Origin of the sequence: Nocardioides aestuarii (assembly GCF_039527245.1) — a bacterium.
GTDB classification, from domain to species: Bacteria; Actinomycetota; Actinomycetes; order Propionibacteriales; family Nocardioidaceae; genus Nocardioides; species Nocardioides aestuarii.
The window spans coordinates 353,778-409,866 of record NZ_BAAAJT010000003.1 but is presented as its reverse complement, the minus strand read 5'-3'; the positions used below and the strand labels follow the sequence as shown (position 1 = coordinate 409,866).

General features: G+C 71.7%; 54 protein-coding genes (1 of these 54 running past the window's edge). 23 read left to right on the top strand and 31 right to left on the bottom strand.

Annotation, left to right across the window (positions count from 1 at the left end; genetic code table 11):
• Window positions 1-60: 60 nt before the first annotated feature.
• The 4 genes from ABD091_RS19530 to ABD091_RS19515 are packed head-to-tail and all read right to left on the bottom strand — an operon-like array spanning window position 61 to window position 5,351.
• Window positions 61-1,860, bottom strand: coding sequence for an ABC transporter ATP-binding protein (locus ABD091_RS19530; protein ID WP_343921710.1), 1,800 nt, complete (start codon window positions 1,858-1,860; stop codon window positions 61-63).
• Window positions 1,860-2,705: an ABC transporter permease gene (locus ABD091_RS19525; RefSeq protein WP_343921709.1), complete on the bottom strand. Its 846-nt coding sequence runs from the start codon at window positions 2,703-2,705 to the stop codon at window positions 1,860-1,862. The genes ABD091_RS19530 and ABD091_RS19525 overlap by 1 nt, the downstream gene beginning before the upstream one ends.
• On the bottom strand, window positions 2,702-3,739 hold the full coding sequence (locus ABD091_RS19520; RefSeq protein ID WP_343921708.1) for an ABC transporter permease: 1,038 nt from the start codon (window positions 3,737-3,739) through the stop codon (window positions 2,702-2,704). Before ABD091_RS19520 ends, ABD091_RS19525 begins: the two co-directional genes overlap by 4 nt.
• 19 nt (window positions 3,740-3,758) lie before the next feature.
• The gene (locus ABD091_RS19515) at window positions 3,759-5,351 is read right to left on the bottom strand and encodes an ABC transporter substrate-binding protein (protein WP_343921707.1); all 1,593 of its coding nucleotides are present in this window, start codon (window positions 5,349-5,351) and stop codon (window positions 3,759-3,761) included.
• Between the two features lie 12 nt (window positions 5,352-5,363).
• Between ABD091_RS19515 and ABD091_RS19510 the strand changes: the two genes are divergently transcribed.
• Together ABD091_RS19510 and ABD091_RS19505 are read left to right on the top strand one after the other, a co-directional pair.
• Window positions 5,364-6,236: an IclR family transcriptional regulator gene (locus ABD091_RS19510; protein ID WP_343921706.1), complete on the top strand. Its 873-nt coding sequence runs from the start codon at window positions 5,364-5,366 to the stop codon at window positions 6,234-6,236.
• Window positions 6,233-8,530 carry an arylsulfatase gene (locus ABD091_RS19505; protein ID WP_343921705.1) on the top strand — a complete coding sequence of 766 codons (2,298 nt, stop codon included), beginning with the start codon at window positions 6,233-6,235 and terminating at the stop codon, window positions 8,528-8,530. The genes ABD091_RS19510 and ABD091_RS19505 overlap by 4 nt, the downstream gene beginning before the upstream one ends.
• A 13-nt stretch (window positions 8,531-8,543) precedes the next feature.
• Here ABD091_RS19505 and ABD091_RS19500 read toward each other — a convergent pair whose 3' ends face one another.
• Both ABD091_RS19500 and ABD091_RS19495 read right to left on the bottom strand, forming a co-directional pair.
• Window positions 8,544-9,980 carry a GuaB1 family IMP dehydrogenase-related protein gene (locus ABD091_RS19500; RefSeq protein ID WP_343921704.1) on the bottom strand — a complete coding sequence of 479 codons (1,437 nt, stop codon included), beginning with the start codon at window positions 9,978-9,980 and terminating at the stop codon, window positions 8,544-8,546.
• 11 nt (window positions 9,981-9,991) lie between these two features.
• Window positions 9,992-11,545 (bottom strand): amino acid permease, encoded by a 1,554-nt coding sequence (locus ABD091_RS19495; protein WP_343921703.1) that lies wholly within the window; start codon window positions 11,543-11,545, stop codon window positions 9,992-9,994.
• 157 nt (window positions 11,546-11,702) lie between these two features.
• Here ABD091_RS19495 and ABD091_RS19490 point away from each other — a divergent pair, with 157 nt between their 5' ends.
• Genes ABD091_RS19490 through ABD091_RS19465 form a run of 6 tightly spaced genes read left to right on the top strand, consistent with a single transcriptional unit; the run spans window position 11,703 to window position 17,595 of the window.
• Complete coding sequence (locus ABD091_RS19490; protein ID WP_343921702.1) at window positions 11,703-12,446, top strand: FadR/GntR family transcriptional regulator; 744 nt, start codon at window positions 11,703-11,705, stop codon at window positions 12,444-12,446.
• Between the two features lie 20 nt (window positions 12,447-12,466).
• Window positions 12,467-13,834 carry a glutamine synthetase family protein gene (locus ABD091_RS19485; protein ID WP_343921701.1) on the top strand — a complete coding sequence of 456 codons (1,368 nt, stop codon included), beginning with the start codon at window positions 12,467-12,469 and terminating at the stop codon, window positions 13,832-13,834.
• 53 nt (window positions 13,835-13,887) lie between these two features.
• Entirely contained in the window at window positions 13,888-15,249 is a 1,362-nt protein-coding gene (locus ABD091_RS19480; protein WP_343921700.1) for an aldehyde dehydrogenase family protein, read from the top strand.
• 30 nt (window positions 15,250-15,279) lie between these two features.
• Window positions 15,280-16,059 carry a 3-oxoacyl-ACP reductase gene (locus ABD091_RS19475; RefSeq protein WP_343921699.1) on the top strand — a complete coding sequence of 260 codons (780 nt, stop codon included), beginning with the start codon at window positions 15,280-15,282 and terminating at the stop codon, window positions 16,057-16,059.
• A gap of 8 nt (window positions 16,060-16,067) precedes the next feature.
• The gene (locus ABD091_RS19470) at window positions 16,068-16,781 is read left to right on the top strand and encodes a gamma-glutamyl-gamma-aminobutyrate hydrolase family protein (RefSeq protein WP_343921698.1); all 714 of its coding nucleotides are present in this window, start codon (window positions 16,068-16,070) and stop codon (window positions 16,779-16,781) included.
• Window positions 16,782-16,788: 7 nt separating this feature from the next.
• The gene (locus tag ABD091_RS19465) at window positions 16,789-17,595 is read left to right on the top strand and encodes a hypothetical protein (protein WP_343921697.1); all 807 of its coding nucleotides are present in this window, start codon (window positions 16,789-16,791) and stop codon (window positions 17,593-17,595) included.
• On the opposite strand, the gene ABD091_RS19460 is transcribed toward ABD091_RS19465, so the two are convergent.
• Entirely contained in the window at window positions 17,583-19,247 is a 1,665-nt protein-coding gene (locus tag ABD091_RS19460; RefSeq protein WP_343921696.1) for a sulfatase-like hydrolase/transferase, read from the bottom strand. The genes ABD091_RS19465 and ABD091_RS19460 overlap by 13 nt on opposite strands.
• Window positions 19,248-19,299: 52 nt before the next feature.
• The gene (locus ABD091_RS19455; RefSeq protein ID WP_343921695.1) at window positions 19,300-19,701 is read right to left on the bottom strand and encodes a YkvA family protein; all 402 of its coding nucleotides are present in this window, start codon (window positions 19,699-19,701) and stop codon (window positions 19,300-19,302) included.
• A gap of 29 nt (window positions 19,702-19,730) precedes the next feature.
• On the opposite strand from ABD091_RS19455, the gene ABD091_RS19450 reads away from it, so the two are divergent.
• Window positions 19,731-20,309, top strand: a complete 579-nt coding sequence (locus tag ABD091_RS19450; RefSeq protein WP_343921694.1) for a LysR substrate-binding domain-containing protein — start codon at window positions 19,731-19,733, stop codon at window positions 20,307-20,309.
• A 9-nt stretch (window positions 20,310-20,318) separates the two neighbouring features.
• Here ABD091_RS19450 and ABD091_RS19445 read toward each other — a convergent pair whose 3' ends face one another.
• A complete protein-coding gene (locus tag ABD091_RS19445) occupies window positions 20,319-21,632 on the bottom strand; it encodes a DUF2252 domain-containing protein (RefSeq protein ID WP_343921693.1) in 1,314 nt (437 codons plus the stop codon).
• 100 nt (window positions 21,633-21,732) lie between these two features.
• Between ABD091_RS19445 and ABD091_RS19440 the strand changes: the two genes are divergently transcribed.
• Window positions 21,733-22,020, top strand: a complete 288-nt coding sequence (locus ABD091_RS19440) for a YiaA/YiaB family inner membrane protein (RefSeq protein WP_343921692.1) — start codon at window positions 21,733-21,735, stop codon at window positions 22,018-22,020.
• Between the two features lie 60 nt (window positions 22,021-22,080).
• Here ABD091_RS19440 and ABD091_RS19435 read toward each other — a convergent pair whose 3' ends face one another.
• Entirely contained in the window at window positions 22,081-23,298 is a 1,218-nt protein-coding gene (locus ABD091_RS19435) for an acyl-CoA dehydrogenase family protein (RefSeq protein WP_343921691.1), read from the bottom strand.
• Window positions 23,298-24,662, bottom strand: a complete 1,365-nt coding sequence (locus ABD091_RS19430) for an acyl-CoA dehydrogenase family protein (RefSeq protein WP_343921690.1) — start codon at window positions 24,660-24,662, stop codon at window positions 23,298-23,300. Before ABD091_RS19430 ends, ABD091_RS19435 begins: the two co-directional genes overlap by 1 nt.
• A gap of 108 nt (window positions 24,663-24,770) precedes the next feature.
• On the opposite strand from ABD091_RS19430, the gene def reads away from it, so the two are divergent.
• Window positions 24,771-25,364, top strand: a complete 594-nt coding sequence (gene def, locus ABD091_RS19425; protein ID WP_343921689.1) for a peptide deformylase — start codon at window positions 24,771-24,773, stop codon at window positions 25,362-25,364.
• A gap of 172 nt (window positions 25,365-25,536) precedes the next feature.
• Here def and ABD091_RS19420 read toward each other — a convergent pair whose 3' ends face one another.
• The 4 genes from ABD091_RS19420 to cobA all read right to left on the bottom strand — a co-directional run bounded on the left by ABD091_RS19420 (window position 25,537) and on the right by cobA (window position 28,598).
• Window positions 25,537-26,139 (bottom strand): hypothetical protein, encoded by a 603-nt coding sequence (locus ABD091_RS19420; RefSeq protein WP_343921688.1) that lies wholly within the window; start codon window positions 26,137-26,139, stop codon window positions 25,537-25,539.
• A gap of 20 nt (window positions 26,140-26,159) precedes the next feature.
• On the bottom strand, window positions 26,160-26,510 hold the full coding sequence (locus ABD091_RS19415; protein ID WP_343921687.1) for a hypothetical protein: 351 nt from the start codon (window positions 26,508-26,510) through the stop codon (window positions 26,160-26,162).
• Window positions 26,511-26,574: 64 nt separating this feature from the next.
• Window positions 26,575-27,378: a TrmH family RNA methyltransferase gene (locus ABD091_RS19410; RefSeq protein ID WP_343921686.1), complete on the bottom strand. Its 804-nt coding sequence runs from the start codon at window positions 27,376-27,378 to the stop codon at window positions 26,575-26,577.
• Window positions 27,378-28,598 carry a uroporphyrinogen-III C-methyltransferase gene (gene cobA, locus ABD091_RS19405; RefSeq protein WP_343921685.1) on the bottom strand — a complete coding sequence of 407 codons (1,221 nt, stop codon included), beginning with the start codon at window positions 28,596-28,598 and terminating at the stop codon, window positions 27,378-27,380. The genes ABD091_RS19410 and cobA overlap by 1 nt, the downstream gene beginning before the upstream one ends.
• A gap of 44 nt (window positions 28,599-28,642) precedes the next feature.
• On the opposite strand from cobA, the gene ABD091_RS19400 reads away from it, so the two are divergent.
• On the top strand, window positions 28,643-29,182 hold the full coding sequence (locus ABD091_RS19400; RefSeq protein WP_343921684.1) for a YbhB/YbcL family Raf kinase inhibitor-like protein: 540 nt from the start codon (window positions 28,643-28,645) through the stop codon (window positions 29,180-29,182).
• Window positions 29,183-29,255: 73 nt separating this feature from the next.
• On the opposite strand, the gene ABD091_RS19395 is transcribed toward ABD091_RS19400, so the two are convergent.
• Window positions 29,256-29,921, bottom strand: a complete 666-nt coding sequence (locus ABD091_RS19395; protein ID WP_343921683.1) for a class F sortase — start codon at window positions 29,919-29,921, stop codon at window positions 29,256-29,258.
• Window positions 29,922-30,197: 276 nt separating this feature from the next.
• On the opposite strand from ABD091_RS19395, the gene ABD091_RS19390 reads away from it, so the two are divergent.
• The gene (locus tag ABD091_RS19390) at window positions 30,198-30,716 is read left to right on the top strand and encodes a CAP domain-containing protein (RefSeq protein ID WP_343921682.1); all 519 of its coding nucleotides are present in this window, start codon (window positions 30,198-30,200) and stop codon (window positions 30,714-30,716) included.
• A gap of 285 nt (window positions 30,717-31,001) precedes the next feature.
• Here the strand turns inward: ABD091_RS19390 and ABD091_RS19385 are convergent, their stop codons facing one another.
• The 3 genes from ABD091_RS19385 to ABD091_RS19375 all read right to left on the bottom strand — a co-directional run bounded on the left by ABD091_RS19385 (window position 31,002) and on the right by ABD091_RS19375 (window position 36,948).
• A complete protein-coding gene (locus ABD091_RS19385; protein WP_343921681.1) occupies window positions 31,002-32,297 on the bottom strand; it encodes a hypothetical protein in 1,296 nt (431 codons plus the stop codon).
• A gap of 272 nt (window positions 32,298-32,569) precedes the next feature.
• Window positions 32,570-35,512, bottom strand: coding sequence for a hypothetical protein (locus ABD091_RS19380; protein ID WP_343921680.1), 2,943 nt, complete (start codon window positions 35,510-35,512; stop codon window positions 32,570-32,572).
• Window positions 35,513-35,790: 278 nt separating this feature from the next.
• The gene (locus ABD091_RS19375; protein ID WP_343921679.1) at window positions 35,791-36,948 is read right to left on the bottom strand and encodes a hypothetical protein; all 1,158 of its coding nucleotides are present in this window, start codon (window positions 36,946-36,948) and stop codon (window positions 35,791-35,793) included.
• A 193-nt stretch (window positions 36,949-37,141) separates the two neighbouring features.
• On the opposite strand from ABD091_RS19375, the gene ABD091_RS19370 reads away from it, so the two are divergent.
• Window positions 37,142-38,089 carry an alpha/beta hydrolase gene (locus ABD091_RS19370; protein WP_343921678.1) on the top strand — a complete coding sequence of 316 codons (948 nt, stop codon included), beginning with the start codon at window positions 37,142-37,144 and terminating at the stop codon, window positions 38,087-38,089.
• Window positions 38,090-38,093: 4 nt separating this feature from the next.
• Here the strand turns inward: ABD091_RS19370 and ABD091_RS19365 are convergent, their stop codons facing one another.
• From ABD091_RS19365 to ABD091_RS19350, 4 genes are read right to left on the bottom strand one after another with little or no spacing between them, the layout of a single operon-like run.
• Entirely contained in the window at window positions 38,094-38,852 is a 759-nt protein-coding gene (locus tag ABD091_RS19365) for a sulfite exporter TauE/SafE family protein (protein WP_343921677.1), read from the bottom strand.
• Entirely contained in the window at window positions 38,849-40,027 is a 1,179-nt protein-coding gene (locus ABD091_RS19360) for an SPFH domain-containing protein (RefSeq protein ID WP_343921676.1), read from the bottom strand. Before ABD091_RS19360 ends, ABD091_RS19365 begins: the two co-directional genes overlap by 4 nt.
• A gap of 27 nt (window positions 40,028-40,054) precedes the next feature.
• Window positions 40,055-40,528, bottom strand: a complete 474-nt coding sequence (locus tag ABD091_RS19355; RefSeq protein ID WP_343921675.1) for an NfeD family protein — start codon at window positions 40,526-40,528, stop codon at window positions 40,055-40,057.
• Window positions 40,529-40,552: 24 nt separating this feature from the next.
• Window positions 40,553-41,353 carry an ABC transporter ATP-binding protein gene (locus tag ABD091_RS19350; RefSeq protein ID WP_343921674.1) on the bottom strand — a complete coding sequence of 267 codons (801 nt, stop codon included), beginning with the start codon at window positions 41,351-41,353 and terminating at the stop codon, window positions 40,553-40,555.
• Window positions 41,354-41,407: 54 nt separating this feature from the next.
• Here ABD091_RS19350 and ABD091_RS19345 point away from each other — a divergent pair, with 54 nt between their 5' ends.
• The gene (locus tag ABD091_RS19345) at window positions 41,408-42,145 is read left to right on the top strand and encodes a hypothetical protein (RefSeq protein WP_343921673.1); all 738 of its coding nucleotides are present in this window, start codon (window positions 41,408-41,410) and stop codon (window positions 42,143-42,145) included.
• A 6-nt stretch (window positions 42,146-42,151) separates the two neighbouring features.
• On the opposite strand, the gene ABD091_RS19340 is transcribed toward ABD091_RS19345, so the two are convergent.
• Complete coding sequence (locus ABD091_RS19340) at window positions 42,152-42,505, bottom strand: VOC family protein (protein ID WP_343921672.1); 354 nt, start codon at window positions 42,503-42,505, stop codon at window positions 42,152-42,154.
• Between the two features lie 61 nt (window positions 42,506-42,566).
• Between ABD091_RS19340 and serB the strand changes: the two genes are divergently transcribed.
• Window positions 42,567-43,781, top strand: coding sequence for a phosphoserine phosphatase SerB (gene serB / locus ABD091_RS19335; RefSeq protein WP_343921671.1), 1,215 nt, complete (start codon window positions 42,567-42,569; stop codon window positions 43,779-43,781).
• A gap of 146 nt (window positions 43,782-43,927) precedes the next feature.
• The gene (locus ABD091_RS19330) at window positions 43,928-44,404 is read left to right on the top strand and encodes a hypothetical protein (protein ID WP_343921670.1); all 477 of its coding nucleotides are present in this window, start codon (window positions 43,928-43,930) and stop codon (window positions 44,402-44,404) included.
• 75 nt (window positions 44,405-44,479) lie between these two features.
• Here ABD091_RS19330 and ABD091_RS19325 read toward each other — a convergent pair whose 3' ends face one another.
• The gene (locus ABD091_RS19325) at window positions 44,480-44,995 is read right to left on the bottom strand and encodes a SixA phosphatase family protein (protein WP_343921669.1); all 516 of its coding nucleotides are present in this window, start codon (window positions 44,993-44,995) and stop codon (window positions 44,480-44,482) included.
• Between the two features lie 34 nt (window positions 44,996-45,029).
• Here ABD091_RS19325 and ABD091_RS19320 point away from each other — a divergent pair, with 34 nt between their 5' ends.
• Complete coding sequence (locus ABD091_RS19320) at window positions 45,030-46,016, top strand: cyanophycinase (protein WP_343921668.1); 987 nt, start codon at window positions 45,030-45,032, stop codon at window positions 46,014-46,016.
• Window positions 46,013-48,781, top strand: a complete 2,769-nt coding sequence (gene cphA, locus ABD091_RS19315; protein WP_343921667.1) for a cyanophycin synthetase — start codon at window positions 46,013-46,015, stop codon at window positions 48,779-48,781. Before ABD091_RS19320 ends, cphA begins: the two co-directional genes overlap by 4 nt.
• Here cphA and ABD091_RS19310 read toward each other — a convergent pair.
• Window positions 48,760-50,163, bottom strand: a complete 1,404-nt coding sequence (locus tag ABD091_RS19310; protein ID WP_343921666.1) for an MFS transporter — start codon at window positions 50,161-50,163, stop codon at window positions 48,760-48,762. The genes cphA and ABD091_RS19310 overlap by 22 nt on opposite strands.
• A 52-nt stretch (window positions 50,164-50,215) precedes the next feature.
• On the opposite strand from ABD091_RS19310, the gene ABD091_RS19305 reads away from it, so the two are divergent.
• Entirely contained in the window at window positions 50,216-50,728 is a 513-nt protein-coding gene (locus ABD091_RS19305) for a winged helix-turn-helix transcriptional regulator (RefSeq protein ID WP_343921665.1), read from the top strand.
• On the opposite strand, the gene ABD091_RS19300 is transcribed toward ABD091_RS19305, so the two are convergent.
• The 4 genes from ABD091_RS19300 to ABD091_RS19285 form a co-directional block, all read right to left on the bottom strand.
• Window positions 50,725-52,410 carry a Mur ligase family protein gene (locus tag ABD091_RS19300; protein WP_343921664.1) on the bottom strand — a complete coding sequence of 562 codons (1,686 nt, stop codon included), beginning with the start codon at window positions 52,408-52,410 and terminating at the stop codon, window positions 50,725-50,727. The genes ABD091_RS19305 and ABD091_RS19300 overlap by 4 nt on opposite strands.
• 87 nt (window positions 52,411-52,497) lie before the next feature.
• Window positions 52,498-53,271, bottom strand: a complete 774-nt coding sequence (fabI, locus tag ABD091_RS19295) for an enoyl-ACP reductase FabI (RefSeq protein WP_343921663.1) — start codon at window positions 53,269-53,271, stop codon at window positions 52,498-52,500.
• 1 nt (window position 53,272) lies between these two features.
• Window positions 53,273-53,986, bottom strand: a complete 714-nt coding sequence (locus tag ABD091_RS19290) for a beta-ketoacyl-ACP reductase (protein WP_343921662.1) — start codon at window positions 53,984-53,986, stop codon at window positions 53,273-53,275.
• 43 nt (window positions 53,987-54,029) lie between these two features.
• A complete protein-coding gene (locus ABD091_RS19285) occupies window positions 54,030-54,242 on the bottom strand; it encodes a dodecin (RefSeq protein ID WP_343921661.1) in 213 nt (70 codons plus the stop codon).
• 77 nt (window positions 54,243-54,319) lie between these two features.
• On the opposite strand from ABD091_RS19285, the gene ABD091_RS19280 reads away from it, so the two are divergent.
• Together ABD091_RS19280 and ABD091_RS19275 are read left to right on the top strand one after the other, a co-directional pair.
• The gene (locus ABD091_RS19280; RefSeq protein WP_343921660.1) at window positions 54,320-54,637 is read left to right on the top strand and encodes a DUF3099 domain-containing protein; all 318 of its coding nucleotides are present in this window, start codon (window positions 54,320-54,322) and stop codon (window positions 54,635-54,637) included.
• A 125-nt stretch (window positions 54,638-54,762) separates the two neighbouring features.
• Window positions 54,763-54,975, top strand: a complete 213-nt coding sequence (locus ABD091_RS19275; protein ID WP_343921659.1) for an acetone carboxylase — start codon at window positions 54,763-54,765, stop codon at window positions 54,973-54,975.
• A 4-nt stretch (window positions 54,976-54,979) separates the two neighbouring features.
• Here ABD091_RS19275 and moaA read toward each other — a convergent pair whose 3' ends face one another.
• Window positions 54,980-55,990, bottom strand: coding sequence for a GTP 3',8-cyclase MoaA (moaA, locus tag ABD091_RS19270; protein WP_343921844.1), 1,011 nt, complete (start codon window positions 55,988-55,990; stop codon window positions 54,980-54,982).
• A gap of 54 nt (window positions 55,991-56,044) precedes the next feature.
• Here moaA and ABD091_RS19265 point away from each other — a divergent pair, with 54 nt between their 5' ends.
• Window positions 56,045-56,089: the start of an SURF1 family cytochrome oxidase biogenesis protein gene (locus ABD091_RS19265; RefSeq protein ID WP_343921658.1), read on the top strand. 750 nt of this gene lie beyond the right edge of the window; the window shows 45 of its 795 coding nt (coding positions 1-45); the start codon lies at window positions 56,045-56,047; its stop codon lies beyond the right edge, outside the window.

Genomic DNA, 56,089 nt, shown 5'->3' with positions numbered 1-56,089 from the left:
GGTCGGTGAACCGGAGGGCGGAGAGCCGGGACCTCACGACGGAGGCGGGCACGGGTGTCCTCAGTCGATCCGCGGGCTGTTGTCGAGGAGGGTGCGGGTGTAGTCCTCGCGGGGGTGGTCCATCACGTCGACGACCGGCCCGGACTCGACGACCCGGCCCTGCTGGAGGATCTCCACGCGGGCCGCGATGGAGCGGACGAGCGCGAGGTTGTGGGTCACGAAGAGCATCGAGATGCCCCGTGTGGTCCGCAGCCCCTCGAGCAGCTCGACGATCGAGCCCTGGACCGACACGTCGAGGGCGGAGGTGATCTCGTCGCAGATGATCACGTCGGGCTCGGCGGCCAGCGCGCGGGCGATGGCGACGCGCTGTCGCTCGCCGCCGGAGAGCCGGCTGGCCTGGTAGCGGAGCATCCGCGGTCCGAGCGCGACCTGGTCGAGGAGCTCGACCACGCGGTCGGTCGCCTCCTTGCCCTTGGCGATCCCGAAGAGCTCCATCGGCCGCTTGACGATCTGCTCGATCGTCAGCCGGGGGTTCAGGGAGAGGTAGGGGTTCTGGAAGATGTACTGGAGCCGCTTGCGGTCGATCGCGCTCCGCTTGCGCGCACCGTGGGCCAGCGGCTGGCCGTCGAAGGAGATGGTGCCCGTCCAGTCCTTGTGGAGCCCGCCCACCGAGCGGGAGATCGTGGTCTTGCCGCTGCCGGACTCACCGACCAGGGCGACCACCTCGGACTTCGCGAGGTCGAAGGTCACGTCGTGGACGACCTGCTTGCGCCCGTAGAACACGCTGAGCCCGTCGACGGACAGGATGACGTCGCGCGCGCGGTCGGGATCCGCGTCGGGGACGGTGCCGAGCGAGATGTCCCACCGCCCGATCTCGCCGGCGCGGATGCAGCGCACGTCGTGGTTCTCCGCGACCGGAGCCAGCGGCGGGACGTCGCTCCGGCAGGCGTCGACGGCGTAGGAGCACCGGTCGTTGAACCGGCAGCCGCCCGGCCGGGCTCCGGGCGCCGGCGTGCGGCCGGGGATCCCGGTGAGCGCCCGCGCCTGGCTCAGGTGTGGGATCGAGTCGAGCAGTGCCCTCGTGTAGGGGTGGGAGGGGTTGCTGAACATCGCGTCCTTGGGGCCGAGCTCCACGATCTGCCCGGCATACATCACCGCCACCCGGTCGGCGATGTTGGCCACGACGGCGAGGTCGTGGGTGACGTAGAGCGCGCTGACGCCGTGCGTACGGCACAGCTGGGCCATGGTCGAGAGCACCATCGCCTGGGTGGTGACGTCGAGCCCGGTGGTGGGCTCGTCGAGGACGAGCACCTTGGGCTTGGGCAGGAAGGCCATCGCGAGGGCGACCCGCTGGACCTGCCCCCCGGAGAGCTGGTGGGCGTAGCGGCTGAGGAACTCGTCGTCGTGGGGCAGCCCGACCTCCGCCAGCCCGTCGCGCGCCCCTTGGAGCCGCGACTCGCTCGTGCCGATACCGCGGAGCTGGAGCAGCTCGACGAGCTGCTTGCCGATCCGGATGCTGGGGTTGAGCGCCGAGGCAGGGTCCTGCGGCACGTAGGCGATCTCCTCGCCGCGGACCTGCCGCATCTCCTTCCAGTGCATGGAGAGGACGTCGCGCTCCTCCAGCAGCACCTTGCCCGACGAGATCACCGCGCCGGCCCGGGCGTAGCCGAGCAAGGAGGTGCCGACGGTGGTCTTGCCCGAGCCGGACTCCCCCACCAGCCCGATCACCTCACCGGGGCGGAGCACGAGGTCGATGTCGTCGACCACGTCGACGTCCTTGCCGGTGAGCATCACGCCGAGGTCCTCGACGACCAGCCCACCGACCTTGCCGCCCTCCCCGGGCGCCTGCGTGGCGGTCATCAGTTCTCCCCTCGCTGCGCGACCTGCGCAATGCCGTCGGCCATCAGGTTGGTGCCGATCGCGAAGATCGCGATGATGATCACCGGGGCGAGCACCGCCCACGGCTGGGTGGCGAGCGCGAGCCGGTTCTCCTGGATCATCTGGCCCCAGTTGGCCGCACCCGGGTTCGTCGAGAAGCCGAGGAAGCCGAGCGACCCCACCAGCCCGATCGAGTAGGTCAGCCGGAGGCCGCCCTCGGCAAGCAGCGGCGCGTTCATGTTGGGCAGCACCTCGGCCAGGATCACGCGACTGCGCTTCTCGCCGAGCGCCTCCGCCGCGATGACGAAGTCGCGCGAGACCAGCCCCAGCGCGACACCGCGCGCCAGCCGGGCCACGCGAGGAGCGTGGGAGACGCCGACGAGCACGATCAGGATCAGGGCCGACGGCTGCTCGATCGCCGTGAGGACGACCAGCGCCAGCAGGATCTGGGGGAACGAGAGCACCACGTCGTTCAGGCGCATGATGACCTCGTCCCACCAGCCGCCCGCGTAGGCGGCCACGATGCCGATCGCGATGCCGAGGACCATCCCGAGGAGGGTGCCGAACAAGGCGATGACGAGGATCTCCCGGCCGCCGTACATCACGCGGCTCAGCACGTCCTGGCCGAGGTAGTCGGTGCCGAGCGTCCCGTCCTTGCTGAAGGGCGGACCGGCGACCTCGTTCTCACCGAACGGCGCGACGTAGGGCGCGACGATGACGAACGCCACGAGCAGCAGCGTGATCGCGAGACCCACGCTGAACCGCTTCTGGCGCAGCGCCTTGCGGAAGGTCGAGGGCTCAGCGGGAGCCGGTGCGTCGGTGCTCATGACGAGATCGCCGTCCTCGCGCGCGGGGTCAACAGGATGGACAGGAGGTCGGCGACGAGGTTCACCACGACGTAGACGCCGGCGATGATCATGCTCAGCGCCTGGACGACAGGGACGTCGTGGTTGCGGACGGCGTCGACGAGCTGCAGGCCGATCCCGGGGTAGGAGAAGAGGGTCTCGACGACGACGACGCCGCCGGCGAGGAAGGCGAGCTGGAGCGCGACGACCTGGATGCCGGGGACGATGGCGTTGAGCAGGGCGTGCTTGCGCATCACGACGTTCTCCGGGATCCCCTTGAGCCGGGCCAGCTCGACGTAGTCGCTGTCGATGACCTCGAGCAGCGAGGCCCGCACGATCCGGGAGACGTAGGGCGCCACCCACAGCACCAGCGTCAGCGTCGGGAGCACCATCGCCTCGGGGTTGTCCCACGGGTGGCCCGTGGGCGAGCTGATGGTGACGGCCGGGAAGACCTTGAACACCGTCGTCGCCAGCAGCGCGATGAGGAGCACGCCGATGACGAACTCCGGGAGGCCGGCGATGGCCAGCAGGATCGTCTGGATCACCGTGTCGGGACGGCGCCGGCGGTAGTGGGCCGAGATCATCGCGACACCGAAGGCCAGCGGGATCATCACCAGCGCGGACAGCGCGACCAGCACCGCCGAGTTGGTGACGCTGCCGGAGATCAGCTCGCCGACCGGACGGGTGCTCGCCAGCGAGGTGCCGAGGTCGCCGGTCAGGAGCCCACCCGCCCAGTCGAGGTAGCGCGAGACCACCGACTGGTCCGAGCCCAGCAGCTCCTCGAGCTGCTGGACCCGGCCAGGGTTGGAGTTGTAGTCGCGACCGAGGATCGCCCGGATCGGGTCGCCCAGCGTCGCGGTGGCCAGGAACACCAGGACGGACACCAGCCACAACGTCAGGACCGCGAGGCCCAGCCGTCGCAGCAGCCACCACGCCCAGGCCGCGGCACCGTGCCGCCGCTGGGATGCGGCCACCTCCTCGAGCGGGTCGTGCAGGGCTGTGGAGACGTCACTCATGCCGAGACCGCCGCCGGCCCTACTGGACCGACACCTTGTCGAACTTGTAGGAGCCCAGTGGCAGGTAGGCGCTCGGCTCGAGGCCCTGCACGCCGGCGGCGTAGCCGTCGACCTGCTGGCGGAAGCCCCAGATGATCAGGCCGCCCTCGTTGTACTCGATCTCCTGGGCCTGGAACAGCAGGTCCTTGCGCTTGTCCTCGTCGAGCTCCTTGGCCGCTGCGTTGACGAGGTTGCGGTGGTCGGCGTTGTCCCAGTGGGTCTCGTTGTAGGTGCCTCCCTGGTCGGGCGGGAAGGTGCCGACGACGGCCTGGGGGATGTAGTTGCGGGTGTTCCAGAAGTCCTGGGCGAACGCGTAGGAGAGGTAGTCGTCGTCGTAGAAGGGCGTCTTCTTCGTCACCTTCACGTCGACGCCGGCCGCCTTGGCCTGCTCGGCGAACAGGTTGGCCGCTGCGGGCGCGACCGAGCCGATGTCGGCGCCGGTGAACAGCTCGACCTGGAGTCCCTCCTGGCCGGCCTGGGCCAGCAACGACTTGGCCTGGTCGATGTCCTGCTCCCGCTGGGGCAGCTCGCTGTTGTAGTTGACGTCGAGCGGCGCGTACATGTCGTTGCCGAGCGAGCCGTAGCCGCTGAGCGTCTGGTCGATCATCTGCTGGCGGTCGACGATCAGTCGCAGTGCCTGACGGACCCGTACGTCGCTGAACGGCGCGACGTCGACCCGCATGGTGAACGGCACCCAGGCACCGGTGTCGGAGACCAGCACCCCGCCGCCGGCGCCCTTGATCGTGTCGATCAGGTTGTAGGGCAGGTTGTCGACGGTCTGGATCTGGCCCGCCTGCAGGGCGTTGACCTTGGCGCTGTCGTCGGCGAAGTCCTGGATCTGGAGCTCGTCGACGAAGGCCGGGTCGCCCCAGTAGTCGGCGTACTTGGTGAACGTGCTGGTCTTGCCGGGGTCGAAGGACTCGTAGGCGAAGGCCCCGGTGCCGACCGGGTTGGCCGGGTCGAACTCGCCGCCGGGGATGATGCCGAGGGTGTACTCGGCCAGCAGCGAGTCGAGGATCGCGTAGGGCGTGTTGAGCACGAGCTCGAGCGTGGCGTCGTCGACCACCTTCGTCGACTGGAAGTCGATGATCTGCGAGAGCTGGCCGCCGGCCGAGAGCGGGGCCTTGGGGTTGGCGACCCGCTGGATGCTTTTCCAGGCGTCGTCGGCCGTCACCGTCTTGCCGTTGTGGAAGGTGACGCCCTGGCGCATCCGGATGGTCCAGGTCGTGGCGTCCTTGGAGCCCTCGATCGACTCAGCCAGCGCCGGCTCGAGCTCATAGGCGCTGTTCCAGAAGAACAGCGGCTCGAACAGGTTGCTGACCCGCGCGATGTCGGGGTTGGTGACCGGGGCGTGCGGGTCGAGCGTGTCCTTGCTCCCGCCGCCGGTGGCACCGTGGATCAGGATCCCTCCGGTCCCCTGGGCGCCGCCGCCCGTCCCCCCGCCGCCGCCGCCGTCGTCCCCACCGCAGGCGGCGAGGAGGCTGCTGCCGGCGATGGCCGCCGCGCTCACCCCGGTGTAGCGGAGGAGCTGGCGGCGGGAGATCTCTAGCTGACGACGTGAGTTCTGGTTCACGAGCGGGCTCCCTTGTTGCGCAATGCGCACGAGTGGTGTGAGATACGCAACATAAAGGAGCAGGAGGAGTCGGTCAACGGACCCGGCCGCATAGTCACCGGACTGTCACCATCCAGACAGCGTCCGAGCTCGACCCGGGTCCAGTCCGTCGAGCGCGCGGCGGCGCTCCTCCGCGCGGTCGCCGCAGCCGCCGACGACGAGACCACGGCCCCCGCCCTGGCGGAGACCGTGGGCCTGCACCGCACGACGACGTGGCGCATCCTCGCGACCCTGGAGCAGGAGCGCCTCGTACGGCGCGACGAGCGGACCGGCGCCTACCGCCTCGGCTTCGGCCTGATCGATCTCGCCGGCCAGGCGTCGGGCGCCGCCCTTGCCCGGTCCGCCGCCCCGGTGCTGCACCGTCTCGCCGAGGAGGTCGGGGAGACGGCTGCGCTGGCCGTGCTCCGCGAGGGCGCCCTGACCTACGTCGCGGAGTCGACCTCCGCCTCCGTCGTGGTGTCGGCCGGCCTCTCCGGCGTCCCGGTCCCGCTGCACGCGACGTCGACCGGCAAGGCGTTGCTCGCCTTCTCCGCCCGGGAGGACGTCCGCGCGCTGCTCGGGCCGGGGGACGGCGACCTGCCGCGCTACACCGGCGCCACCATCACCTCGCGCACGGCACTCATGGAGGAGCTGGTCGCGACCCGCGAGCGCGGCTACGCCGAGTGCCGTGGCGAGTTCGAGACCACCGCGTGGGGCGTCTCGGCGCCCGTCCTCGACGCGGGGGGACGTCCCGTCGCCATCGTCAGCATCTGGGGCCCGGGAGAACGCCTCACCGACGACCGGTTCCCCGCCCTGGGTGGGCTGGCGGTCGCCGCTGCCACCGAGATCACAGGAGAACGCCCGTGACCGTCGACCGATCCCGGCTCCCCCTCGACGTCGACACCACGTCGCGCCCGATCCGGCCGGTCGAGGCCGCACCCGGGTCGCCCAACGTCGTCGTCGTGCTCATCGACGACATGGGTTTCGGGGCCTCCTCCGCCTACGGCGGTCCGTGCGAGATGCCGACGGCCCAGCGGCTGTCCGACGAGGGGCTGCGCTACAGCCGGTTCCACGTGACGCCGCTGTGCTCGCCCACCCGGCAGGCGCTGATGACGGGGCGCAACCACCACTCGGTCGGCATGGGGGTGACCAGCGAGATGTCGACCCCGGAGCCGGGCTACCACGGCTACCGGCCGGCGAGCGCGGCGACGATCGCCCAGATCCTCAGCGGCAACGGCTACTGCACCGCCGCCATCGGCAAGTGGCACCAGACCCCGCCGGTGGAGGTCAGTCCGTCGGGCCCCTTCCCGCGGTGGCCCATGGGTGAGGGGTTCGACTACTTCTACGGCTTCATGGGCGCGGAGATGAATCACTGGTACCCGCAGCTCTACCAGGGCCGCTACGCCGTCGAGCCCGACACGCTGCCCGAGGACGGCTACCACCTCACCGAGGACCTGGTCGAGCACGCGATCTCCTGGATCGAGAACCAGCAGGCGATCACCCCCGACCGACCGTTCTTCACCTACGTCGCCCTCGGCGCGACCCACGCACCGTTCCACGTCGCGCCCGAGTGGCGGGAGAAGTACGCCGGGCGCTTCGACAAGGGCTGGGACGCCCAGCGCGAGGAGACTCTCGCCCGCCAGAAGGAGCTCGGCCTCGTGCCCGGCTCGACCGAGCTCGCGCCATGGGCCGACGGCGTCCCCCGCTGGGAGGAGCTCGACGAGACCGAGCGTCGCGTCGCGGCCCGGTTCATGGAGACCTACGCGGGCTTCGCGGAGCACGCCGACGTCCAGGTCGGCCGGCTCGTCGACGCCCTGCAGGACATGGGCGTGCTCGAGGACACCCTGGTCTTCTACCTGCTCGGTGACAACGGCGCCTCCGGCGAGGGTGGCCCGCGCGGCACCTTCCGCGAGCACCTCGTCGGCCACGGCATCCAGGACGACACCGCCGACATGGCCGCCCGGCTCGACACCCTCGGCGACCCCACGACCTACGGCATCTACCCCGCGGGGTGGGCGCTCGCCATGAACACGCCCTATCCGTGGACCAAGCAGGTCGCCCACCTCGGCGGGACCCGCGACGGCATGATCGTGCGCTGGGGCAACGGCATCACGGCCCGGGGCGAGGTCCGCCACCAGTGGCACCACGTCATCGACGTGCTGCCCACGATCCTCGAGGCGGCCGGCATCGAGGAGCCGGCGACCTACGGCGGCGTGACGCAGCAGCCGGTCGAGGGCACCAGCCTCCGTTACTCCTTCGACGACGCGGACGCCGTCGACCGCCACACGACGCAGTACTTCGAGATGATCGGCAACCGCGGGATCTACCACGAGGGCTGGACCGCGGTGACCCGTCACGGCGTCCCGTGGGAGATGGTCACCGCCCACCGCCGGCCCTTCGACGAGGACGTCTGGGAGCTCTACGACCACTCGCTCGACTGGAGCCAGGCCCGCGACCTCGCGGCCGAGCAGCCCGAGAAGCTGCGCGAGCTGCAGGAGCTCTTCCTGCGGGAGGCGGAGCGCTTCCACGTCCTCCCCCTCGACGACCGGGTCACCGAGCGCGAGAACCCCGAGGTCGCCGGCCGGCTCGACCTCCACCTCGGCCGCTCCAGCCTGTCCTTCGGCCCCCGGGTGGGGCGGCTCACGGAGGAGACGGCCCCCAACGTGAAGAACCGCTCCCACGTCATCACCGCGGACCTCGAGCTCGTGACCGGGACCAACGGGGTCGTCGTCGCCCAGGGCGGCCGGTTCGGTGGGTGGTCGCTCTACGTCGTGGGAGGCGTGCCCCACTACGCCTACAACCACGTGGGGCGCGACCTGACCGTGGTGCGCGGCGGCAAGCCGATGCTGCCGGGCCGCCACGACCTCGTGGTCCGCTTCGACTACGACGGGGGACCGCCCGGCAGCGGGGCGGACGTCGCGCTGCTCGTCGACGGCGCGACGGTCGGCTCGGGCCGGGTCCCGGCGACCACGGCCTACTACTTCTCCTTCGACGAGACCTTCAACATCGGGGTCGACCGCGGCACCCCGGTCGTCGACGACTACCTCCCGGTCCGCAACCACTACGAGGGCCTGATCCACCGGGTGCGCTTCGACCTCGGCGAGGTCGGCAGGCCCGCTGACGAGGAAGGGCGTGGCCGCCAGGTGATGGTCCACCAGTGACCACCGCGGTGGCTCACCAGGAGGTGGCCAGCGGCCGTCCTTCGTGGAACCCGGCCGCGGACTGGACGCCGATGACCGCGCGCTCGTGGAACGTCTCCAGGTCGCTCGCCCCCGCATAGGTGCACGCCGACCGGACGCCGGCGCAGATCTGGTCGATGAGGTCCTCCACGCCGGGCCGCGCGGGGTCGAGATACATCCGCGAGGACGAGATGCCCTCCTCGTAGAGACCCTTGCGGGCCCGGTCGTACGCCGACTCCGTGCTCGTGCGGGACGCGACGGCGCGCGCCGAGGCCATGCCGAAGGACACCTTGTAGGCACGGCCGTCGGCGTCGACCTGCAGGTCGCCGGGCGACTCGTGGGTGCCCGCGAACCAGGACCCGATCATCACCGAGCCGGCGCCCGCGGCGAGCGCGAGGGCGACGTCGCGCGGGTGGCGCACTCCCCCGTCGGCCCACACCGACTTCCCGAGCTCCCGGGCGGCAGCCGCACACTCGAGGACGGCGCTGAACTGGGGCCTGCCCACCCCCGTCATCATGCGGGTGGTGCACATCGCGCCGGGACCCACGCCCACCTTGACGATGTCGGCGCCCGCCTCGACCAGCGCCCGCGTCCCCTCGGCCGACACCACGTTGCCGGCTGCGACCGGGACCGGGAGGTCGAGTGCCCGGACGGCCTCCAGCGCGGCGACCATCCGGTCCTGGTGGCCGTGGGCGGTGTCGACGACGAGGCAGTCGATGCCGGCCTCGACCAGCTCGGCGGCGCGGGACGCAGCGTCCCTGCCGACGCCGATGGCGGCGGCGACGCGCAGCCGGCCGTGGGCGTCGACGGCGGGGTCGTAGAGCGTGGCACGCAGCGCGCCCGTCCGGGTCAGCACGCCGACCAGGTCGCCGTGACCGTCGACCGCCACCGCCAGCGGTGCTCGCGCGGCGTCGACCGCGTCGAAGACCTCCCGCGCTCCCGCGTCGGACGCCACGGTGACGGCGATCGGCGACATCACCTCGCCGACCTGGGCGAAGCGGTCGACCTCGACGCAGTCCCGCTCGGTCACCAGCCCGACCGGACGGCCGTCGGCGACGACGACCGCCGCCCGGTGGGCCCGCTTCGGGATCAGCGACAGCGCCTCGGCGACCGTCTGGTGGGGGCCGAGCTCGATCGGGGTGTCGAAGACCAGGTCGCGCTGCTTGACGTGGCGGACCACCTCGGCGACGACCGGGACCGGGATGTCCTGCGGGATGACCGTCAGCCCGCCGCGCCGCGCCACCGTCTCGGCCATCCGCTTGCCGGCGATCGCCGTCATGTTGGCCACCACCAACGGCAGCGTGGTCCCGGTGCCGTCGCTGGTGGCCAGCGAGACGTCGTAGCGGCTGGCGACGTCGGAGCGCCGCGGCACCATGAAGACGTCGTCGTAGGTCAGGTCGTGGTCGGGGCGGTCACCGTGGAGGAAGTGCACGGTGACCGACGCTACCGGGCGGTGAAGTCCTCCGGCGGGAGCTCCTTCTCGAGGTCGGCGCCGTAGTGCTCGACCTCCGGGTCGCGGTGGAGGCCGCCGCTCATGGCGTACTCCTCCTCCGGCGACAGGACCAGGCGGTGACGTCCGAAGACGGCGAAGGCGACCAGGGCGATGGCGTAGAGGACGGCGATCGCGATGATCGCGGCCCGGAAGTCCTCGTTGATGAAGAGCCCGATGAAGGTGACCGCGGCGATCGCGCCGGCCACCACGGCCCCGGCCACGCCGACCGGGCTCTTGTAGGGACGCTCCGCGTTGGGGAACTTCTGCCGCAGCAGCACGAAGGACACCATCTGGAGGATGTAGGCCAGCACGGCCCCCCAGACCGCGATGTTGAGGACGACGGCGTTGGCGGTGTCGGCAAGGCTGTCGCTGCGCTGGGCGATGAAGTCGACGACCAGCAGCACCACGAAGCCGAAGACCGCTCCGGCGATGAGCGCGGCGTAGGGCGTCTTGCGGGCGCCCGTGACCGACAACGCCTTCGGGTAGTAGCCGGCGCGGGACAGGGAGTACATGTTGCGGCCGTAGGCGAACATGATGCCCTGGAGGCTGGCGAGCAGGCCGATGAGCGCGAAGAGCGAGAGCGCGGCCGCCCAGCCCGCGGGGAGGAACGCACGGAAGCCGTCGAGCAGCGGTTCGCCCGAGTCGCCGAGCGCGTCCGAGCCCGTCACCGCGGGGTTGATGAAGAAGACCAGGGCCCCGCAGGCGACCAGCGTGAGCATCCCGACGATGCCTGCGCGCGGGATGTCGCGGGCGGGGTCGTGGGCCTCCTCGGCGGCGAGCGGGAGCTCCTCGATGCCGAGGAAGAACCACATCGCGAAGGGCAGCGCGTAGAGGACGCCCGTCCACCCGAACGGGAGGAACGTGCTGTTGCCGGCCTCGGGCTCGATGTCGTTGAGCTGGCCGAAGTCGACGGCCCCGTTGGCGAAGGCGAGCACGGCGAAGAGGACGAGGATGCCGATCGAGATGACGGCGACGGCGATCGCGAACTTGAAGGACAGCTCCGCCCCGGCGGAGTTCAGGCCGACGAAGGCGACGTAGAGGACCAGCCACCAGATCCACATGTTGTCACTGAGGTCGAGGCCGAACAGCTCGTCGGTCGCCGCGTTGGCGTAGCCCGCCGAGAAGAGCACGATCACGCCGGTGGTGAAGACGTACTCGATCGTCTCGGCGAGACCGGTGACGAAGCCGCCCCAGGGCCCCATCGAGGCGCGGGCGAAGGAGTAGGCCCCACCGGTGTGGGGCATCGCCGCGGACATCTCGCCGATCGAGAACAGCATCCCGAAGTACATGACGATGATGACGACGCTCGCGATCAGCAGCCCGCCCCAGCCGGCCGAGCCGATGCCGAAGTTCCAGCCCGAGAAGTCGCCGGAGATGACGGCGGCGACGCCGATGCCCCAGAGCCCCCAGAAGCCGGCCGAGCGTTGCAGCTGGCGCTTCTCGAAGTAGCCCTCCTCGGCGTGGGAGTAGGTGACCCCGCCCCCGGTCCGCTTCTGCTCTGCCACGACGGGCTCCTCTCGACGAGCCTCGGACTGATCCTGCTCGGAAGGTAGACCTGTGCGAGCGGACGTGTAAAGGTTCGTCCGGAGATTGAGGTATGACTCCAGACCATTGGCGGGCCCGTCCGGGACCGCTCCCGGACGACCCCCGGAGGAGGCCGCGATGACCGCCGTCCCGCCCTCCCCCACGGCCGGGCTGCGGACGGCCGTGCTCCGCCGGGCCCGCAGCCACCACGCCTTCGAGCACTGCGTGGAGCAGCTCGCCACCGCGATCCGGCTCGGGGTCTACCCCCGTGGGACGACGCTGCCTCCCGAGCGCGAGCTGGCTCAGCACCTCGGGGTGTCCCGCGCCACCCTGCGCGAGGCGATGGCCGCGCTCCGCCAGGCCGGACTGGTCGAGACCACCCGGGGCCGGGCCGGCGGCACCGTCGTGACGCTGCGGCCCTCCTCCCCCAGCGCCCGCGCTGCCGCGCGGATCACCGACGAGCACCGGCGCGAGTGGCTCGACGTCCTCGACTTCCGGCGCATCGTCGAACCCGGGTCCGCGGCCCTCGCCGCGTCACGCACCCTCGACGGCGAGGCGCGCGCGCTGCTCGAGCAGGCCCATGCCGAGGTCGCGGCGGCCGACCGGCCGGCCGCCCACCGCCAGGCCGACTCGCGGTTCCACCTCACCGTCGCGACGCTGACCGGGTCGCCGCGCGTGGTCGAGGCGGTCACCTCGGTCCAGGCCGCGCTCCACGAGATGCTGCTGGCGATCCCGGTGCTCGACGCCAACATCAAGCACTCCGACGACCAGCACGAGCGGCTGGTCGCCGCGGTGCTCGGCGGCCAGGCGGAGAAGGCACGGACCATCATGCAGGGACACTGCGACGACACCGCCGCGCTGCTGCGCGGGCTGGTGGGCTGACCGGACGACGAGGGGACGCGATGAGCAAGCGCAACGACCGACACCTGACGATGGCCGAGCTGGTCTCCCTGGTCGACTCCGGGGAGGTCGACACGGTCGTCGTCGCCTTCACCGACATGCAGGGTCGGCTCCAGGGCAAGCGCCTCCACGGCCGCTACTTCGTCGACCACGTCGTCGACCACGGCACCGAGGGCTGCAACTACCTGCTGGCCGTCGACGTCGACATGAACACCGTCGCGGGCTACGCGATCTCCTCGTGGGAGCGCGGCTACGGCGACATGGAGTTCGTCCTCGACGACCGGACGATCCGGCGGCTGACCCACCTCCCGGCCACGGCCATGGTCCAGTGCGACCTGGTCTGGCTCGACCACGCCCCCGTCGTGCAATCCCCACGCACGATCCTCCAGCGCCAGCTCGACCGCTGCGCCGAGCAGGGCTGGGCGGCGTACGCCGGGACCGAGCTGGAGTTCATCGCCTTCGACACGACCTACGAGGACGCCGCCGACTCCGGCTACCGCGACCTGGTGCCGGTCAACCAGTACAACGTCGACTACTCCATCCTCGGCACCAGCCGGGCCGAGTCGCTGCTCCGGCCGATCCGCAACACGATGTACGACGCCGGTCTCGACGTCGAGGGCGCCAAGGGGGAGTGCAACTTCGGCCAGCACGAGATCGGCTTCCTCTACGCCGACGCGCTCACCACCGCCGACAACCACAGCGTCTACAAGACCGTGGCCAAGGAGATCGCCTCCCAGCAGGGACGATCGATCACGTTCATGGCGAAGTACGACGCCCGCGAGGGCAGCTCGTGCCACATCCACCTGTCGCTGCGCGGCGAGGACGGCGACCTCGTCTTCTGGGACGACGAGGCGGGCGGCCGCACCGCGCTCTACGACCACTTCGTGGCCGGCGTGCTCGCCACCGCGGCCGACTTCACGCTGATGTACGCCCCCAACATCAACTCCTACAAGCGGTTCGCAGCCGGCTCCTTCGCGCCCACGGCGATCGCCTGGGGCAACGACAACCGCACCTGCGCCGTCCGCCTGGTCGGCCACGGCGCGGGCGCCCGGATGGAGAACCGGATCCCCGGGGCGGACGTCAACCCCTACCTCGCGCTCGCCGCGATGCTCGCCGGCGGCCTGCACGGCATCGAGCAGCAGCTGCCGCTCGAGGACGAGCTGGTCGGCAACGCCTACGACTCCGAGGCACCCCACGTCCCGCAGACGCTCCGCGCCGCCCGCGACCGCTTCCACGGCTCCGACCTGGCCCGGGCCGCGTTCGGCGACGAGGTGGTCGACCACTACACCAACATGGCCGACGTGGAGCTCGCCGCCTACGACGCGGCCGTGACCGACTGGGAGCTGAAGAGAGGCTTCGAAAGACTGTGAGCGACCGAGACGAGCGAGGCACGAGTGAGCGACCGAGCGAGCGAGCAGGCACTGTGACCACCGACGCGACCACGCTCATCAACCCGGCCACGGAGCAGCCGATCGGCGAGGTGCCGCTGGCCGACCTCCCGGTCACCGACGATGCCATCGCCGCGTCCCACGAGGCCTTCGCGTCGTGGCGCGCCGTCAGTCCGGGCGACCGGGCCGCGGTGCTGCGCCGGTTCGCCGCCGTCGTCGACGCCCACGTCGAGGAGCTCGCCGACCTCGAGGTCCGCAACGCGGGCCACACCCGGGGCAACGCCCGGTGGGAGGCCGGCAACGTCCGGGACTGCCTGAACTACTACTCCGGCGCTCCCGAGCGGCTCTTCGGCCGGCAGATCCCGGTCGCGGGCGGCACCGACGTCACCTTCCACGAGCCGCTGGGGGTCGTCGGCATCATCGTCCCCTGGAACTTCCCGATGCCGATCGCCGGCTGGGGCTTCGCCCCGGCGCTCGCGGCCGGCAACACGGTGGTCCTCAAGCCGGCGGAGCTCACCCCGCTCACCGCCATCCGGCTCGGCGAGCTCGCCCTCGAGGCCGGGCTGCCCGAGCACGTCCTGACGGTGCTGCCGGGCAAGGGCTCGGTCGTCGGCCAGCGGTTCGTCTCCCACGAGCTGGTGCGCAAGGTCTGCTTCACCGGCTCGACCGCGGTCGGCAAGCAGATCATGGCCGGCTGCGCCGACCAGGTGAAGCGGGTGACCCTCGAGCTCGGGGGCAAGAGCTCCAACGTCGTGTTCGCCGACGCCGACATCGCCGCTGCGGCCGCTGCGGCGCCGTACGCCGTGTTCGACAACGCGGGTCAGGACTGCTGCGCCCGCTCCCGGATCCTGGTCGAGCGGTCGGTCCACGCCGAGTTCCTCGACCGGCTCCACGACGCCGTGACCGGGCTGAAGGTCATCGATCCGGCTGACGACGCCTCGGAGATGGGCCCGATGGTCTCGGCCGCCCAGCGCGACGCGGTCCAGGGCTATCTCGACGAGGTCGAGGTCGCCTTCGCCGGCTCGCGCCCCGACGGCCCCGGCTGGTGGCTGGCACCCAGTGTCGTGGAGGTCGACGATCCCGCCACGCGGATCTGGCGCGAGGAGGTCTTCGGCCCGGTCGTCTCGGTCATGCCCTTCGACGACGAGGGTGACGCGGTCGCGCGCGCCAACGATACCGAGTACGGCCTCTCGGGCTCGATCTACACCAGCGACCTGTCACGCGGACTGCGCGTGGCCCGCGCGGTCGAGGGCGGCAACCTGAGCGTCAACAGTCACGCCTCGGTGCGCTACTGGACACCGTTCGGCGGCTACAAGCAGTCGGGCCTGGGCCGCGAGCTCGGCCCCGACGCCCCCCAGGCGTTCACCGAGGAGAAGAACGTCTTCATCGCCCACTGACCGGGGCACCGAGCAGCAGGAGGAACACAGGTGGCAGGACGCATCCAGGGCAAGGTCGCCGTCGTCACGGGCGGGTGCAGCGGCATCGGCCTCGCGACGGTGCAGCGCTTCGTCGAGGAGGGCGCGAAGGTCGTCATCGGCGACATCGACGAGCAGCGGGGCCACGAGCTGGTCGGCCAGCTCGGCGGCGAGGACCTCACCACGTTCGTGAAGGTCGACGTGACCTCCAAGGAGGAGGTCGACGCCCTCTTCCAGACGGCGAAGGACACCTACGGATCGGTCGACATCGCCTTCAACAACGCCGGCATCAGCCCTCCGGAGGACGACTCGATCCTCGACACCGACCTCGACGCCTGGCGCCGCGTGCAGGAGGTCAACCTCACCAGCGTCTACCTCTGCTGCAAGGCGGCGCTGCCCCACATGCTCGAGCAGGGGTCGGGCTCGATCATCAACACGGCCTCCTTCGTCGCGGTCATGGGCGCAGCGACCAGCCAGATCTCCTACTCGGCCTCCAAGGGCGGCGTCCTCACGATGACCCGTGAGCTCGGCGTCCAGTTCGCCCGGCAGGGCATCCGCGTCAACGCGCTGTGCCCGGGCCCGGTCAACACCCCGCTGCTGCAGGAGCTCTTCGCCAAGGACGCCGAGCGTGCCGCACGCCGTCTCGTCCACGTCCCGATGGGCCGGTTCGGCGAACCCGAGGAGATGGCGAACGCCGTGCTCTTCCTCGCCTCGGACGAGTCGTCCTTCATGACGGCGACCACCTTCCTCGTCGACGGCGGCATCTCCGCCGCCTACGTCACGCCGCTCTGAGCCCGGCCGTGACCACGCCCGTCATCGGCATCACGACCTACCGCGAGCAGGCGCGGTGGGGGGTCTGGGACGAGCGCGCCGACGTGCTCCACGCCGCCTACGCCGACATCGTGTCGGCGTGCGGCGGCGCGCCCGTCCTGCTGCCTCCGGCAGCCCCCGAGCACGCCGCCACGGTGCTCGGCCGCGTCGACGGGCTCGTGGTCGCGGGTGGCGCCGACGTCGACCCGGCGGCCTACGGCCAGCCGGCCCACCCGGCGGCGAGCGGCTGGCGGCCCGACCGTGACGCGTGGGAGCTGGCCCTGGTCGCCGCCGCCCGGGAGCAGGGCGTCCCGTTGCTGGGGGTGTGCCGGGGCATGCAGCTGCTGGCCGTCGCCGGGCACGGCAGCCTCCAGCAGCACCTGCCGGACGTCGTCGGCCACGACGAGCACTCCCCCGGCGGCCCCGACTTCGGCACCGTCTCCGTGTCGGTCGCACCGGGCTCACGGACGTCGGCCCTGGTGGGCGGCTCGCTCGACGTCACCTGTCACCACCACCAGTCGGTGGTGACGCACCCCGGCCTCGAGGCGGTCGCCTGGGCCGAGGACGGCACCGTCGAGGCGGTGGAGGCGCCCGGGGACTGGTTCTGCGTGGGTGTGCAGTGGCACCCCGAGACCACGGCCGACGTCGGCCTCGTCGCGGGCCTCGTGACGGCTGCGGCGGCCCACCGCGACGCCATGGTGTGATGTCGGCGTGATGATCCGCCCGGCCGAGCTGCAGGCCATCCGCTCCGGGAAGATCGACCTCGCGTTCCGGCGCTGGGACCGGCCCCGGGTCAAGGTCGGCACCCGGATGCGGACCGGCGTCGGCCTGGTGGAGGTCACCTCGGTCGAGCAGGTCGCGCTCTCGTCGCTGCGCGCCGACGACGCCCGACGGGCGGGTGCGACCAGCCTCGCCGCGCTCAGGGAGGCGCTCGCACACCGCACCGACCGGCCGGTCTTCCGGGTCGGGCTCGCCTTCGCCGGCGTCGACCCCCGCGAGCAGCTGCGCGAGACCGTCCCGTCCGCCGAGGAGATCGAGTCGATCCTGGCGTGGCTGGAGCGGCTCGACGCCGCGTCGGGCCACGGCCCCTGGACCCGGGCAACGCTCGAGATCATCGACCGCTCGCCCGGCGTCCGCGCCCCGGCGCTGGCGGCCGAGCTGGGCCGGGAGACGCTGCCCTGGAAGGCGGACGTCCGCAAGCTCAAGGAGAAGGGACTCACCGAGTCCCTCGCGATCGGCTACCGCCTCTCGCCGCGGGGCGAGGCCGTGCTCGACCACGGCGGTCCGGCCCGCGAGAGGGCACCGCGCCCCGAGGGGACCCCGCTCCCACGCTCGATCGGCGCGCCCGCGACGAGGGCGCTCCGCGGCCTCGGCGTGACGACCCTCGAGCAGGTGGCCGCCTGGTCCGCGTCCGACCTGCTGGCCCAGCACGGCGTAGGACCCGTGGCGATCACCCGGCTCCGCGAGGTCCTGGCCGAGCGTGGCGGGTCACTGGCGGACGAGGCTCACCAGCCGTAGACCCGGTCGACCTGCTTCCAGTAGGAGCGGGTACGCCGCCGGCTGGCCACCGGCCCCGCCGCCAGGGACTCCGGGAGCGCGACCTGGCACTCCTCGGCGCGGCAGTCCTTCATCTGCCGCCACACCTCCATCAGGTCGTCCCGTACGTCGCGGTAGGCCTCGGACCGCCACCGGTTGCGGTTCTCCACGGCGTCGTCGGCGAGGTCGTAGAGCTCACCGCCGGTGCGATAGCGCAGCATCGCGTAGCGCGCGGTGCGGATCCCGATCGCGGTCCGCACGTCGTCGAAGTCGCCGCCCTTCTTCCCACCCGTGTGCAGCGCCTCGTGGAGGACCGGCGTGGCCCACCCGCGGTCTCCCTCGAGCAGGGTCGAGACCCGGCTCGCGCCATCGGCGGCGTACGGCGCCTCGGCACCGGCGAGGTCGAGCAGCGTCGCCGTGAGGTCGACTGTGGTGATCGGGTCGTAGCGGCGTCGACCCTCCTCGCCATCGCCGCGCATCCCGGGCCCGGTCACCAGCATCGGCACCCGGAGCGACGGCTCGTGGCCCCAGATCTTGCCCTGGAGGATCCGGTGCTCGCCGAGCAGGTAGCCGTTGTCGGAGGTGAAGACGAACACGGTGCGCCGCCACTCCCCCGACTTCTTGAGCCCGTGCACCAGCCGCCTCACCTGCTGGTCCATGACCCAGATGCTCTCGGCCCGCTGGCGCGTGGCCTCACGCAAGGCGGCCCGCTCGCGCCGGGTGAACTCCGGGAACCGGCCGAGCCGTCCGGGCTTGTCGCTGACGTCGCGCTCGGCGGGCCCGCCCCCGCGCGGCAGGCCCGCGCCACGGCGTACGAAATCGTCGAACCGGCCCTTGACGTGGTCGGGCCGCGCGGGGGTCAGCATCTCCCGGCGCCGCCCGTCGCGGGAGCGGAGCCAGCCCGGGTCGTCGGGCTCCACCGGTCCACCGTGGTGGGGTGCGACGAAGTTGACGTACATGAAGAAGGGATCGGTGTGGCCGGCGAACCTGCGTGCCATCCCGACCGCGAAGTCGCCGATGACACCGGTCTGGTAGCGACCGCGGTAGCGGTTGTCGACGCGCCCGTTCACGTTGTAGGGCGTGTCGAAGTAGTAGTACGTGCCGCCGTGGATGCCCGGCACGTCCGGATCCTCGAAGGCCGCTCGCCAGTCGGTCCACCCGCGCGGGACGTAGCGGTAGGACGGCCTGCCCGAGACCTTCGACTCGTCGGGGCCGTAGCCGTTGAGGTACTTGCCGACGAACCCGGTGCGGTAGCCCGCGCGTCGCAGCGAGGTCGCGAGGGTCCGGGAGTCGTCGAAGCTCTGGTAGCCCCACGGCTTCTCGTGCGACCACACGTGGTGGCGATGCGCGTGGACGCCGGTGAGGAACGACGCCCGCGCGGGACAGCACAACGGGTAGGGCGCGAAGGAGTTCTCGAAGGTGATGCCCCGGCGCTGGACCAGCCGGCGCAGGCGCGGGGCGAACCGGAGGTCGTCGACGCGCATGTCGTCGGCCATCACGACGACGATGTTCGGCGGGCGAGGCGCCGCCCGTTCCGCCGACGCGGTGGGAGCCTCCGGCAGGGCCGGTGCCGCCGTCGCTCCGCCGGACACCAGGGCCACCACCACGGTCAGGATCGCCAGTCGCATGCCCATGGGACGTGGCTATCACCACGGGAAGTTGCGGTGGACGCCGAATCGCCGGTCGTCACGCGGGAAGCCGGGCGAGCCGCAGCACCGCGGACAGCCCTTCCGGGCTCCCCGGCCAGTGCCTCTCGAGCGCGCCGGGCCCGGCGGACCGGGCGACTGAGCGCAGCACGAGCGCCACGGCGACCGCGTCGTCGGCGTAGCCGAGCACCGGCACGAAGTCCGGCACCAGGTCGACCGGCAGCGCGAGGTAGGCCAGCAGCAGCCAGAGCCGCACGCGTACGCCGCGCGACAGGGTCGGGTCGGCCGCGAGCCGCCGCAGCAGCCGCACCAGGTCGGGCAGCAGCCGCAACGCGTCGCGCAGGGTGACGTCGTCGGGCCGCGACCACCACAACGCGGCCACGAGCAGCAGCCACACCACCAGCACACCGCCGAGCGCGGCAGCGACGAGGGACCAGTCCACGGGTCCAGTGTCGACGGTAGGTTCGGACCATGGCAGCACCCCTCCGTGTCGGGTTCGTCACCGGCGCCACCCCGGACAAGTGGGCGCGCGCGTGGCGCGAGCGCCGACGCGAGCCGCTCGAGCTGGTGCCGGTCGTCGAGGAGGACCAGGAGCCGCTGCTGCGCGACGGCTCGCTCGACCTCTGCCTGGTCCGGCTGCCCGTCGGTCGCGACGGGCTCCACGTCGTGCGGCTCTACGACGAGGTGCCGGTCGTGGTCGTGCCGAAGGACCACTTCGTCACGGCCGCGCCGGAGGTCTCCCTCGACGACCTCGCCGACGAGCAGCTCGTGCGGCCGCACGCATCGGGCTGGACGCCCCGGGTCGACCAGCTCGAGTGGCCGGCGATGTCCGAGCGCGAAGCCGTCGAGGTCGTCGCCTCGGGCTCCGGGGTCGCACTCGTGCCGATGTCGGTGGCCCGGCTCTACCATCGCAAGGACGTCGCGACCCGGCCCGTGACCGACCTCGAGCCGTCGACGGTCGCGCTGGCCTGGCTGGTCGAGCGCGATGCCGAGGACACCCAGGCCTTCGTCGGCGTGGTGAAGGGCCGGACGGCCAACAGCTCGCGCTGACGCGATGGCTCAGGTCGCGGAGACGCCGATCTCGCCGGTACGGAAGGCCTCCACGAAGTGGGCGTGGTCCTCGCGGACCCGGTCGGCGTAGGCCAGTCCCCAGTCGGTCAGCCAGGTCGTGAACTCCTTGCGACGCCGCTCCACCGAGTCGGCGATCGCGTCCTCGACCTGGAAGTCGACGAGGTCCTGGTCGCTGTCCTCGTCGGAGGCGCAGTGGATCTTCGCCGTCGCCCGACCGAGCAGATCGACCACCGAGGCGATGTCGTCGGGCTCGGTCAGGTCGGACCAGTCCAGGTCGACCTCGTAGGGCGACACCTCGCTGACGACGAAGCCGACGCCGTCGAGGGTGGTGTAGCCGAGCAGCGGGTCGGTGTGCACCTGCAGGGCACGCTGGCTGACCACCGTCCGCTGGCCCTCGTGCTCGAAGTACTGCTCGACCTCCTCGCTGTCGACGAAGCGGCTCACGGCCGGGACGTTCGCCTGCTTCATCGACAGCACCACGTCGTTGTCCAGCGCCTGGCTGTAGCCCTCGACCAGCAGGCTGTAGGCCGGGAGGCCGGCGCTGCCGATGCCGAAGCCGGACTTCCCGACGACGTCGTGCAGGTCGTAGAAGAGCTCGCGGTCGAAGCGCTTGTCCTCCGGGATCGTCGACAGGTAGCGCTCGAACGCCTTGACCACCTTCGCCCGCTCGGCCTTCGGCAGCTCACGCACGGTGCCGTCCGAGGTGAAGCGACGACCGTCGTCGGTCATCTCGGTCATCCCGTCGAGCAGGTCGGCGCGCCGGTTGGAACGCGCGGAGCGCAGCGCGTCGAGGATCGGCCCACCAGTGTTGTCGAGGTGGAGCGCGAAGTCGTCGTCGTCCTCGCTCTTGCGGTAGGCGTCGACCTGGGACAGGTAGGCGCGCACATAGCGACCCACGAGGCGTCGTACGTCGTCCTCGGGCAAGGCCTTCTGCCAGCCGACCAGGGCAAGGGACGCGGCGAACCGCTGCAGGTCCCACGTGAAGTGGCCGAGGTAGGCCTCGTCGAAGTCGTTGATGTCGAAGACCAGGCGACCGTCGGAGTTGAGGTAGGTGCCGAAGTTCTCGACATGGAGATCGCCGTGGATCCAGATCCGCCCGGACCGCTCGTCGGCGTACGGGTCCTCCTCGTCGGTCACGTCGGCGTAGAAGAGGCAGGCGGTGCCGCGGTAGAACGAGTGGGGGTCGCTCGCCATCTTGCGGTACTTGCCACGGAACGCCGCAGGGTCCGCCTTCATGAGCGGCGCGAACGCGTCGTCGAGGACGTCGATGATCTGCTGCCGGCGGTCGTCGAGGATGGCCATCCGGTCATCCTGCCCGACCGCTGTTGAGCCCGACTACTCAGCCTGAGTCAGGTAGTCGCGCGGGTACGCCGACCGCCGGGCCGGATCGATGCTTCTCCGCATGGACACTCCGAGCTCCTCCAAGAACACCAACGCCTTCTTCCTGCAGGCCGGCATCTCGTTCGCCGTCGCCCTGCTCACCATGGTCTTCTCGGTCTTCTACCTGCCGGTCGACGTCTGGATCCGCGCCTTCCTCGGCCTGGGCATCATGTACCTGACGACCTCGGCCTTCACCCTCGCCAAGTGCGTGCGCGACGCCCAGGAGAACCAGTCGGTCTACGCACGCCTCGACCAGGCGCGGGTCGAGAAGATCCTCTCCGAGCACGACCCCTTCAAGGCCGTGTCCTGACGGCGTGGCAGCACGAGGGCCCCGCACCGGTCCGTGCGGGGCCCTCGAACAGCGTGGTGACTACTTCAGCTCGGCACTGGTGAGTCCGAGCAGCCGGCGCGCGACGATCAGCTGCTGGATCTGCTGGGTGCCCTCGAAGATGTCCAGGATCTTGGAGTCGCGCGACCACTTCTCCAGCAGCTCGGTCTCGGAATAGCCGACCGACGACGCGAGCTCGACGCACCCGAGCGTGATGTCGGAACCGACGCGACCCGCCTTGGCCTTCGCCATCGACGCCTCGAGGCTGTTGGGCTGCCGGTTGTCGGCCAGCCAGGCGGCCTGGAGCGTCAGCAGCCGGGCGCCCTCCCAGTCGGCCTCCATCTGGAGCAGCCGCGCGGCCGCCGCGTGCTGGACCTGGCCCGGCCGGTCGTGGTCGACCTCGACCCCGGCCTCCGCGAGGAGGTCGCGGGTCAGGTCGAGCGAGGCACGCGCCACCCCGATCGCCATGGCGGCCACCAGTGGGCGGGTGTTGTCGAAGGTGGCCATCGCGCCCGCGAAGCCCTGCTTGACGTCGACCTCGGGCGACCCCAGCAGGTTCTCCTTCGGCACCCGGCAGTCGGTGAAGGTGATCGCCGCCGTGTCGGAGGCGCGGATGCCGAGCTTGTGCTCGAGCCGCTCGACCTTCATGCCGGGCGTGCCCTTCTCGACCACGAAGGACTTGATCGCGGCGCGACCGAGCGACCGGTCGAGGGTCGCCCAGACCACGACCGAGTCGGCGCGCTCACCGGAGGTGACGTAGATCTTCTCGCCGTTGATGACGTAGTGGTCCCCGTCGAGGACGGCGGTGGTGCGGATGTTGGCCGAGTCCGACCCCACCTCGGGCTCGGTGATCGCCATGGCCGCCCAGGTGTCCCTGAAGCGCTCCAGCTGCTCGTCGTCGGCGACGGAGGCGATCGCGGAGTTGCCGAGGCCCTGCCGCGGCATCGACAGCAGCAGCCCGACGTCACCCCAGCACATCTCGGCGATGGACAGCACGGACGCGAGGTTCGTGCCGTTCCGGACCCCGGCCTGCTCGGCGGGCTTCGCGTCACGGCGTACGCCGGAGGCGCCTGCGCCCTCGCCGGCGCCGGACTCCGACAGCCCGTCGATCATCGCCGCGAGCATGTCGAGCTCCTTGGGATACTCGTGCTCGGCGCGGTCGTACTTGCGGGAGACGGGGCGCAGCATGTTCATCGCGACCTGGTGTGCCTGGTCGCGCAGCCTCCGCAGCCGCTTCGGGTCGTCGAGGTGGATGGCCATCAGACCAGCACCGTCCCTTCCATGACAGCGATGGCCCGGAGGTCGCGGTACCACCGCTCCACCGGGTGCTCCTTCACGTAGCCGTGGCCGCCGAGCAGCTGGACCCCGTCGAGGCCGATCTGCATGCCCTTGTCGGCGCACAGCGTGCGGGCGAGGGCGACCTCGCGGGAGAAGTCCTTGCCCGCGGCGGCCCGGGAGGCCGCCTTGTAGGTGACCAGCCGCATCGCCTGCAGCTCGATCGCGATGTTGGCGACCATGAAGGCGACCGACTGGCGGTGGGCGACGGGCTCGCCGAACGCCTCGCGCTCCTTCACGTAGGGCGTGACGTAGTCGAGCACCGCCTGGGCCGTGCCGACCGCGAGGGCGCACCAGGCGAGCCGCGAGAGGCGCACGCACTCGGCGTAGGTCGAGCCGTCGGTCGCCCCGAGCACGGCGTCGGCGGGCACCCGGACCCCGTCGAGCCGGAGCCGTGTGAGGGACGCGGCTCGCACACCCATTGCCGGGTCGCCCTCGACGGTGAGCCCCTCGGCCCCGGCCTCGACGAGCACCAGCACCGGAGACCCGTCGAGCTGTGCACCGACGACGAAGAGCTCCGCGTCGACGCCACGCGCGACCAGCGACTTCTCGCCGTCGAGCACCAGGTCGGGGCCGTCGCGGAGGGCGGTCGTGGCCGGCTCGAGCACGTCGAAGAGCACCCGGGGCTCGGTCAGGGCGAGGGCGGCCGCGGGGACGTCGTCCCCGGTGAAGGCCGGGAGGTAGGTCTGCTGCTGCTGCTCGGACCCCCAGAGAGAGAGCGCGGTCGCGACGGCGCCGGGAGCGAGCGTGGCGACGGCCAGGCCCATGTCGCCCTTCGCGAGCGCCTCGGCGACGAGGGTTCCGGCCATCGCCGAACGCTCCTCGGAGATCCCGCCCAGCGACTCGGGGACGCCGAGGATCGGCAGCCCGATCTCGAGGCTCGCCTTGAGCACGTCGTCCCCGGCGGTGCAGGCGGTGTCGGCGTCGGCCGCCGCGGGACGCACCACCTCCTCGGCGAACTCCGCCACGACGTCGACCAGCATCTGCTCGTCCTCGGTCGGGGTGAGGTCGAAGACCCCCGCCGGGCTCGCGCTCGGCACCCGGACGCCCGACGTCCGTGAGGAGCCGACCCGCTGGAAGGTGCGGCCCGCGGTCGTCGCGGCCCGGAAGCCGCTGCGGGTGACGGTCAGGACCGTCTGCTCGGCCTGCTTGCGCAACCCGATCCGGTCCAGCAGGTCGCTCTGGGCCACGCGGCTGAGCGCGGCGACGGCCAACCCGATCGGGTCGCGCGTCTCCCCGCTGGCGAGGCCGTGCTTCCCGCCCGGTCTGAAGTTCCTGGTGAGGGCCATGCCAGATAATGTAACTCCGAGTTACACCACGCGCCACGGTCCGGTCCGTGTCCCCGGTCACAGGACCCGCGGCGCCGGCGGGCACGCGGCGCACCTAGGCTGCACGCCATGCGCGACCTGCCCGACGAGTCCGTCCACGCCCCGCACGGGCCGCTCCCGGACGGGGGCACGGTGCGGCCGATCACCCGCTGGGGTACGCCGGTCATGCACCGCGCCCAGCGGCCGGTGACGGCGTACGACGACGCGCTGCGCACCCTGGTCGCCGACATGGTCGCCACGATGTATGCCGCCGACGGGGTCGGCCTGGCCGCCTGCCAGATCGGCGAGGACGTCGCCGTGTTCGTCTTCGACTGTCCGGACGAGAGCGGCCAGCGCACGGTCGGCGTCGTCTGCAACCCGCAGCTCACCGTGCCGGAGGGCCCGGACCGTCAGCTCGACGTCGGCGACGAGGGTTGCCTCTCGTTCCCCGGCGCCTTCGTGGAGTGCGGTCGCCCCGACCAGGCGTCGGTGACCGGTACCGGCCTCGACGGCGAGCCGGTCGAGTTCAGCGGCGACGGCCTGCTCGCCCGCTGCCTGCAGCACGAGACCGACCACACCCGCGGGACGGTGTTCGGCGACCGGCTGCCGACCAAGCTGCGCAAGAAGCTCCAGAAGGCCCACGACAAGGCCGTCGAGGACTACCCCGAGGGCTGGCCCGCCTGAGACGGGTCGCGGGTCACTCCGGCGGCGGCGCCGGCTGCGTCTGCGGGTCTTCCTGCGGCTCGGGGGTGGTGATCGGCTGCGGGTCGCCGCTCGGCACGACGTCGGGATCCGGTTCCTGGGGTGTGGTCGTCATCCCCCGACGCTAGGTCGACGGGCTCGACCGCCGCCACGCTCAGAGGGGTGGAAAGGCGGTCCCCCCGCGCGAGGCGAGTGACTCCGCGACGATCCGCAGGTGCTCGGCCTGAAGGTCGTCGGGGAGCGGGGGCAGCACGTCGTCCCAGAACGCGAGCATCGCGCCGCGCCCCTGCATCATCCCGGCAGGGCGTGCCAGCGCCCACAGGTGGAAGTGCTCCGACCCGTCGCCCCAGCGCGCGAAGTGGCAGCGCGCCACTCCGGGGATCGACTTCACCGCCGCGCTCACCCGCTGCATGAGCGGGCCCAAGCCGGCGAGCAGCTCGACGGGCGCGTCCTCGAGACGCACGTGCTCGCGCGGGGCGATGCCGCCCACGTAGGGGATGCCCATGCGGGTGAACCCCGCCCGCACCTGCCAGTCGTCGTCCTGCCAGATGGTGTGGTCGGACGGGCGGCAGTGGCCGCACGCGGCCCGGTCCTCCTCCCCCGCCCGCGGTTCCTCCGGCACGAGCATCGGCGCCAGCTCGCGCAGCGTCACCGCCTCGAAGCTCGACATCGGGTCGTCGACGAGCGGACGGGCGTCGACGACCTGACCGACGGGGAGCAGGCGGTGGTAGGGCGAGTCGGCGGGTTCACGGGTCACGTCGCGACCCTAGCGGCGACCTACTCGGTGGGGTCCTCGCAGAGGAACGGCGCGCGGTCGCCACCCTGGTGGTACTCGTAGTCCTGGCCGTCGACCGTCATCGTGATGCGCTGCCCCTCGACCGTCGCCTGGGTGTACATGTCACCGTCAGAGGCACAGCCGAGGCTGCCGTCGTTCCAGGTGACCTCCTCGACCGCGACCGACTCGACGGCCGCGAGGTCGACGTCGAGCTCGGCCACCAGGTCGTCGACGGCCGGTCGCGCGTCCGCAGGCACGTCCGACGCCGACGCTCCGGGGTCCTCGGCCCGCTCCTGACCGCCGCACGCGGTGAGGGTGGCGACGAGGATCGTCGTGGTCACGAGGTTCTTCACTGGGGCTCTCCTCCCGATAGGTGGGCCTGGCAGGGGTGGGACGTGGGGGCGCCGGGGTGGGTTCCTAGCGGCGCGAGGCGACGTAGCAGGCCACCGCGGTGGCGGCCGCGACGTTGAGCGAGTCGACCCCGGCCGCCATGGGGATCACCGCGCGCCGATCGGCGGACTGCTCCCAACGACTCGACAGCCCGTGCCCCTCCGAGCCGAGGACGAGCGCGACGCGGTCGAGGCCGGCGACCGCCTCCTCGACCGGCCTGGCGTCGTCGGCCAGGGTCAGGGCCACGGTGGTGAACCCCCGGGACGACAGGTCCGGCAGCGCGTCGTACCAGTCGGGGAGCCGCGTCCACGGGACGCTGAACACCGTGCCCATCGCGACCTTGACCGCGCGGCGGTAGAGCGGGTCGGCACACCGGGGCGCGAGCAGCACGGCGTCGAAGCCGAGGGCCGCCCCGCAGCGGAAGATCGCGCCGACGTTGGTGTGGTCGACCACGTCCTCGAGCACGAGGACCGACCGGGCCCTGTCGAGCACCTCGTCGACCCCGGGCAGCGGCCGTCGGTGGAGCGAGGCCAGGGCGCCGCGGTGGACGTGGAAGCCGGTCACCTGCTCGATGAGCGCCTCCGGGAGCACGAAGCACGGTGCCGCCGAGCGATCGAGCAGGTCGGCCAGCCCGTCGAGCCACCGGGGCGCCATGAGGAACGAGCGAGCGGTGAAGCCGGCCTCGAGAGCCCGGCGGACGACCTTCTCACCCTCGGCGAGGAAGAGTCCCTCCTCGCCCTCGAGGCTCTTGCGCAGCTCGACGTCACGCAGGTCGCGGTAGTCGCGCAGCCGCGGGTCGGCCGGGTCGTCGAGCTCGAGCAGGGTGGCCATCAGCCGTCCGCCGCCGGGTGGGCGACGGCCACGACCTCGCCGACGACGATGATCGCCGGCGGTCGTACGTCGTGCTCGACGAGCCGGTCCGCCAGCGTCCCCAGGGTCGCCAGCACGGTCCGCTCGGTGGGCATGGTCCCGTCGCAGACCACGGCGACCGGCGTCGCCGCCCCCCGGCCGTGGGCCACGAGCTCGGCCGCGATGGCCGGCGCGTTCTCGACCGCCATCATCAGCACGAGAGTCCCCCCGACGCGGGCTGCCGCACCCCAGTCCACGAGAGACTGGGGGTGGCCCGGCGGCAGGTGGCCGCTGACGACCGTGAACGAGTGGGCGACCCCCCGGTGGGTCACCGGGATGCCGGCGACGCCGGGGACGGCGAGCGGGCTCGAGACGCCCGGCACCACCGTGACGGGCACCCCCGCCTCGCGGCACGCGAGCACCTCCTCGTAGCCCCGGCCGAACACGAAGGAGTCGCCGCCCTTGAACCGCACGACCCGCTTGCCGGCGAGGGCCCGGTCGACGACCACCCTGTTGATCTCCTCCTGGAGCGCCGACCGCCCTCGCGGGAGCTTCGCGACGTCGATCAGCTCGACGTCGCTGCCGAGCTCGTCGAGGAGCTCGCGGGGGGCCAGCCGGTCGGCCACCACGACGTCCGCGGACGCCAGCGCGTGGCGGGCGGCCACCGTGACCAGCTCCGGATCGCCCGGTCCCCCGCCGACGAGGACGACGCCGGGCGAGCGGTCGAGCGCGCCCGCGGTCGAGAGTCGCCCGTCCGCGAGTGCCTCGAGGATGTCGTCACGCAGCGCCGCGGACTGGCGCGGCTCCCGGTTGCCGAGGACCGCCACGGTCATCCGGCCGTGACGTCCGGACGCCGCCGTCCAGGCGCTCGCCTCGCTGGCGTCGTCGGCGCGTACGCAGAACGTACGCCGCGCCTCGGCCCCGGCCAGGACGGCGGCGTTGACCTCGGGGTCGTCGGTGGCGGCGACGACGTACCACGCGTCCTCGAGGTCCCCGTCGTCGAAGCGTCGCTGCACGAGGGTGACCTCGCCGGCCATGCCCTCCAGCGCCGGGGTCATGACGGGCGAGACCACGACGACGTCGGCTCCCGACGCCACCAGTGCGGGCACCCGTCGCTGGGCCACGTGGCCCCCGCCGACCACGACGACGCGACGACCGGCCAGCCGGAGGCCGACGGGATAGGGAGGGTGGTCGCTGCTCATCGCAGCCATTCTCCCCGAGGTGGTCGCTGGGTAGTGTCGAGGGCATGAGTGTGGACACGACGATCGAACGCCCGGTCTCTCCGAACCCCTACGACCTCCTGCCGCCGCGCCCCTCCTTCGAGGTCACGAGCGACGACGTCATCGACGGCCAGCCGCTGAAGGACGACCAGGTGGCCGACGCGGGCAACACCTCCCCCCAGCTCTCGTGGTCCGGGGCCCCCGAAGGCACGAAGTCCTTCGTGGTCACCTGCTTCGACCCCGACGCACCCACGCCGAGCGGGTTCTGGCACTGGGCGCTGGTCGACCTGCCGGCCGACGTGACCTCCCTCGACGCCGGCGCAGGAGCTCCGGGCGCCGGCCTCCCCGGCAGCGCCTTCATGCTGCGCAACGACGGCGGCCAGGCCGGCTTCATGGGCGCCGCACCGCCGCCGAACGACCAGCCCCACCGCTACTACTTCGTCGTCCACGCGGTGGGCGAGGAGACGCTCGGCATCGACGCCGACGCCTCCAACGCCGTGATGAGCTTCAACCTCGCGTTCAAGACGCTGGGACGGGCGATCGTGCACGGCACCTACCAGCACTGAGGTCGCACCAGGCCGGTCGTCCTGTCGCGGGACGGCCGGCCACACCCACCGGGAGTGCTCCGTCACACCGTCGTCAGGCGACCGGCACGGCCGTGACGACCACGTTGCTGAGGTACTCCGTGCCGTTCCAGTCCTCGCAGGTGATGAGGACGAGCCGGCCGGGGACCGACTGGTCGAAGACCTCCTGGGCGCGCTCGGCCAGCTCGCCCTTCCCGAGCACCGCCACGCGACGGACCGAGTAGCCGATCCGGCCGGAGTCCGTGGTCATCCAGACGCGGTCGCCACGGCCGAGCTGCTCGAGGTCGTCCATCGCCCCGCCCCCGGTGTGGACGGTGTGGCCGGTCACCAGGGCCGAGCCCCGCGCGGCTCCCGGGCGCGCGCCGTCTGCCCACCACCCCAGCACCTGGGGGTCGGCGGGAGGCGTCAGGACGCCTCCCGGGGCGCCGATCGGGACGACGGGGGCGTTGACGGAGAGGGCCGGGACCACCAGACGCTCAGGCGCGCCGGGCTCGGTGTCGACCCGGTGCTCCCGCGGGAGGTCCGGAGCGGCGACCACGTCCTGCCGGGTCGGCGTCGTCTGGTCGGCAGAGGGCTCGACCGCGGTCGCGGTACCGGCGTTCGGGGCACTCTCCCGTTGGGCGAGGAACGCGACGCCGCCGATGACGACGAGGGTGAGGCCGGCGGCGAGCAGGAGCCAGGTGACCCACCCGACACCCCGTCGTACGCCGTCGACCGCCATGCGCACCAGTATCGGACATGACCGAAATCCACGGGTCGGGGATCGGAGTACTACAGCCGAAATGGTCCGTTGTGACTATTGCTGCGACCCGGGCTCTGTTACCAAACTGTGGATGTCGCTCTCGGACGTTACGAAAGCAACACCGGCCCGGTCCCCCACCGGGTCCCGGAAACGCGGTGGCCGATCCCCCCTCGACCACCACACCCCGGCCGCCCACCCAGCGGTCGTAGCCCACAGGCCGTCCCCCCGGTGGCCACGCCCCCCACGGAGCCCCCCATGCGTCACCTCCTCCGCCTCTTCTCGGCGACAGTCCTCTCGATCGCGATCGTCGCGGGCTCGACCGCTCTGTTCGCGGCACCGGCCACGGCGAAGACGTGGCTGGCCCCCAGTGCCGACCCCGACGTCGACCCCCTGCAGAACCTCGACGAGTTCGAGAACCGGATCCTGGTGAAGATCAACCATGTCCGCGCTCGCCACGACCTCAAGCGCGTGCGGCTCTTCGAGTCGTGCGTCGACGGCAAGTCGGAGAGCTGGGCCCAGCGGATCAAGCGGACCGGCTCGTTCGTGCACCGCGACCAGATGAAGGTCATCAACAGCTGCGACCTCTCGTGGACCGGCGAGACCCTCGTCCGCGGCATCGGCCTGACGCCGAAGGTCGCGGTCCGGGCCTGGCTCAACTCCCCCAGCCACCGCGCGGTCATCATGAAGCCCCGTGCTCGGTGGGCCGGCGTCGGCGTCCGCGTCGACAGCCAGGGCCGCACCATCGGCGTCCTGAACTTCGGCGACGCCTCCTGAACAGCGACGTGCAGGAGGGCCACCGTGGTGCACCACGGGTCACCCTCTGGGGCAAGCCGGTGGTGGGCTGCCAGCTTGCCCCCGCACGTCGTCTGATGACCTGAGGGTCGATGCCTCCGGGCAGCAGCGCGGCGCATCGGTGCCAGTGGGTGCCACCGATGTGCCGCGTTGCTGTGTCCCGACGGCGTGTCGTGGGAGCGATGGTTCGGACGACGCCGTCACCACCGCTCCCACGGGCGAGCCGGATGAGGGTCCGGCCCGCCGCGGCGCGTTACCGGTCGTGGGCTACCGGCGCGCCGCCGTTCCGAAGCTACCCACCCACCGGCCGAAGCAGGTCAGCCCCAGGAGGAGCAGGCCCGCTGCTGCCGCGTAGAGCAGGCCGGCCGCGCCGGAGCCGCCGACCGCGTCGGCTCCGGGAAGTCCGGCATCGACCGCCGAGGGCACGGTGGCCTGCTGGCCCTTGACCTCCACAGTCGGCTGCTCCTGGTCGGGCTTGGTCTCCTGCTCACCCTTCACGCAGGCGTCGGTGTTCGTCTCGACGACCGGACCGAAGTTGTAAGTCGTGTCCTGGGTCCCCGAGAACACCGTGTCGGGAACGGTGATCTCGACGACGAGGTCACCGTCCTCCTCGAGCGTCCAGGTGAGCTCGTCGGTGTCGGCCGGGACGATCCACCGGGCGTTCCCGGAGTCGCACGGGTCCTTCACCCCCGGAGCGGCCGGGATCTCGAGCTGCTGACCTGCGACCTCGCACTCCTCGATGTTGGTCTCGGGCGCCTGGCCGAAGTTGTGGGTCGTCTCGCCGGTCTCCGCGAAGACCGTGTCCTCGGTCAGGATCGACACCTGGAGGGTGCCGTCCTCGAGCAGCTCCCAGCCGAACACGTCCGTGTCCTCGGGGAGGATCCACTGGGCGTTGCCCGGGTTGCAGGGGTCGAGGACCTCGGGCTCGGGCAGCGGGACCTCGACGGTGGAGTCGCACTCCTCCTTGTTGGTCTCCTTGGCCTTCCCGTAGTCGTGGGTGGTCTCACCCGTCTCGGCGAAGACCGTGTCCGGCGTCAGGATCTCGACCACCAGGTGCTTGTCGTCGCGCAGCGTCCAGTCGAGCGTCTCGGTGTCCTCGGGGACGACCCACTCGGCGTTGTAGGCCCCGCACGGGTCGAGCACCTCCGGCTCGGGCAGTGGGATCTCGTCGGGCTGCTCGCCCCCCGACTCCGTCCACTTCAGCGAGACGTGGCTGATCGCATGCTTGTCTCCCGTGGAGAAGCTGCCGTGGGCGGCACCCGGGATCTGGCCCGAGAAGTGGGTCTCGGTGGCCGCCTTGATGCAGATCTGCAGGGTCCACCCTGCGTTGACCGTGTAGTCCACGGCGGTGTCACCGTTGGCCCAGCTCGCGCTGCCCCAGGTCCCGCTGGCGCTCCCGCTGGGGCTGTCGTACTTGGTCCAGCCGTTCGCCTTCGGGCAGGTCTCGGCCGCTGAGGCTGACGTGGTCATTCCTCCGACGACCAGACCGAGCGCCATCACCCAGAGCCCGACGGCCGCCGCCAGCCAGTGGGCTGGCCCGCGCGTGCGCTTCTTCTTCCTCATGTGCTCACAACCCCCCCGCACGACCCCCCAGGTCGCGCTGTCGAGGGCGCCCGAACGCACCCCGGATGGTGCCGCCCACGCCGCGAACCTAGGCCCGAACCAGGCGATGACGATCGCGCGAGCAGGAGCCGTTGGCACTTCGTTGACTTCCTGTCTGGACCCTGTGGGTTCCGGCCGGGAGCACAGACAGGGGCGGCCACCGCTGTCGCGGTGACCGCCCCTGTGGTGAGCCGGTCGTGGGCTACCGGCTCACCCGGGCGTCCGGTCGTGGGCTACCGGTCCGCCACCTTCCGCCGACGGCTGCCGGCGAAACCGATCAGGCCCAGTCCCCCACCGATGGCCAGCAGCCAGAGCGGGTTGCGGTGGACCACACCGAGCGGGCCTGCGAGACCCGACTCGCCGGCGGCCACCTCGGTCGGGACCGCGGCCTGCTCACCCTTGACCTCGATCCCGGGCTGCTCGTTCTGCATCGGCTCCTCCTGCTCGCCCTTCACCTCGGTGCACAGCCGCGCCAGCTGGGCGTCGGTGTACTGGGTGAACTGCTCGTCGGAGCGGACCGGGCCGGTCTCCTCGCCGAGCTCCCAGGCCCGGGTCTCGGAGTTCCAGACGTAGGGCGTGGTGTAGGTGTCGACCCAGGTGGTGACCCCGCCGATGCGGCAGGAGGCCTGCACCCCGGCGACCTCACGGACGATCGGCTCGGGCTGCCCGGTCGCGCAGAGCTCGTAGAACTCCTCGTCGGTGTAGGACGAGGTCTGCGACCAGTCGCCCCAGATCTCGTCGCCGAGCTCCCACTGGCGGTCCACGAGGTCCCACACGTAGGGCTGCTCGCCGGTCCGACCGATCACACCGGCCTCGAAGTCGCCGTACTGCGACAGGTCACAACCCTCGGCAGAGTCGCTCAGCGGCTCGGCATCGGGCTGACCCGGCGCACACAGCTCGTAGAACTCCTCGTCGGTGTAGGACGAGGTCTGCGACCAGTCGCCCCAGATCTCGTCGCCGAGCTCCCACTGGCGGTCCACGAGGTCCCACACGTAGGGCTGCTCGCCGGTCCGACCGATCACACCGGCCTCGAAGTCGCCGTACTGCGACAGGTCACAACCCTCGGCAGAGTCGCTCAGCGGCTCGGCATCGGGCTGACCCGGCGCACACAGCTGCTGGTACTCCTCGTCGGAGTAGCTCGACGCCTGGGTCCACGGACCCCACGCCACCTGGCCGAGCTCCCACTGGCGGGTCGCGGCGTTCCACAGGTAGGCCTGCACGCCGTCACGCTCGATGGCGCCGGGCTGGAAGTCGCCGTAGTAGGAGAGGTCGCAGCCGTCCTTGTCCTGATGGGTCGACTTGTCCTTCGGCTGCTCCGGGGCGCACTCGGTGAAGTACTCGGCGTCGGTGTAGACGTCGTCCGCGGACTGGGTCCACGCGTTCCACGAGATCAGCGAGGTGTCCTCGAGGACCCAGTCTCGGCTCGCGGCGTCCCACACGTAGTCCTGGAGTCCGGTGCGACGGATCACGCCGGCGTCGAAGTCGCCGTAGTAGGAGAGGTCGCAGCCGTCCTTGGCGTCGCTCACCGGCTCCGGCTGCGGCTGGTCGGGGGCGCACTCCGCGAAGTACTCGCTGTCGTCCCAGGCGTCACCCGCGGCCTGCGTCCACGGGTTCCACGCGATGGCGGCGGCCGGCTCGAGCTCCCAGGCGCGGCTGGTCGCGTTCCAGACGTACTCCTGCTCGCCGGTGCGACCGATCACCCCGGCCTCGAAGTCGCCGTAGGCCGACAGGTCACAGCCCTGCTCGGTGTCGGTGACGGGCTTGGGCTCGGGCTGGCCGGGCGCGCACTCCTCGAAGTACTCCGTGTCGGTGTAGACGTCACCGGCGGTCTGGGTCCAGGGACCCCACGCGATGCCGGAGGCCGGCTCGAGCTCCCAAGCGCGGGCCTGGAGGTTCCAGACGTACTCACGGACGCCGCTGCGACGGATCACGCCGGCGTCGAACTCGCCGTACTGCGAGAGGTCGCAGCCGTCCTTGGTGTCGTCGACCTTGACCGGCTCGGGCTGTGCGGGCGCACACGTGGAGAAGTACTGCTGGTTGCTGTAGACGTCACCGGTCGCCTGGGTCCAGGCGTTCCAGCTGATGCCGCTCTCGGCCTCGAGGACCCACTGGTTCTGGTTGGCGTTCCAGACGTACTCGCGCACGCCGGTGCGGCGGATGATGCCGGGCTGGAAGTCGCCGTACTGGACGAGGCTGCAGCCCTCCTTCGAGTCGTGGACGACCTGGTCGGTCGGGCGGTCGCAGTAGGCGGCCGAGCTGGGCAGCGCCAGGAAGGTGTGGCTGAAGCTGCTCTGACCGATGATCCCGTAGCCGTTCTTCGCGGAGTAGGTGACGGTGACGCTCTGGCCGGGGGCGACCGAGCCGGTGACCTGCTTGGTCGTGCCCTCCACGGTCGGGGCGTTCATGGCCGGGGGCACGTAGGTGGTGCCCTGGCAGGACTGGTCGGTGAAGGTCACGTTGACCGACACCGGCACCTGGCAGCCGAGGCTGTGGACGTTCTGCCCGTAGGCCGTCCAGTTCTGCCCGTTCGGCAGCAGGCCGGGGACCGGCGGGATGATGTCGAGGCCGTTCTGGTGTCCGGCGCCGACGTGGCCGCTGACCTGGCCGGAGTCCGAGGGCCAGTTGGTCACCCAGTTGGTCACGCCCTCGGGCGACGTGGCGTTGCCCGTCGCGTGGCAGATGTAGAAGTCCTCGGGGATCGAGACGCACGCGTTCCAGTCCATGCCCTCGACGCGGGTGTCGTGGTACATCGAGGACGTCGTGCCGTTCGTCCACGGGAAGTAGGCGTACTCCCAGGGGCCGTTGGCCGAGCCCGTGCCGCCGAACTGTGACTTGTTCAGGGTCACCGTCCAGCTGCGCTCGCCCGACGCGGAGCCGACGGCGCCGCGGTCGGTGGTGGCCCACCCGGCGGCGGCGGCCTTGGAGTCGTCCCACGCGCTGTTGAAGGTCGTGGTGCCGGTCTTGCTGTAGATGTGCGTGTCCTGTGCGTTCGCCGGCACGTTGGCCCAGGTGACCTTGTAGGTGACCTGGACGCTGCTGCCGGTGACGCACGTCTTGGACGACACGGAGATGGTGCCCTGGTGTGCCGAGGCGGGCCCAGCCAGGACGACCATGCCGGTCATCACGACGAGGAGCGCCATCAGCATGGTGCGAAAGCGCGCGAGAGTGACGTGCATGAGGTTCCTTCCCCCCAGCAGGACGGCTCCCCAGCCATTGCCCCACTGATGCCCACTGGTCGGCCCGACGGACCGACTGCACCCCCCACGGGTGCACGGCTCGAAACGTACGGGTGTTCACCGACCCACTTCTGGCGCTTGGGACGGGCGTGGAGTGACTGTGGACGAACGGTCTAGACGTTGTTACCGATCTGGGGATCGCTGACACCTCACGGTCACCCGGACGTGCAGGAGGGGTGGTCCACCGGGACCACCCCTCCTGGGTCAGCGACGCTGCGTCAGGCCTGCTCGCCCAGCGCCTTCAGCCGCGAGAAGGCGGCGAGGCCGAGGACGATCACGCCACCGAGCAGCGGGAAGAGCCAGCCCTGGCCGCCGGGGGCGACCGAGGTGGCGAGCGAGGTCTCGCCCAGGCCGGCGTCGACGGCCACCGGCACCGACGGTGCCGGGGGTGCCGTCTGCTGGGTCGGCGCGACCTCGACCGCGTCGTTGCCCTTGGGCGGCGAGGTCTCCTCCTCGCCCTTGACCTCGTCGCAGCCGAGCTGCTCGCGCTCGGCGGCGGTCAGCCTCCGCACCTGAACCCAGCCGGTGTCGTTGCGGACCTCGGGCTCGCCGAGCACCCACTCGCCGTCCTGCCAGATGTACTCACGGACCACCTCCCACTCGCGGGTCTCGACGCCGGTGCAGTCCGTGCGCGTGCGCGAGGCGTCGCGCACCACCGGCTCGGGCGGGTTCTGCTCGTCGCAGTCGGACTGCGAGGCAGGGGTCGCCGGGTAGTCGTGGGTGAAGGAGCTCGGTCCCTCGATCACGTAGCCGTCCTGGGCGGTGTAGGTGACCGTCACCGTGCTGCCCGGAGCGACCTCACCGGCCACCTCGCGCGTCGTCCCGGCGTACTCCGGGGCATCGAGCGTGGGCTCGGTGTAGACGTCGTCGACGCAGACGTTGTCGCCGAACTCGGCGTTGACGGTGACCGGCTCGGGCTGGGTCGTGTCGGCGCAGTCGCCACCGAGGTCCTCGACCCGGGTGTCGTGGAAGCGGTTGCCGGTGTTGCCGTTGGTCCAGTTCAGCCAGGCGTACTCCCACTGGCCGGCCCCGAGGGTCGTGCCGGGGATCGTGTCGGTCCAGGAGGTCGAGCCCTGGGCCGTGGTGATGGCCCCCCGGTCCGTCCACTGGTAGCCACCGGGGTTCGACTCCCAGCCGGAGTCGAAGGTGCCGTCGGTGTCCTCGCGGGTGAGCAGCCGGGTGCCGAACGCGGCTTCCGGCACGCTCGACCACGAGAGCGTGTAGGTGACGAGGTAGGTGCCGTCGGGCTGGCACTCGGCGACCGCCGTGATGTTGCCCTGGTGGGCAGAGGCGGGGCTCGGGACGAAGACCGAGCCCATGAGAAGGATGGCGAGGGCGAGCATGCTTGCGCGCGCCCACGCGTAGAGCGTGTGCATGTGTGATTCCCCCCAGGACCAGCCCCCCAGCCGGTCCGCGTTGGTGTGTCGATGGTCGAGGGCGTCCGGACGGACGCCCGTTCACTGAACGAGCGCAGCCTTCCCGGGGTGACGCGGGACGAAACCTCGCCCACGATTCTTTGCCGTCGTCAAGCTGCACCTGTCATCCACCCTCGACCCCTACGATCTGGTCGTGGCCACGACAGACGTGCTGGGCGAACCCTGGACCGCCGAGACGATCCACTTCCCGCCGGACGACGAGGGTCCGGTCGTCGCCACCCTGGTCCGACGCCTCGCCGGCGAGGGACCCGGGCGACGCGCGGTGCTCCACGTGCACGGGTTCGCCGACTACTTCTTCCAGACCGCCTACGCCGAGTGGTGGCTGGCCCGCGGCTACGACTTCTACGCCCTCGACCTCCGCAAGTGCGGACGCTCGCTGCTCCCCCACCAGTCGCCCCACTTCGCCCGCGAGCTCACCGACTACTTCCCTGACCTCGACTCGGCGTGGCACCGGATCACCGAGCGGGACGGCCACGACCACGTCGTCCTCAGCGCCCACTCCACCGGCGGTCTCACCTGCTCGCTCTGGGCCGACGCCCGACGGCCCGCGTTGGCGGCGATGGTCCTCAACGCACCTTGGCTCGACATGCAGGGCAGCACCCTGCTGCGCACGGTCGGCACCGTGGTCGTCAAGCGCGTCGGACGACGAACGCCCTACCGCACCGTGCCGCGCCGCGTCGACGGCCACTACGCACGCAGCCTCCACCACGAGCACGAGGGCGAGTGGGAGTTCGACACCGAGCTCAAGCCGATCGCCTCCTTCCCGGTCTTCGCCGGCTGGCTCCGCGCCGTCCGCCGGGGGCACGCGCGGCTGCAGCGCGGACTCGACGTCGGGTGTCCCGTCCTGGTCCTGTCGTCGGCGACCACCGCCTATCCCCAGGAGATGGGCGACGACGTCCACCAGAACGACGTCGTCCTCGATGTCGAGCAGATCCGTCGCTGGTCCGCCTCTCTGGGCAGGCACGTGACCTACGTGGCGATCCCGGGCGCACGCCACGACGTCACCCTCTCCCTCCCGGGCCCGCGCGAACAGGTCTACGACGAGCTGGACCGCTGGGTCACGGCCTACGTCGACGGCTGATCCGTCAGACCAGGAACGCCGCCAGCGCGGCGACGCCGACGACGACGATGAACGCGCGCAGGACAGGCGCGGGGAGCCGGCGTCCGACGGAGGCACCGATCAGTCCGCCGACGACCGACCCGACGGCGATCAGGCCGACGATCTGCCAGTCGACGTCGGCGAGGACGACGAAGAGCACCCCGGAGATCGCGTTGACGAGGGCGGCGAGGACGTTCTTGGCACCGTTGAGCCGCTGGAGGTCGTCGGCGACGCCGATGCCGAGGACCGCCATCATCAGCACCCCCTGGGCGGCGCCGAAGTAGCCGCCGTAGACGCCGCAGGCGCACATCGCCGGCCACACCCACCAGGCTCCGCGCTCGGGGAGGCCGCCCGTCGCCTCGTGCCGGCGGGCGACGTAGGCCGAGATCCTCGGCCCAGCGACGACCAGGACGAGGCCGAGCAGGATCAGGACCGGGACGACCAGCTCGAAGGCACCGGGCTGCCACAGCAGCAGCACCCCGCCGAGCAGACCGCCCACGCCCGACGCGCTGGCGAGGTGGAGCAGCCGACGCCGCTGGCCGGCCAGCTCGCGCCGGTAGCCGATCGCGCCCGTCACCGACCCGGGGACGAGACCGATCGAGTTGGACACGTTGGCGGTCACCGGCGGGACCCCGAACGCCAGCAGGGTCGGGAACGTGATCAGCGTCCCCGACCCCACCACGGTGTTGATGGTGCCGGCCGCGACCCCCGCGAGGAGGATCGCGACGATCTCCAGCGGCGTCACTGGGCGGGCGGCTCCCCGGGCGAGGCGGGACCGGCCGGCGGCGGCGCGTCCGCGACGCCCGGCGCCGGCGGCGCCTCGGCGGCCGGCGTGGTGTCACCGGCGCCCGCGCCGCGTGCGGCCTTGCCGGGGTTGGAGGCCGCCTCGGCCGCGGCGATCGCCTCTTCGACGGCCTTGCTCGCCTCGGAGCGACCCAGCTCGTCGGAGCCCTTGGCCAGCTGCGGCTCGGTCGGGCCCATGTCGACGCGCGTGCGCGGCGTGGCCTCCTGGGGGATGCCCGCGATCTCGTGGATCGAGGACCCGAGGCCCTCCATCGCCTTGGTGATCTCGGAGGGGATGACCCACACCTTGTTGGCGGAGCCCTCGGCGATCTTCGGCATCATCTGGAGGTACTGGTAGGCGAGCAGCGACTGGTCGGGCTGACCGTCGTGGATCGCCTGGAAGACGGTCTGGATCGCCTGGCCCTCACCCTGGGCCCGCAGGATCTGCGACTCCCGGTCGGCCTGGGCGCGCAGGATCTGCGACTCCCGGTCGCCCTCCGCGTTGAGGATCGAGGACTGCTTGTTGCCCTCGGCGGTGAGGATCGCGGACTGCCGCTGGCCCTCGGCGGTCAGGATCAGCGCGCGCTTGTCGCGGTCGGCACGCATCTGCTTCTCCATCGCGTCCTTGATCGACGGCGGCGGGTCGATGCCCTTGACCTCGACGCGGTTGACCTTGATGCCCCACTTGCCGGTCGCCTCGTCGAGGACCCCGCGGAGGCCGACGTTGATCTCCTCGCGGCTCGTCAGCGTCTGCTCGAGGTCCATGCCGCCGGCGATGTTGCGCAGCGTCGTCATCGTGAGCTGCTCGACGGCCTGGATGTAGTTGGCGATCTCGTAGGTCGCCGCGACCGGGTCGGTCACCTGGAAGTAGATGACGGTGTCGATCGAGACCGTCAGGTTGTCCTCGGTGATCACGGGCTGGGGCGGGAAGCTGACCACCTGCTCACGCAGGTCGATGAGGTAGCGCACCTTGTCGACGAAGGGCACCACGGTCTTGAGCCCGGCATCCAGGGTCTGCTGGTACTTGCCGAAACGTTCGACGATGCCGGCCCGCGCCTGCGGGATGATCTTGATGGTCTTCGACAGCAGCACCACCGCGAAGATGGCCAGCAGCGCCACCAGGATGAGCAGGGTCATGGGACTCCTTGGGTGTCCGAGGGGGTGTCAGGGCTCGAGCCGGGGGATCGGATGGACGTACGCCGTCGCGCCACGGATGTCGAGCACCTCGATCGTCTCCCCCGGGGCGATCGTCAGCGTCTCGTCGTACGGCTGTGCGGTCCAGGTCTCCCCGGACACCTTGACCTCGCCCGGGGCCAACGCCGTGATCTCGCGCGTGACGCTGCCCTGAGCGCCGATCAGGCGGGTGTGGCCGAGCCGCAGCTCGGGTCCCGTGTGGAGCCGGCGGACCAGGTTGGGCCGCACCAGCGCGAGCATGCCGACAGCGGTCGCGATCGCGACCAGGGCCTGCACGAGCACCAGATCGGTGACCAGGCTGCTGGCGGCGCCGCCCAGGGCGCCGACCGCGAGCATGGCGAGGACGAGGTCGAGGCTGGCCATCTCGGCGACACCGAGGATCACCGCCAGGCTGAACCAGGCACTCCACGTGTTGTCACGCAGCCACTCGCCGAACTGCTCCATGGACCGACCCTATCCCGCACGGGGTCAGTCCGCGTGGCGTCGAGGGCGGCGACGCGCGCTGAACCGTCCCGCCTCGCGCCGCAGCACCAGGGGCATGGCGAACGTCGCGCCCAGTGCCTCCTCGGTCACCACCTCGTCGACGGGACCGGCGGCCACGACCGCGCCCTCGCGCAGCAGGAGCGCATGGGTGAAGCCGGGCGGGATCTCCTCGACGTGGTGGGACACCAGGACCGTGGCCGGCGAGAGCGGGTCGTTCGCCAGCACCGACAGCGTGTTGACCAGGTCCTCCCGACCACCGAGGTCGAGCCCGGCCGCCGGCTCGTCGAGCAGCAGCAGCTCGGGGTCGGTCATCAGCGCGCGGGCGATCTGCACCCGCTTCCGCTCCCCCTCGCTCAACGTGCCGAAGGTGCGGTCGACGAGGTGGGACACCCCGACCTCGACCAGCAGCTCCTCGGCCCGGTCGTGGTCGAGCTCGTCGTAGTCCTCGCGCCACCGCCCCACCACCCCGTAGGACGCCGAGACGACGACGTCGCGCACCCGCTCGCTGCGCGGGATCCGCTCGGCCAGCGCGGCCGAGGTCAGACCGATGCGCGGGCGGAGCTCGAAGACGTCGACCGTGCCGAGCACCTCCTCGAGCACGGCAGCCACGCCGTCGGTGGGGTGCGCCTGGGCCGACGCGACCTGGAGCAGGGTGGTCTTGCCGGCACCGTTGGGGCCGAGGACGACCCAGCGCTCGTCGGCCCTCACCGTCCAGTCGATGCCGTCGAGCAGGGTGGCCTGCCCGCGGCGCACGGTGACGCCTGCGAACTCGAGGACGGCGGACATGGCGGCCACCCTATCCACCGGTGGTCGAGTGCCCGACGCGTATCCTCGCCCGCCGTGACGACGTACGACGCGGGCGACGACCGGACCCGGCTGCCGGTCTCGGCCACGCTGGCCTGGTGGGCCACGGCGTGGCTGCGCGGCCATGTCGTCACCGACCTGCTGCTCGACGCCCTGGCCGGCGACGACCGGCTCCACCGCCTCGCCGACGGGGCCACCCTGCCGGTCGTGCTCGGCGGCTGGCGTGCGGCCGGCGCGACCGAGGTCGGTCTCGCGCTCCCGGTCGAGGGCGACCCGCTCGGGCTCGGTGGTCCTCCGTCGCTGAACACCCTGGCGCTCGAGCTCGGGGAGGCCGTGGTCTGCAGCCGGGCCGGAGCGGCGCTGGTGCCCGAGGTCTCCACCGAGACCGTCACCTGGCACGAGCTCCCCGCCGAACGGCGCCAGCTCCCCGACGTCGGTGAGGCCGACCGCGACCTGCGTGGCCAGCTGATCGCAGCGGCCGACGGCCTGGCTGCCCTCGACGTCGCCCGGTGGCGACCGGAGGCCGCCGACCTCTTCCTCGACCGTCGCCGCCCGGCGCCCGCGGCGCCCCCGGGTGTGCCCGCGCGTTGCGTCGACCTGGCCGGCCGCGCGCTCACCGCTGTCGCCATCGCCGACCTGGCGCTCGACGACGACGGCGGTGCCGTGTCGGCCTCCGAGGCGCAGGCCCGGCAGGCGGTCCTGCTCCCGCTCGAGCGGGCGGCGCGGCGCGCCCTGGTCGCTGCCTGCTCCCCCGAGGTGTGGCCGCCGGCGTGACCCCCGTCAGTCGGGCTGGAAGACGCCGAGGACGGTGCCGGCCGGGTCGGCGAAGGTGAAGCGCCGGCCACCCGGGTAGGGCGCCAGCGGCTCGACGACGCGACCGCCTGCGGCCTCGACCGCGGCGAAGGAGGCGTCGACGTCGGCGGACTGCACGAGCACGAGGGGGCCGCCCGGCCCGCCGGCACCCTGGGTGTTGAGGCCGCCGACCTCGCCCTCGCCCGTCGGGGAGCGGATGCCGACGTAGGTCGGCCCGTAGTCGTTGAACTCCCAGCCGAAGGCCTGGGCGTAGAACGCACGGGAGGCCTCGAGGTCGTCGGCAGCGAGCTCGACGTAGGTCATGGCGTGGTGGGTGGACATGGGTGCCACGCTACGAGCCACCGCCGACAGCGCCGGGGTTCGGCGATAGCCTCGGCACGCCATGGACGCCGACGACGACAAGACCCTGCTCATCACCCTCAGCGGCAAGGACCGGCCGGGCGTCACGTCGGCCGTCCTCGACACCCTGGCCCGCGCCGGGGTGCAGGTGCTCGACGTCGAGCAGATCGTGCTGCGGCGCCGCCTCGTGCTCGGCGTCCTCGTCACCGCGCCCCGGGACTGGAAGCGCCTGGCCCGCGAGGTCGAGCAGACCGCCGCCGGCCTCGACATGGCCGTCGACGTCGACCGCGGGGTCGGGGACAACAAGGGACGGCGCGAGGGCCGCTCCCACGTGACCGTCCTCGGCGCGCCGCTGCGTGCGGTGAGCATGGCCGCCGTGGCGGGGCGGATCGCCGACTGCGGTGCGAACATCGACCGGATCGAGCGCATGGCCCGCTATCCCGTCACCGCCATCGACCTCCACGTGTCCGGCGCCGACCCGGAGCGGCTGCGGACCCTGCTGGCGACCGAGGCCGCGGCACAGGGCATCGACGTCGCCGTCCAGCCGGCCAACCTGCTGCGCCACGGCATGCGGCTCGTCGTCCTCGACGTCGACTCCACCCTCATCCAGGGCGAGGTCATCGAGATGCTGGCCGCCCACGCCGGCCAGGAGGAGGAGGTCGCGCGGGTCACCGAGGAGGCGATGGGCGGTGACCTCGACTTCGAGGAGTCGCTCCGGCAGCGGGTCGCGCTCCTCGAGGGTGTGCCCGAGGAGGCCCTCGACCGGGTCTACGACGACCTCGTGCTCGCCCCGGGGGCGCGCACGATGGTGCGGGTGCTGCGCCGGCTCGGCTACCGCTTCGCCCTCGTCTCCGGCGGCTTCAGCCAGGTCACCGACCGGCTCGCCGACGACCTCGGCATCCACTACTCACGCGCCAACGAGCTCGAGGTCGTGGACGGGAGGCTCACCGGCCGGATCGTCGGCGACGTGGTCGACCGGGCCGCGAAGGCGACCGCGCTGCGTGAGTTCGCCGACGCCGTCGGGGTCTCGCTCGAGGCCACGGTCGCGATCGGGGACGGCGCGAACGACCTCGACATGCTCAACGCCGCGGGGCTCGGCATCGCCTTCAACGCCAAGCCGGTCGTGCGCGAGGCGGCCGACACCACGATCAACGTCCCCTACCTCGACGCGATCATGTATCTCCTCGGGATCTCCCGCGAGGAGATCGAGGCGGCCGACGCCGAGGCGGGCCTCACGACCCCGTCGCCCCCCGTCTAGCACCGCCGCCGCCCCGACCACCCAAATCTGGGTAATCGTGTGGCCCGCGGCGTGTCGCGCGCCTCCGGGAGCACCAGCGTGAGGGCTGTCACAGAGCGAGCAGGTCACCCCGACCCCTCGGGGCTCGCTGGTCCAAGGAGACACGCATGAAGCGCAGCATCGCGGCCCTTGCCATCGCCGCCATCGCACCCCTCGTCCTCACCGCCACGCCCTCGCAGGCCACGAACATCGGCTACGAAGGCTGCACTCCCGGCTACTGGAAGAACCACACGGACAGCTGGGAGGAGGCGAAGCCGGGCAACATGTACGTCGGGAAGTTCTCCGGCGGCAGTGCCTATTCCAGCGTGTCCGGCCTCACCCAGCTGCAGGCCCTCGACGGAGGGGGCGGGTCCGGTGCCAACGGCGCCGCGCGCATCTTGGCGCGCGCCTCCATGGCGGCCTACCTCAACGCCGCCACCGAGGGGCTGGGCTACCCGTGGCGTCGCGCCACCGACGGCCTCGACGGACGGCCTCCGCTCACTGACACCGTCAACGCCGCCTTCGCCAGTGGCAATCGCGACACCATGATCAACCTCGCGACCTGGCTCGACGCCGACAACAACCTCGGCTGCCCGCTCAACTGAGCACGGGGACGCCGACCGGCGGGACGCGCGAGGGGCTGCTCGCGCTCCCGTCGGCCGGACCGGTCCGACCGGCGATCAGGCCCGGCCGACGTGGAAGGCACGCAGCGTCGCGGAGGTGACGTCGAGGTCGGCCCACTCGCCGTCGTAGGCGAAGACCGCGAGGGAGCAGGTCGGGAACCCGCGGGTGGTCAGCTCGGTGGCCGCCGCCTCGTCACCCTCGCCGTCGTCGAGCAGGTTCGCGAGGTAGGCCATGGTCGGGTTGTGCCCGACCACCACCACGCAGGAGGACTCCGTCGGGACCTCCCGGAGCAGGTCGAGCACCGTCTCCGGCTCGGCGCTGTAGAGCAGGCGCGACACGTCGGGCTCGAGGTCGGCGGCGGCACCCGCCGCCAGCGACGCCCAGGTCTCCTGTGCCCGCAGCGCGGCCGAGACCAGGGCGTGGTCGACGACCAGGCCTTCGGCAGCGAGCCACTCGCCCGCCGTACGGGCGTCGTCGCGCCCCCCGTCGGTGAGCGTGCGCTCCGCGTCGGTGGCGGCTCCCTGCTCGGCCGCCGCGTGCCGGACGACGACCAGTCGGCGTGACTGCTGCATCGACCCACCCTGTCAGCCCGCTAGCCTCCCTGTCATGCCGACCGGACCCCTCATGATCATCGGCGGCGCGGAGGACAAGCTGCACAAGCGCTCGATCCTCCGGGAGTTCGTCGCTGCCAGCGGCGCCGCCGACGCCCGCATCGCTGTCGTTCCCACCGCGTCCTCGATCGGCGCCGAGGTGAGCGGCGTCTACGACGCGCTCTTCCGTGCCCTCGGCGCGGCCGACGTCGTGACCGTGGCCCCCGACTCCCGCGAGGAGGCCCACGACCCGGAGCTCGTCGCGCGGCTCGACCGGAGCACCGGCGTCTTCATGACCGGCGGCAACCAGCTCAAGCTCTCGGCGATCGTGAGCGGTACGCCGGTCGGTGACGCGATCGTCGCCGCCCACGAGCGCGGCGCCGTCGTCGCGGGGACCTCTGCCGGCGCCAGCATCCAGTCGTCCTACATGGTCGCCTTCGGCGGACCCGGCAGCACCCCGAAGCAGCGGATGACCCAGGTGGCGGCCGGGCTGGGCCTGCTCGACGGGACGGTCATCGACCAGCACTTCGACCAGCGCAACCGCTACGGCCGGCTGCTGATGATCGTGTCCCACTCGCCGCAGCTGCTCGGCCTCGGCGTCGACGAGGACACCGCAGCCGTGGTCAGCGACGAGGGTGGCTCCCGGGTGATGCGGGTGCTGGGCAAGGGGTCGGTCACGGTGCTCGACCCGGCGCGGATGACGACCAACGCCTACGAGGCGAAGCGGTCGAGCCCGTTGCTCGCCAGCGGCGTGGTCCTCCACGTGCTCCCCGAGGGGTCGGTCTTCGACCTCGACGCCCGCGCGCTCGTGCCCCAGGTGAGCGCCGTCGACCCCGAGGACGCCGCCGAGCTGGCCGAGGCCCAGCGCGACCTGCGGCGGATGGCTCGCGACATCGCGGCCTCCGACGTCTCCCCCACGACCCTCCGACGCCGGCAGGCACGCACCCGTCGGCAGACCACCCCCGAGCCCACCACCGATCCCCTGGACGGAGCCCGACAGTGAGCGAACGCCCCACCCCCGACCTGTCCATCCTCGAGACCCGCGTCTACCGCGGGGCGAACGTCTGGTCCTACGAACGGGCGATCCACCTCGTGGTCGACCTGGGGGTGCTGGAGAAGTTCCCCACCAACACGCTGCCGGACTTCACCGACACGCTGCTCCAGATGCTCCCGGGCCTGCGCGAGCACTCGTGCTCCCGCGGCCGCAAGGGCGGGTTCGTCGAGCGGCTCCACGAGGGGACGTGGCTCGGCCACGTCGCCGAGCACTGCGCCCTCGCCCTCCAGCAGGTCGTCGGCCACGACATTCGCCGCGGCAAGACCCGGCAGGTGAAGGGCCGCGAGGGTGTCTACAACGTCATCTACGGCTACGTCGACGAACAGGTCGGCCTCGCCGCCGGACGGCTCGCCGTACGCCTGGTCAACCACCTCGTCGAGGGTGACCCCGACTTCGACTGGGACGACGAGCTCGAGGCCTTCATCAAGCGCGCCGAGCGCACGGCGTTCGGCCCGTCGACGCAGGCGATCGTCGACGAGGCGGTCTCGCGCGACATCCCGTGGATCCGGCTCAACCAGCACTCCCTCGTCCAGCTCGGACAGGGCGTCCACGCCAAGCGGATCCGCGCCACCATGACCTCCGAGACCTCCTCGATCGCGGTCGACATCGCCTCCGACAAGGACCTCACGACGCGCCTGCTCGGCGCAGCCGGACTCCCGGTGCCGAAGCAGGACTCGGTGCGCACCGTCGACCAGGCCGTGTCGGTCGCGAAGCGGATCGGCTTCCCCGTCGTGGTCAAGCCGCTCGACGGCAACCACGGCCGCGGGGTCTGCCTCGACCTCCAGGACGAGGACGCCGTGCGCGAGGCGTTCCCGGTCGCGCAGGAGCAGTCGCGCCGCGGATGGGTCATCGTCGAGTCGTTCGTGACCGGCAAGGACTACCGCTGCCTCATCATCGACGGCCGGATGGTCGCCATCGCCGAGCGCGTGCCGGCCCACGTCGTCGGTGACGGAACCTCGACCGTCGAGGAGCTCGTCGAGCTCACCAACGCCGACCCGCGCCGCGGAGTCGGCCACGAGAAGGTGCTCACGCGGATCAAGGCCGACGCGGCCGCCGAGGAGGTGCTGGCGGGTCAGGGCCACACGCTGACGTCGGTGCCGTCGGAGGGCGAGATGGTGAAGCTGGCGCTCACCGGAAACATGTCGACCGGCGGCATCTCCATCGACCGCACCTTCGAGGCCCACCCGGAGAACGTCGAGATCGCCGAGGAGGCCGCGCAGATGATCGGCCTCGACATCGCGGGCATCGACTTCATCTGCCCCGACATCACCGAGCCGGTCCGCGAGACCGGCGGCGCGATCTGCGAGGTCAACGCCGCTCCCGGGTTCCGGATGCACACCCACCCGACCATCGGTGAGCCGCAGTTCATCGCCAAGCCGGTCGTCGACATGCTCTTCCCACCGGGTGCCACCGCACGGATCCCGATCGTGGCGGTCACCGGCACCAACGGGAAGACGACGACGTCGCGGATGATCTCCCACGTCTTCAAGGGCATGGGTCGCAAGGTCGGCATGACCTCCACCGACGGCGTCGTGATCGACGAGCGGCTGCTGATCCGTGCCGATGCCTCCGGCCCCCGCTCGGCGCGGATGGTGCTCCAGAACCCCCGCGTCGACTTCGCGGTGTTCGAGGTCGCGCGCGGCGGCATCCTCCGCGAGGGTCTCGGCTACGAGCGCAACGACGTCGCCGTGGTCCTCAACGTCCAGCCCGACCACCTCGGCATGCGTGGCATCGACACCGTCGAGCAGCTCGCCGACGTCAAGGCCGTCATCGTCGAAGCGGTGCCGCGCACAGGTGCTGCCGTGCTGAACGCCGACGACCCGCTGGTGCGGGAGATGCGGCGTCGCTGCAGCGGCGAGGTCGTCTGGTTCTCCATGGAGGAGCCCGGCAGCGAGGTGCGGGAGATGATCGAGGCCCACTGCCGGCGGGGCGGCAAGGCGCTCGTGCTCAACCCGTCGGACCGCGGCGAGATGATCGTGGTCAAGCACGGTCGGCGCGAGATGCAGCTTGCCTGGACCCACCTGCTGCCCGCCACGTTCAGCGGCCGGGCGCGGATGAACGTCCAGAACACGCTGGCGGCTGCTGCGGCTGCCTTTGCCGCAGGGGCTCCGCTCCACGACATCCGTCAGGGTCTCCGGACGTTCTCGACGAACTACTACCTCTCCCCCGGCCGCCTCAACGAGGTCGAGGTCAACGGGGTCAACGTCATCGTCGACTACTGCCACAACGCGCCCGGCATGAAGATGCTCGGCGACTTCGTCGACCGGGTCGGCGAGTCCCTGTCCTCCTCCCACGACCTCGCCCGGCCCTCGCGCATCGGGATCATCTCGACCGCCGGCGACCGGCGGGACGCGGACATGCGCGAGCTCGGGGAGGTCGCGGCCCAGCACTTCGACGTCGTGGTGGTGCGCGAGGACGAGGCCCTGCGCGGACGTGCCCGGGGGGACGTCGCCGAGCTGGTCCGCGAGGGCGTGCAGACCGCCATCGACGCCGGCGCCCGCTGCAAGCAGGTCGAGGTGGTGCTCGAGGAGATCGACGCCGTCCGCCACGCCATGAGCCGGGCCAACAAGGGCGACCTGCTCGTCGTCTGCGTCGACAAGCACGGCGCCGTGATGGCCGAGCTGGAGAACTGGTCCAACCAGGCGTACGCCGGTGCCGGCGCCAGCCCCGACGCCCCCGCCGCTGACCCCGACTACACGCCCTCCGAGGGCTGAGCGGGTCCACGAGGTGCCGGTGCGGGCGCCACGGTCTTCGTCCGCTCCCCGAGGAGGAGGACCCCCAGACCACCGGCTAGCGAGGCCACCGCGGTCACGAGCACCGCTCGGTGCCAACCGTCGACCAGGGCGGCGGCGGTGACGGCGCCCGTCGGCGCAGCGACGACCGAGACCAGCGTGACCCCCACGGCCGAACCCAGGTAGCGCGCCGTGTTGTTGGCACCGCTGCCGAGCCCGGCGCTCCCGGGCGGGACGCTGGTGGTGCTCTCGCGCCCCATGGCGGCGTTGAGGACCCCGGTGGCGACGCCGGCGACGAGCAGTCCCGGCACGAACGCCCCGGGGCCACTGTCGGTGGACACGCCCAGCAGCCACAGCTGGCCCGCGGAGACGACCACCAGCGCTCCGGCCATGCGGGACCGCCCCGACCATGCGTCCGGCAGCCGTCGGGCAGCGACGGCCGTCACGACGCTGGGCAGCGACCACGCCAGCATCAGCCACGCGGCAGTCGTCGCCGGCACGGAGAGCGCTGCGCCGACGAAGCCCGCCAGGTAGGACATCAGCGCGATGATCCCGGCACCCGTGGCGAGGCCGGCCACGTTCACGGCGGCGAACGCCGGACGCCGCAGCAGCGTCAGGTCGAGCATCGGGTGGTCCGACCGGAGCTCGACGACCACGAAACAGGCCATCAGGGAGACCCCCAGCACGAGCAGCAGGACCGGGAGCGGCCGGTCCCATCCCTGCCGTCCCTCGGTCAGCCCGGCGAGGGCGGCGCCCGTCCCCACTGCGAGCGAAGCCACGCCCGGCAGGTCCAGCCGAGCCTGTCCTCCGCTGCGTGAATCGGGGCAACCCCGGGCTGCCACCGCCAGCGCGAGCGAGGCGAGGAGCAGCACCAGGTAGACGTCGCGCCACGAGTGCAGCAGACCGAGGTAGTTGCCCAGCAACGGGCCGACAGCGATACCGGCGCCGACGCTGGCCCCCCAGAGACCGGTGGCTCGCGCACGATCGGTCGGTGCCGGGTGCTCTGCGGCGATCATGCCGAGGCCCGCCGCGACCACCGCCGCGCCGCCGACGCCGGAGATGATCCGGGCCACCACGAACGTGACGACGCCCGGCGCCACGGCAGCCGCCAGCGACGACAGCCCGAGCACCAGGCAGCCCACGACGAACCAGCGCCGACGACCGTAGTCGTCGGCGAGACGCCCCGCCGTCAGCAGGAACGCCCCCAGGCCGATGCTCATCGAGCTGAGCACCCAGGTGCCGCCCTCGGGTCCGGCCCCGAGTCCGGCCACGGTCTGGGTGAACCCGGCTAGGGGAGCCGTGAACGCCACCAGCACCGCCACCGTGCCGAGCGAGGCCGTGGCCAGCGTGCGTCGTGCCGACACGAGGACATCCTTTTGGTTCGATGACTAGACCAAATGAAGGTAGCATGGACTCATGGCACTGGGCACCGACTACCCGCGGCAGGACTGCGGCGTCGCCCGCGCCCTCGAGCTGGTCGGCGAGCGCTGGACGCTGCTGGTGCTGCGCGACTGCTTCCTGGGCGTGCGTCGCTTCAGCGACTTCCAGGCACACCTCGACATCTCCCGGGGGGTCCTGGCGCAACGTCTCGATGCCCTGGTGTCGTCCGGTCTGCTCGTCCGGGTCGGCAACGGCCACCCGTCCTACGTGCTCACGGACGCCGGTCTCGGCCTGTGGCCCGTGCTCCACTCGCTGGCCCGCTGGGGCGACGAGCAGACGACCGGAGGCCGCTTGCGTCGCACCTGGCACCACGCGGGCTGCGGCGAGCTGGCCCGCGACGGGCGGTGCCGGTCCTGCGGCGAGACGCCGGGCCCCGCCGACGTCGAGACCCGCCCCGGACCCGCCGCCGACCCCGGGCTCCGCGACGACCCCGTGTCGCAGGCGCTGCGCCTCCCCCGCCGGCTCCTCGAGCCGCTGCCGCTGCGCTAGTCGCGGGCGGCGCGGACCTTGTCCGCGAGCGTCTCCGGGGCGTCCGATGTCGCGCCGTGGTCTCCGAGCCAGCGGTAGACCGCCGCGCGCTCGGCGTGGCACATCAGGCCGACGACGTCGCCCGGCAGCGCCTGGGCAACCAGCGCCTCGAGGCCCGCGACCTCGGTCTCGTAGGACGCCACCTCCGTGACGCCGACGTGCTCGGCGCCTCGACGCATCAGCGCGTCGAGCTGGTCGCGCGTCCGGCCGCGGAGGTACTTCTCCTTGTGGCAGATCGCCAGCACGTCCGAGGCCATGGCACCGATCTCGCCGAGCCGGACGATCAGGTCGTCCTGCCGGTCGCCGACCGCGCCGAGCCCGAGCAGCAGCCGCGCCCCGGGTCGGCGTACGCCGTTCATGATCTCCAGCAGCGCCTCGAGACCCGCCTCGTTGTGGGCGAGGTCCACGACCACCGTGACCTCACCGATCGAGAAGACGTTCATCCGACCCGGGTTGTGCTCCGCGTCGGGCTTGAAGGTGCGCAGCCCCTCGATCACCGACCCTCGGGGAACACCGACCGCAAGCGCGGCGGAGGCGGCCGCCAGGGCGTTCTCGACGTTGAAGTGCGACAGCCCGGACAGCGTCATGGGCACGTCGACCAGCTCGATCAGCGGATCCGGGTCCGACCCTGCGGTCAGCACGCAGAGCCAGCCGTCGATGACCGTCGTCGCGCGTCCGCCGGCCGAGAGGGTCTCGCGGACCGCGGGCGAGTCGGGGTCGCGGGAGAAGACCCAGGGCTGGGCCTTGACCACCGAGCGCATCGCGTAGACCCGAGGGTCGTCGGCGTTGAGGACCGCCCAGCCGTCCTTGCGGGTGATCCGCGGGACCACCGACTTCACCTCGGCGAGCTGGTCGACCGTGTCGATCCCCTGGAGGCCGAGGTGGTCGGCCGAGACGTTGGTGACGACCGAGACGTCGTTGCGGGTCAGCCCGATGCCCTTGAGCAGGATGCCGCCGCGGGCGGTCTCGGTCACCGCGAGCTCGACCTCGTCATGGGCGAGCACCCGACCCGCGCCACTCGGGCCGGAGTAGTCGCCGGCCTCGACCTGGCGGCCGTCGATGTAGATGCCGTCGGTGTTCGACCACCCGACCACGCGACCGTCCGTCCGGCCGATGTGGGCGACCATCCTGCTCGTGGTCGTCTTGCCGTTCGTGCCCGTGACGGCCACGACCGGCACGCTCGGCGTGATCGTGGTCGGCCCCTCCCCCGGTGTGGCGTCACGCACCTGCTCGGCGGCCCGGGCCACGGCCGTCTCGACGTCGTCGGTGGGCAGGGCGTCGAGGACGTCGGCGACGGCGTGGCCCATCACCTGTGCGCGGGCCCGGCGTCGCCACGGGAACGCGACGACGATCCGGTGGGGGTCGCTCGTCGGGCGCACGCGGACGGCGAGCCGCGCCGTACCCCCCTCGGCCGCGACGGTCCTCACCAGCCGGGCCACCGCCCGGGTGGCGAACCGCTGGCGGAACCCGCTGTCCGGCTCACCCGGCCGCGCGTCGCTGATCCCGATCCGGCGGGCGAAGCGCTCGACCGTCGCGGTGGGCGCCTCGGCCAGTCCGGTGATGTCGAGGGTCAGCTTCACCGCTGCCCGCGGGAAGTAGAGGTTCGGCCCCTCCAGAATGCGCAGCTCGACGAGTGAGGTCACCGCGGCACGCTATCGGAGCCGCGACGAGCGCGCCTCGTGTGCCTCAGCGTGCGCCAGAGCGCACGTCGAGGCACACGCCGCGATCCGTCAGGCGCCCATCGCGTGGAAGCCGCCGTCGACGTGGACGATCTCGCCCGTGGTGGCCGGGAAGAAGTCGGAGAGCAGCGCGCACACCGCCCGGGCGGTGGGTTCCTGGTCGGTGTTGTCCCAACCCAGCGGCGCCCGCGTCGACCACATGTCCTCGAGCTCGGCGAAGCCCGGGATCGCCTTGGCAGCGAGGGTGCGCAGCGGACCGGCGGAGACCAGGTTGACGCGGATCCCGTCGGGACCGAGGTCACGGGCGAGGTAGCGGGAGGTGGACTCCAGGCCCGCCTTCGCCACGCCCATCCAGTCGTAGGCGGGCCACGCGGTCGTCGCGTCGAAGGTCAGACCCACGACGGACCCACCCCCGCTCATCAGCGGCCGGCAGGCGACCGCGAGGGACTTGAGGGAGTAGGCCGAGACCTGGACGGCCTGGGCGACGTCCTCCCACGGTCCGTCGAGGAACTTGCCGCCCAGCAGGGTCTCCGGGTTGCCGTAGGCGATCGAGTGGACCACACCGTCGAGGTGGTCGGTGTGCTCGCGCACCGCCGCCTCGAGCCCGGCGAGGTGCTCGGGGTCGGTCACGTCGAGCTCGAGCACCGGCGGCTCGCTCGGGAGCCGCTTGGCGATGCGCCTGGTGATCCCGAGCGCGCGGCCGAAGTTGGAGATCAGGACGGTCGCGCCCTGCTCCTGGGCCACCTTCGCGGTGGCGAAGCCGATCGAGGAGTCCATCGTGACCCCCGCGACGAGGATCGTCTTGCCGTCGAGCAGTCCAGTCATGTCAGTGCCCCATTCCGAGTCCGCCGTCGACCGGGATCACGGCTCCGGTCACGTAGCCGCCGTGCTCGCCGGTCAGCCAGGTGACGGCTGCGGCGATCTCCTCCGGGGTGCCGTAGCGCTGCAGCGGCACCTGCTGCTTGATCGCGTTCTTCTGGTCGTCGCTCAGCACCGCGGTCATGTCGGTGTCGACGAAGCCGGGGGCGACCACGTTGGCGGTGATCGACCGGGAGCCGAGCTCGCGGCTCAGCGAGCGCGCCATGCCGACGAGGCCGGCCTTCGAGGCCGCGTAGTTGACCTGGCCCGCCGAGCCGAGGAGCCCGACGACCGAGGAGATGAAGACGATCCTTCCGCGGCGCAGTCGCAGCATCCCCTTGGCCGCGCGCTTGGCGAGCCGGAAGGAGGCCGTCAGGTTGGTGTCGATGACCCTCGACCAGTCGTCCTCGCTCATCCGGAGCAGCAGCGTGTCGGCGGTGACGCCGGCGTTGGCGACCAGGACCTCGACGGGCCCGTGCGCCTCCTCGACCTGCGTGAACGCCGCCTCGACCGCGTCGGGGTCGGTGATGTCGCAGGTGAGGTCGAGGGCACCGTCGGGGCCGCCACCGCTCCGGCTGGTGACGGCGACCTTGTCGCCCTGCGCGAGGAAGGCCTCCGCGATGGCGCGGCCGATGCCGCGGTTGCCACCGGTGACCAGGACAGATCGGGGTTCTGGGCTCACGGTCGTCGACGCTAGTGATTACCGATGCGTACGCCGAACCGCCTCACTCGTCCTCGAGCCGGAACCCGACCTTCATCCCGACCTGGAGGTGCTCCACGGTGCCGTCCTTGACGTGCCCGCGGATCTCGGTGACCTCGAACCAGTCGATGTGGCGCAGGGTCCGGGCCGCGCGCTCGATCCCGTTCTTCACGGCCTGGTCGATCCCGTCGGGCGACGTCCCGACGATCTCGGTGACGCGGTAGGTGCGGTTGGACATGCGGGCTCCTGGGGGTCGGTCCGGACGGTCCCGGCAGGGACGTGGGTTTGCGATCGTAGCGACGTAGGCTGGGGATCATGCCGCACGACGACGGCGCCATCCGGATCACGACCGCGTCCTCGAGCCGCCACGAGGACATCGCGGCGCGCCAGCGTCGCTATGTCCTGTCGATGTCGCTGCGCACCGTCTGCTTCATCGGGGCCGTGATCGCCGACGGCTGGCTGCGGTGGGTGCTCGTCGCCGGCGCGGTCCTGCTCCCCTACCTCGCCGTCGTGATGGCCAACGTGTCGACCACGAAGTCCGACGGCTTCGACCTGACTCACGGACCATCCGGTCGGCGCGAGCTGCCTGAAAGCACTGGATCCGAAGGAATCGGCGGATCCGACCGCATTTGACTAATTAGGTCCCGACACCGCACACTTCTGGCGAACTGTGTCTCCCCCGTCGCAGTTCATCGCGGCGCCGGTGGCCTTTGTGGCCCCGGCGCCGCGCCCGTTCCCGCAGGTGGGAGCATGGCCCGGTGAGTGACGAGGCCCCCCTGACCTGCAGCGCCAAGGGCTGCACGGCGGACGCCGTCTGGGCGCTCCAGTGGAACAACCCGAAGCTGCACACGCCGGACCGTCGCAAGGTCTGGCTGGCCTGCGACGAGCACCGCGCGAGCCTCGGCGACTTCCTGGCCTCGCGCCGGTTCCTGCGCGAGGTCGTCCCCGCCGCCGAGGGCGAGGCGAGGTAGGTCCCTACCCGCCGATCGCCGACATCGGCCGGTCGGGCTGGAGGAAGGTCGGGTCGTCGATGCCGTGGCCGGCCCGCTTCCCGCGCATCGCGGTCACCCAGCGCTCGGCGAGCTCCTCGTCGGTGGCGCCGGCCCGCAGGGCGAGCCGCAGGTCGGACTCCTCGCGCGCGAACAGGCAGTTGCGGACCTGGCCGTCGGCGGTGATCCGCACCCGGTCGCAATCGCCGCAGAAGGGACGCGTGACCGAGGCGATGACGCCGACGGTGGCCGGTCCGCCGTCGACGGTGAACAGCTCGGCCGGGGCGCTGCCCCGCGGCTCGGACGCGGGGGTGAGCGTGAACTCGCGCTCGAGCCTGGTGAAGATCTCGTCGGCGGTCACCATCGCCGCCCGGCTCCAGTCGTGCTGGGCGTCGAGCGGCATCTGCTCGATGAACCGCAACGCGTAGCCCTCGGCGATCGCCCACCGCAGCAGCTCGGGCGCCTGGTCGTCGTTGACACCACGCAGCAGGACGGCGTTGATCTTGACCGGGGTGAGGCCGTGGGCGCGAGCCGCCGCCAGTCCGGCGATCACGTCGTCGAAGCGGTCGCGTCGGGTGATGGTGTGGAAGGTCTCGCCGCGGACCGTGTCGAGGCTGACGTTGACCCGGTCGAGGCCGGCGTCGGCGAGGGCCGCGGCCGTGCGCTCGAGCCCGAGCGCGTTGGTGGTGAGGCTGACGTCGACGCTGGGGTCGATGGCCTTCGTACGCCGGACGATGTCGACGAGACCGCGGCGCACGAGCGGCTCGCCGCCGGTGAACCGGACCTCGCGGACGCCGACGCGGCGCACGCCGATCTGGATGAGGCGCACCACCTCGTCGTCACTCAGCACGTCGTCGTTCGGCAACCAGTCGAGCCCCTCGGCCGGCATGCAGTAGGAGCAGCGCAGGTTGCAGCGGTCGGTCAGCGAGACACGGAGGTCGGTCGCGACTCGTCCGTAGCGGTCCTCGAGCGGTGTGATCTGCACCCTGTCGAGCATACGGCCGTGGCGGGCACCGCGGGGCGGCGACCGCCCGACGGATAGCCTCACGGCGTGCGTTCGTGGGGCTTCCTCGTCAGTCGCCGCTGGATCCTCTTC

Coding starts and splice junctions, on each gene's coding strand:
- ABD091_RS19400 (WP_343921684.1), top strand. CDS start 28,643: ATGAGTGTGGACACGACGATCGAACGCCCGGTCTCTCCGAACCCCTAC.
- ABD091_RS19360 (WP_343921676.1), bottom strand. CDS start 40,027: ATGACCCTGCTCATCCTGGTGGCGCTGCTGGCCATCTTCGCGGTGGTG.
- ABD091_RS19485 (WP_343921701.1), top strand. CDS start 12,467: ATGAGCAAGCGCAACGACCGACACCTGACGATGGCCGAGCTGGTCTCC.
- ABD091_RS19395 (WP_343921683.1), bottom strand. CDS start 29,921: ATGGCGGTCGACGGCGTACGACGGGGTGTCGGGTGGGTCACCTGGCTC.
- ABD091_RS19530 (WP_343921710.1), bottom strand. CDS start 1,860: ATGACCGCCACGCAGGCGCCCGGGGAGGGCGGCAAGGTCGGTGGGCTG.
- ABD091_RS19450 (WP_343921694.1), top strand. CDS start 19,731: ATGGCAGCACCCCTCCGTGTCGGGTTCGTCACCGGCGCCACCCCGGAC.
- ABD091_RS19355 (WP_343921675.1), bottom strand. CDS start 40,528: ATGGAGCAGTTCGGCGAGTGGCTGCGTGACAACACGTGGAGTGCCTGG.
- ABD091_RS19490 (WP_343921702.1), top strand. CDS start 11,703: ATGACCGCCGTCCCGCCCTCCCCCACGGCCGGGCTGCGGACGGCCGTG.
- ABD091_RS19525 (WP_343921709.1), bottom strand. CDS start 2,705: ATGAGCACCGACGCACCGGCTCCCGCTGAGCCCTCGACCTTCCGCAAG.
- ABD091_RS19385 (WP_343921681.1), bottom strand. CDS start 32,297: ATGAGGAAGAAGAAGCGCACGCGCGGGCCAGCCCACTGGCTGGCGGCG.
- ABD091_RS19445 (WP_343921693.1), bottom strand. CDS start 21,632: ATGGCCATCCTCGACGACCGCCGGCAGCAGATCATCGACGTCCTCGAC.
- ABD091_RS19460 (WP_343921696.1), bottom strand. CDS start 19,247: ATGGGCATGCGACTGGCGATCCTGACCGTGGTGGTGGCCCTGGTGTCC.
- moaA (WP_343921844.1), bottom strand. CDS start 55,990: ATGCTCGACAGGGTGCAGATCACACCGCTCGAGGACCGCTACGGACGA.
- ABD091_RS19375 (WP_343921679.1), bottom strand. CDS start 36,948: ATGCACACGCTCTACGCGTGGGCGCGCGCAAGCATGCTCGCCCTCGCC.
- ABD091_RS19410 (WP_343921686.1), bottom strand. CDS start 27,378: ATGGCCACCCTGCTCGAGCTCGACGACCCGGCCGACCCGCGGCTGCGC.
- fabI (WP_343921663.1), bottom strand. CDS start 53,271: ATGACTGGACTGCTCGACGGCAAGACGATCCTCGTCGCGGGGGTCACG.
- ABD091_RS19285 (WP_343921661.1), bottom strand. CDS start 54,242: ATGTCCAACCGCACCTACCGCGTCACCGAGATCGTCGGGACGTCGCCC.
- ABD091_RS19440 (WP_343921692.1), top strand. CDS start 21,733: ATGGACACTCCGAGCTCCTCCAAGAACACCAACGCCTTCTTCCTGCAG.
- ABD091_RS19350 (WP_343921674.1), bottom strand. CDS start 41,353: ATGTCCGCCGTCCTCGAGTTCGCAGGCGTCACCGTGCGCCGCGGGCAG.
- ABD091_RS19320 (WP_343921668.1), top strand. CDS start 45,030: ATGCCGACCGGACCCCTCATGATCATCGGCGGCGCGGAGGACAAGCTG.
- ABD091_RS19330 (WP_343921670.1), top strand. CDS start 43,928: ATGAAGCGCAGCATCGCGGCCCTTGCCATCGCCGCCATCGCACCCCTC.
- ABD091_RS19390 (WP_343921682.1), top strand. CDS start 30,198: ATGCGTCACCTCCTCCGCCTCTTCTCGGCGACAGTCCTCTCGATCGCG.
- serB (WP_343921671.1), top strand. CDS start 42,567: ATGGACGCCGACGACGACAAGACCCTGCTCATCACCCTCAGCGGCAAG.
- ABD091_RS19435 (WP_343921691.1), bottom strand. CDS start 23,298: ATGGCCATCCACCTCGACGACCCGAAGCGGCTGCGGAGGCTGCGCGAC.
- ABD091_RS19325 (WP_343921669.1), bottom strand. CDS start 44,995: ATGCAGCAGTCACGCCGACTGGTCGTCGTCCGGCACGCGGCGGCCGAG.
- ABD091_RS19340 (WP_343921672.1), bottom strand. CDS start 42,505: ATGTCCACCCACCACGCCATGACCTACGTCGAGCTCGCTGCCGACGAC.
- ABD091_RS19380 (WP_343921680.1), bottom strand. CDS start 35,512: ATGCACGTCACTCTCGCGCGCTTTCGCACCATGCTGATGGCGCTCCTC.
- cobA (WP_343921685.1), bottom strand. CDS start 28,598: ATGAGCAGCGACCACCCTCCCTATCCCGTCGGCCTCCGGCTGGCCGGT.
- ABD091_RS19305 (WP_343921665.1), top strand. CDS start 50,216: ATGGCACTGGGCACCGACTACCCGCGGCAGGACTGCGGCGTCGCCCGC.
- ABD091_RS19520 (WP_343921708.1), bottom strand. CDS start 3,739: ATGAGTGACGTCTCCACAGCCCTGCACGACCCGCTCGAGGAGGTGGCC.
- ABD091_RS19430 (WP_343921690.1), bottom strand. CDS start 24,662: ATGGCCCTCACCAGGAACTTCAGACCGGGCGGGAAGCACGGCCTCGCC.
- ABD091_RS19280 (WP_343921660.1), top strand. CDS start 54,320: ATGCCGCACGACGACGGCGCCATCCGGATCACGACCGCGTCCTCGAGC.
- def (WP_343921689.1), top strand. CDS start 24,771: ATGCGCGACCTGCCCGACGAGTCCGTCCACGCCCCGCACGGGCCGCTC.